Source organism: Mucilaginibacter aquaedulcis, from assembly GCF_030409325.1.
GTDB classification, from domain to species: Bacteria; Bacteroidota; Bacteroidia; order Sphingobacteriales; family Sphingobacteriaceae; genus Mucilaginibacter; species Mucilaginibacter aquaedulcis.
Window position 1 is genome coordinate 346028 of record NZ_JAUFPR010000004.1, and the last position, 57671, is coordinate 403698.

General features: G+C 42.3%; 51 protein-coding genes (2 of these 51 running past the window's edge). 22 read left to right on the top strand and 29 right to left on the bottom strand.

Annotation, left to right across the window (positions count from 1 at the left end):
• The 13 genes from QWZ01_RS19745 to QWZ01_RS19805 all read right to left on the bottom strand — a co-directional run.
• On the bottom strand, nucleotides 1-385 hold the 5' portion of the coding sequence (locus tag QWZ01_RS19745) for a TlpA family protein disulfide reductase (protein ID WP_290326331.1). It extends 125 nt beyond the left edge of the window; the window shows 385 of its 510 coding nt (coding positions 1-385); it begins with the start codon at nucleotides 383-385; the stop codon falls past the left edge of the window.
• Between the two features lie 20 nt (nucleotides 386-405).
• Nucleotides 406-1425, bottom strand: a complete 1020-nt coding sequence (locus QWZ01_RS19750; RefSeq protein ID WP_290326333.1) for a Gfo/Idh/MocA family protein — start codon at nucleotides 1423-1425, stop codon at nucleotides 406-408.
• Nucleotides 1426-1625: 200 nt separating this feature from the next.
• Nucleotides 1626-2210 (bottom strand): DUF4142 domain-containing protein, encoded by a 585-nt coding sequence (locus QWZ01_RS19755; RefSeq protein WP_290326335.1) that lies wholly within the window; start codon nucleotides 2208-2210, stop codon nucleotides 1626-1628.
• 153 nt (nucleotides 2211-2363) lie between these two features.
• Entirely contained in the window at nucleotides 2364-3620 is a 1257-nt protein-coding gene (locus QWZ01_RS19760) for a pyridoxal phosphate-dependent aminotransferase (protein WP_290326337.1), read from the bottom strand.
• Between the two features lie 234 nt (nucleotides 3621-3854).
• Nucleotides 3855-4589: an acyl-CoA desaturase gene (locus QWZ01_RS19765; protein ID WP_290326339.1), complete on the bottom strand. Its 735-nt coding sequence runs from the start codon at nucleotides 4587-4589 to the stop codon at nucleotides 3855-3857.
• A gap of 168 nt (nucleotides 4590-4757) precedes the next feature.
• Complete coding sequence (locus tag QWZ01_RS19770; RefSeq protein WP_290326341.1) at nucleotides 4758-5768, bottom strand: LLM class flavin-dependent oxidoreductase; 1011 nt, start codon at nucleotides 5766-5768, stop codon at nucleotides 4758-4760.
• A 173-nt stretch (nucleotides 5769-5941) separates the two neighbouring features.
• Nucleotides 5942-6403, bottom strand: a complete 462-nt coding sequence (locus QWZ01_RS19775) for a MaoC family dehydratase (RefSeq protein ID WP_290326343.1) — start codon at nucleotides 6401-6403, stop codon at nucleotides 5942-5944.
• Nucleotides 6404-6471: 68 nt separating this feature from the next.
• Nucleotides 6472-8088, bottom strand: a complete 1617-nt coding sequence (locus QWZ01_RS19780; protein ID WP_290326345.1) for an ATP-dependent DNA ligase — start codon at nucleotides 8086-8088, stop codon at nucleotides 6472-6474.
• Entirely contained in the window at nucleotides 8085-9215 is a 1131-nt protein-coding gene (locus QWZ01_RS19785) for a ligase-associated DNA damage response exonuclease (RefSeq protein ID WP_290326347.1), read from the bottom strand. Before QWZ01_RS19785 ends, QWZ01_RS19780 begins: the two co-directional genes overlap by 4 nt.
• A 183-nt stretch (nucleotides 9216-9398) precedes the next feature.
• Entirely contained in the window at nucleotides 9399-11531 is a 2133-nt protein-coding gene (locus QWZ01_RS19790) for a carboxy terminal-processing peptidase (RefSeq protein WP_290326349.1), read from the bottom strand.
• Between the two features lie 186 nt (nucleotides 11532-11717).
• Entirely contained in the window at nucleotides 11718-12341 is a 624-nt protein-coding gene (locus QWZ01_RS19795) for a tetratricopeptide repeat protein (protein WP_290326350.1), read from the bottom strand.
• A 147-nt stretch (nucleotides 12342-12488) separates the two neighbouring features.
• Nucleotides 12489-13331, bottom strand: a complete 843-nt coding sequence (locus QWZ01_RS19800) for an isoaspartyl peptidase/L-asparaginase (protein WP_290326352.1) — start codon at nucleotides 13329-13331, stop codon at nucleotides 12489-12491.
• A 148-nt stretch (nucleotides 13332-13479) separates the two neighbouring features.
• The gene (locus tag QWZ01_RS19805) at nucleotides 13480-14400 is read right to left on the bottom strand and encodes a cyanophycinase (RefSeq protein WP_290326354.1); all 921 of its coding nucleotides are present in this window, start codon (nucleotides 14398-14400) and stop codon (nucleotides 13480-13482) included.
• A gap of 260 nt (nucleotides 14401-14660) precedes the next feature.
• Between QWZ01_RS19805 and cphA the strand changes: the two genes are divergently transcribed.
• Nucleotides 14661-17288, top strand: a complete 2628-nt coding sequence (gene cphA, locus QWZ01_RS19810; protein ID WP_290326356.1) for a cyanophycin synthetase — start codon at nucleotides 14661-14663, stop codon at nucleotides 17286-17288.
• A gap of 125 nt (nucleotides 17289-17413) precedes the next feature.
• Here the strand turns inward: cphA and QWZ01_RS19815 are convergent, their stop codons facing one another.
• A complete protein-coding gene (locus QWZ01_RS19815; RefSeq protein ID WP_290326358.1) occupies nucleotides 17414-18049 on the bottom strand; it encodes a DNA-3-methyladenine glycosylase family protein in 636 nt (211 codons plus the stop codon).
• Between the two features lie 64 nt (nucleotides 18050-18113).
• Between QWZ01_RS19815 and QWZ01_RS19820 the strand changes: the two genes are divergently transcribed.
• The 5 genes from QWZ01_RS19820 to QWZ01_RS19840 all read left to right on the top strand — a co-directional run bounded on the left by QWZ01_RS19820 (nucleotide 18114) and on the right by QWZ01_RS19840 (nucleotide 22304).
• Nucleotides 18114-18347, top strand: a complete 234-nt coding sequence (locus tag QWZ01_RS19820) for a hypothetical protein (RefSeq protein ID WP_290326360.1) — start codon at nucleotides 18114-18116, stop codon at nucleotides 18345-18347.
• Complete coding sequence (locus tag QWZ01_RS19825) at nucleotides 18332-18634, top strand: type II toxin-antitoxin system RelE/ParE family toxin (RefSeq protein WP_290326362.1); 303 nt, start codon at nucleotides 18332-18334, stop codon at nucleotides 18632-18634. Before QWZ01_RS19820 ends, QWZ01_RS19825 begins: the two co-directional genes overlap by 16 nt.
• A gap of 96 nt (nucleotides 18635-18730) precedes the next feature.
• Nucleotides 18731-20011, top strand: a complete 1281-nt coding sequence (locus QWZ01_RS19830; protein WP_290327824.1) for a replication-associated recombination protein A — start codon at nucleotides 18731-18733, stop codon at nucleotides 20009-20011.
• Nucleotides 20012-20107: 96 nt separating this feature from the next.
• On the top strand, nucleotides 20108-21580 hold the full coding sequence (locus QWZ01_RS19835) for a DUF5687 family protein (RefSeq protein ID WP_290326364.1): 1473 nt from the start codon (nucleotides 20108-20110) through the stop codon (nucleotides 21578-21580).
• A 1-nt stretch (nucleotide 21581) separates the two neighbouring features.
• Entirely contained in the window at nucleotides 21582-22304 is a 723-nt protein-coding gene (locus tag QWZ01_RS19840) for an ABC transporter ATP-binding protein (RefSeq protein WP_290326366.1), read from the top strand.
• A gap of 139 nt (nucleotides 22305-22443) precedes the next feature.
• Here QWZ01_RS19840 and QWZ01_RS19845 read toward each other — a convergent pair whose 3' ends face one another.
• Nucleotides 22444-23688 (bottom strand): peroxiredoxin family protein, encoded by a 1245-nt coding sequence (locus QWZ01_RS19845; protein ID WP_290326368.1) that lies wholly within the window; start codon nucleotides 23686-23688, stop codon nucleotides 22444-22446.
• A 57-nt stretch (nucleotides 23689-23745) separates the two neighbouring features.
• Nucleotides 23746-24885: an acyl-CoA dehydrogenase gene (locus QWZ01_RS19850; protein ID WP_290326370.1), complete on the bottom strand. Its 1140-nt coding sequence runs from the start codon at nucleotides 24883-24885 to the stop codon at nucleotides 23746-23748.
• 401 nt (nucleotides 24886-25286) lie between these two features.
• Here QWZ01_RS19850 and QWZ01_RS19855 point away from each other — a divergent pair, with 401 nt between their 5' ends.
• The 3 genes from QWZ01_RS19855 to pnuC all read left to right on the top strand — a co-directional run bounded on the left by QWZ01_RS19855 (nucleotide 25287) and on the right by pnuC (nucleotide 28358).
• Nucleotides 25287-25529, top strand: coding sequence for a helix-turn-helix domain-containing protein (locus QWZ01_RS19855; RefSeq protein WP_290326371.1), 243 nt, complete (start codon nucleotides 25287-25289; stop codon nucleotides 25527-25529).
• An 87-nt stretch (nucleotides 25530-25616) separates the two neighbouring features.
• The gene (locus tag QWZ01_RS19860) at nucleotides 25617-27671 is read left to right on the top strand and encodes a M13 family metallopeptidase (protein WP_290326373.1); all 2055 of its coding nucleotides are present in this window, start codon (nucleotides 25617-25619) and stop codon (nucleotides 27669-27671) included.
• A 72-nt stretch (nucleotides 27672-27743) separates the two neighbouring features.
• Nucleotides 27744-28358, top strand: coding sequence for a nicotinamide riboside transporter PnuC (gene pnuC, locus QWZ01_RS19865; protein ID WP_290326374.1), 615 nt, complete (start codon nucleotides 27744-27746; stop codon nucleotides 28356-28358).
• Here the strand turns inward: pnuC and QWZ01_RS19870 are convergent.
• Both QWZ01_RS19870 and pepT read right to left on the bottom strand, forming a co-directional pair.
• Nucleotides 28353-28847: a GNAT family N-acetyltransferase gene (locus tag QWZ01_RS19870; protein WP_290326375.1), complete on the bottom strand. Its 495-nt coding sequence runs from the start codon at nucleotides 28845-28847 to the stop codon at nucleotides 28353-28355. The two genes, pnuC and QWZ01_RS19870, sit on opposite strands and share 6 nt — an antisense overlap.
• Before the next feature lie 18 nt (nucleotides 28848-28865).
• Nucleotides 28866-30116 carry a peptidase T gene (gene pepT, locus QWZ01_RS19875; protein ID WP_290326377.1) on the bottom strand — a complete coding sequence of 417 codons (1251 nt, stop codon included), beginning with the start codon at nucleotides 30114-30116 and terminating at the stop codon, nucleotides 28866-28868.
• Nucleotides 30117-30192: 76 nt separating this feature from the next.
• Between pepT and QWZ01_RS19880 the strand changes: the two genes are divergently transcribed.
• The 4 genes from QWZ01_RS19880 to QWZ01_RS19895 all read left to right on the top strand — a co-directional run bounded on the left by QWZ01_RS19880 (nucleotide 30193) and on the right by QWZ01_RS19895 (nucleotide 33741).
• Nucleotides 30193-30939, top strand: coding sequence for a hypothetical protein (locus QWZ01_RS19880; protein WP_290326380.1), 747 nt, complete (start codon nucleotides 30193-30195; stop codon nucleotides 30937-30939).
• Complete coding sequence (locus tag QWZ01_RS19885) at nucleotides 30936-31301, top strand: MmcQ/YjbR family DNA-binding protein (RefSeq protein ID WP_290326382.1); 366 nt, start codon at nucleotides 30936-30938, stop codon at nucleotides 31299-31301. Before QWZ01_RS19880 ends, QWZ01_RS19885 begins: the two co-directional genes overlap by 4 nt.
• Nucleotides 31302-31365: 64 nt before the next feature.
• Nucleotides 31366-33111: a M14 family zinc carboxypeptidase gene (locus QWZ01_RS19890; protein WP_290326384.1), complete on the top strand. Its 1746-nt coding sequence runs from the start codon at nucleotides 31366-31368 to the stop codon at nucleotides 33109-33111.
• Nucleotides 33112-33741: a rhomboid family intramembrane serine protease gene (locus tag QWZ01_RS19895; protein ID WP_290326386.1), complete on the top strand. Its 630-nt coding sequence runs from the start codon at nucleotides 33112-33114 to the stop codon at nucleotides 33739-33741. It abuts the gene before it with no gap.
• Here the strand turns inward: QWZ01_RS19895 and QWZ01_RS19900 are convergent.
• Nucleotides 33710-34699 carry a hypothetical protein gene (locus QWZ01_RS19900; protein WP_290326388.1) on the bottom strand — a complete coding sequence of 330 codons (990 nt, stop codon included), beginning with the start codon at nucleotides 34697-34699 and terminating at the stop codon, nucleotides 33710-33712. The genes QWZ01_RS19895 and QWZ01_RS19900 overlap by 32 nt on opposite strands.
• A 156-nt stretch (nucleotides 34700-34855) precedes the next feature.
• Here QWZ01_RS19900 and QWZ01_RS19905 point away from each other — a divergent pair, with 156 nt between their 5' ends.
• Entirely contained in the window at nucleotides 34856-35866 is a 1011-nt protein-coding gene (locus tag QWZ01_RS19905) for a dipeptide epimerase (RefSeq protein ID WP_290326389.1), read from the top strand.
• A gap of 60 nt (nucleotides 35867-35926) precedes the next feature.
• Here the strand turns inward: QWZ01_RS19905 and QWZ01_RS19910 are convergent, their stop codons facing one another.
• From QWZ01_RS19910 to QWZ01_RS19940, 7 genes are all read right to left on the bottom strand, one after another.
• Nucleotides 35927-36724 carry an alpha/beta hydrolase gene (locus QWZ01_RS19910; RefSeq protein ID WP_290326391.1) on the bottom strand — a complete coding sequence of 266 codons (798 nt, stop codon included), beginning with the start codon at nucleotides 36722-36724 and terminating at the stop codon, nucleotides 35927-35929.
• Nucleotides 36725-36820: 96 nt separating this feature from the next.
• Nucleotides 36821-37681 carry a helix-turn-helix domain-containing protein gene (locus tag QWZ01_RS19915; RefSeq protein WP_290326393.1) on the bottom strand — a complete coding sequence of 287 codons (861 nt, stop codon included), beginning with the start codon at nucleotides 37679-37681 and terminating at the stop codon, nucleotides 36821-36823.
• A gap of 95 nt (nucleotides 37682-37776) precedes the next feature.
• On the bottom strand, nucleotides 37777-40107 hold the full coding sequence (locus tag QWZ01_RS19920; RefSeq protein WP_290326395.1) for an FdhF/YdeP family oxidoreductase: 2331 nt from the start codon (nucleotides 40105-40107) through the stop codon (nucleotides 37777-37779).
• Between the two features lie 11 nt (nucleotides 40108-40118).
• A complete protein-coding gene (locus QWZ01_RS19925) occupies nucleotides 40119-40472 on the bottom strand; it encodes a DUF7009 family protein (protein WP_290326396.1) in 354 nt (117 codons plus the stop codon).
• Nucleotides 40456-41328, bottom strand: coding sequence for a formate dehydrogenase accessory sulfurtransferase FdhD (fdhD, locus tag QWZ01_RS19930; protein ID WP_290326398.1), 873 nt, complete (start codon nucleotides 41326-41328; stop codon nucleotides 40456-40458). The genes QWZ01_RS19925 and fdhD overlap by 17 nt, the downstream gene beginning before the upstream one ends.
• Before the next feature lie 150 nt (nucleotides 41329-41478).
• Nucleotides 41479-41952 carry a Dps family protein gene (locus QWZ01_RS19935; RefSeq protein ID WP_290326401.1) on the bottom strand — a complete coding sequence of 158 codons (474 nt, stop codon included), beginning with the start codon at nucleotides 41950-41952 and terminating at the stop codon, nucleotides 41479-41481.
• 83 nt (nucleotides 41953-42035) lie between these two features.
• Nucleotides 42036-42404 carry a hypothetical protein gene (locus QWZ01_RS19940; RefSeq protein WP_290326403.1) on the bottom strand — a complete coding sequence of 123 codons (369 nt, stop codon included), beginning with the start codon at nucleotides 42402-42404 and terminating at the stop codon, nucleotides 42036-42038.
• Nucleotides 42405-42662: 258 nt separating this feature from the next.
• Here QWZ01_RS19940 and QWZ01_RS19945 point away from each other — a divergent pair, with 258 nt between their 5' ends.
• The 6 genes from QWZ01_RS19945 to QWZ01_RS19970 all read left to right on the top strand — a co-directional run bounded on the left by QWZ01_RS19945 (nucleotide 42663) and on the right by QWZ01_RS19970 (nucleotide 50666).
• The gene (locus QWZ01_RS19945) at nucleotides 42663-43358 is read left to right on the top strand and encodes a LytR/AlgR family response regulator transcription factor (RefSeq protein ID WP_290326404.1); all 696 of its coding nucleotides are present in this window, start codon (nucleotides 42663-42665) and stop codon (nucleotides 43356-43358) included.
• A 98-nt stretch (nucleotides 43359-43456) separates the two neighbouring features.
• Entirely contained in the window at nucleotides 43457-45670 is a 2214-nt protein-coding gene (locus QWZ01_RS19950; protein WP_290326406.1) for a hybrid sensor histidine kinase/response regulator, read from the top strand.
• A gap of 118 nt (nucleotides 45671-45788) precedes the next feature.
• A complete protein-coding gene (locus QWZ01_RS19955) occupies nucleotides 45789-46751 on the top strand; it encodes a heme-binding domain-containing protein (RefSeq protein ID WP_290326408.1) in 963 nt (320 codons plus the stop codon).
• 4 nt (nucleotides 46752-46755) lie between these two features.
• On the top strand, nucleotides 46756-47241 hold the full coding sequence (locus tag QWZ01_RS19960) for a hypothetical protein (protein WP_290326409.1): 486 nt from the start codon (nucleotides 46756-46758) through the stop codon (nucleotides 47239-47241).
• Between the two features lie 129 nt (nucleotides 47242-47370).
• A complete protein-coding gene (locus QWZ01_RS19965; protein ID WP_290326411.1) occupies nucleotides 47371-48042 on the top strand; it encodes a MarC family protein in 672 nt (223 codons plus the stop codon).
• Between the two features lie 131 nt (nucleotides 48043-48173).
• On the top strand, nucleotides 48174-50666 hold the full coding sequence (locus QWZ01_RS19970) for a mechanosensitive ion channel family protein (protein ID WP_290326413.1): 2493 nt from the start codon (nucleotides 48174-48176) through the stop codon (nucleotides 50664-50666).
• On the opposite strand, the gene QWZ01_RS19975 is transcribed toward QWZ01_RS19970, so the two are convergent.
• Nucleotides 50653-51717 (bottom strand): glycoside hydrolase family protein, encoded by a 1065-nt coding sequence (locus tag QWZ01_RS19975; RefSeq protein ID WP_290326415.1) that lies wholly within the window; start codon nucleotides 51715-51717, stop codon nucleotides 50653-50655. The two genes, QWZ01_RS19970 and QWZ01_RS19975, sit on opposite strands and share 14 nt — an antisense overlap.
• Before the next feature lie 48 nt (nucleotides 51718-51765).
• Nucleotides 51766-53211: an arabinose isomerase gene (locus QWZ01_RS19980; RefSeq protein ID WP_290326417.1), complete on the bottom strand. Its 1446-nt coding sequence runs from the start codon at nucleotides 53209-53211 to the stop codon at nucleotides 51766-51768.
• A gap of 373 nt (nucleotides 53212-53584) precedes the next feature.
• On the opposite strand from QWZ01_RS19980, the gene QWZ01_RS19985 reads away from it, so the two are divergent.
• Together QWZ01_RS19985 and QWZ01_RS19990 are read left to right on the top strand one after the other, a co-directional pair.
• Nucleotides 53585-54469, top strand: a complete 885-nt coding sequence (locus QWZ01_RS19985; RefSeq protein WP_290326419.1) for an AraC family transcriptional regulator — start codon at nucleotides 53585-53587, stop codon at nucleotides 54467-54469.
• Nucleotides 54470-54575: 106 nt separating this feature from the next.
• Nucleotides 54576-56066, top strand: a complete 1491-nt coding sequence (locus tag QWZ01_RS19990) for a family 43 glycosylhydrolase (RefSeq protein WP_290326421.1) — start codon at nucleotides 54576-54578, stop codon at nucleotides 56064-56066.
• 84 nt (nucleotides 56067-56150) lie between these two features.
• Here the strand turns inward: QWZ01_RS19990 and QWZ01_RS19995 are convergent, their stop codons facing one another.
• Nucleotides 56151-57671, bottom strand: partial view of a RagB/SusD family nutrient uptake outer membrane protein gene (locus QWZ01_RS19995; RefSeq protein WP_290326422.1) — the 3' portion only. 24 nt of this gene lie beyond the right edge of the window; only the last 1521 of its 1545 coding nucleotides appear in the window; its start codon lies beyond the right edge, outside the window; its stop codon occupies nucleotides 56151-56153.

Genomic DNA, 57671 nt, shown 5'->3' on the forward strand with positions numbered 1-57671 from the left:
GCACCAGGTAAGTATAACCTTCTGTACCAATGGTAATGTTATGATATTTGGCCAAATCATAATCATGCTGAAAAACCTGGATAGCCTTAAGTTGAGTAACAAATGTGATCATTACTATCTGTACATCCTGCAGGTTTTTTAACTGCGGTTTAAGATCGCTCATCAAATGTTGGCAATGGCCGCAATCGGGTGCAAAGTAAATGATCATTACCGGCTTGTTCTTTTTAAGATTGGCCGGGGTTACATAGGCACTATCGGTAGTTAATATATGGTAAGGAGGGATACCACTGTTAGCGCCAAGGGTTTGAGCCTCGGTACATCCCGCTGCAATGAGCAAACAAAGCAATAAATATATTTTTTTCATCGTATTGATATAGTATTTCATTTTAGCATAATTAAGTACTCTTAGCTTTCCAGCACTTCCAGCTGCCAGGCTACGTGTTCTTCAGTTACAGGGAATAACGCATTTTCCCGCACTGTATGATAAACAGCATCAAATATACCGTTATAATTACCCTTATCTGACGGCACCCATTCAACCGTTTTCTGATTATCAGCTCCCATAAGTACCAGTTTACCTTCGCTGCCTGCCGGTTCAATACCAAAACCTTCATCGGTTGGCATCATTCCGGCATCAAGCTGGGCTTCCTGTACATCGGTACGCAGCTTAACAAAGCTACCCAGTGTTCCGTGAATTACAAAGCCAGGCAGATGCTCGGCAATCAGCAAGCCTGATGTAAGGTACACATTCAGCTGATTAGGGTATTTAAGGTGAATATTAAAATAATCATCAACCTGCGATCCAGGCCTGTAAGCGCCTGTAGTTTTAACAAAACTGAGTGGCTCGCCAAATAAATAGATGGCATTATCCACCAGGTGTGCTCCAAGGTCGTAAGTAAGGCCGTTGCCCGGTGTGTCTTTTGTTTCCTTAAATACTTTTGGTCCTATCGGCATTCTGTACCTGTCAAGCCTGAAATGTACCTCTATCAGCTCGCCAAGCCTGCCGCTTTCAACAACATCCTTTACAGACAGGAAACCACTGTCGTATCTGCGGTTTTGGTAGATCATCACCTTCAGATCAAGCTTTTTACCCAGATCAAACAGCGTTTTCGCTTCTGCAGATGTTACCGCAGCAGGCTTTTCAATAAGCACATGTTTACCCGCGTTGAGTGCCTGCACGGCATAATCAAAGTGGGTATTATTAGGTGTGTTCACGATGATCAGTTCGATCTCCGCATCGTTCAGTAATTCATCTGTAGAATTATAGCTGATTACATCCGGATATTTTTTACCCGCCTTTTTTTCATGACGTTCAACCACTGCCTTGAAGGTAAAGCCCGGGTTAGTAGTTAAAAAAGGCGCATGAAATATCCTGCCCGACATTCCGTAGGCCATAAGGCCAGTTACTATAGGTTTTGATGACATAACTTAATCTTTTACCTTTCATGAGCCAAGAGCCCACAAGTGTTTTTGTTATAATATTTGCTGATAGATTAACGAGTTGCCGTATGATATTTCGGCCCGGTCTAAAATATCGTTTTATACGGGCTAATACAATAGTTTTAAAAAAGAAAAAGGGAGATGCAGCATCTCCCTTTTTCTTTTTTAAAACCGATAATAAAATATTATTTCATGCCTTTTTTAATGGCTTCAATTTCGGCCAGGTGACCTTTTATGGTAGGCAGTGTATTTGTTGCAAAAGCCTTTAATTCGGCATCCTTACAGTTTTTTGAAGCATCCTCAAACAGGGCTATTGTTTTCTTATGCCCATCTACCATGGCATCAACATAGGCTTTATCAAAATCGCTGGTTGATTTTCCAGACAGATCGGTCAATTCTTTCTGTTTATCTTCGCTTGGAGCGGCAGGCAAAGTAATATTTTTAGTTTTGGCAATAGCCATCAGTTCGTCATTCGCTTTGCTATGATCCTTTACCATCATGGCGGCAAAATCTTTAACCTTTTGATTGATTGCTTTCTGTTGAGCAATTTTACCTGCAGCAACCTCTGTAAGGCCTCCATTGGCAGCATCAGTAGCAAATTTAGCATCGCCTGCGTCAACCGCTATGCCTGTTGCACCGGTTGTAGTGGTGTCTTTAACCGCGTTTGAACTGTCGGCACTTTCCTTACTGTCGGTTTTAGCCGCGTTATTACATGCCTGGAACATCAGGGCAGATAACGCTAACATCATTATTAAACTTAACTTTTTCATAGTGCGTGTTTATATTGTTTTTATAAGAAACATATTTTACCGTAATAAGTTTCATTTTCTTATTTGTGAAATAAAACATGAGTATTTCTTATAAATAAAAAGCCGGTTATGTTAAACATAACCGGCTTTTTTAGCAAAACTATGAATGAGTTGTTATTTAAGCTTCAAAAGCGCTTCCCTAACCCGGGGAATTAGCTGCTGTATATCCTGCAATGTACTTGCACCAACCGAAGCACGGAACCAGTTCACATCATCACCGGTACCAAATGCGGAGAACGGCACCAAAGCCACTCCCGCCTCTCTGATGAGGTAGAAATTAATATCTGCAGAATCTTTTAAAACCGTTCCATCAGGTGCGGTTTTGCCTGAGTAGTCTATTTTAAGGGTGAGGTAAATAGCACCCATTGGCACAATAGAATCTACCTTAAAGCCTTCGGCCTTTAATGATTGGAAACCTTCGTGCAGGGCTGTTAAACTATCCTGAATCCTACTTTTAAACTCGCTCAGGAAAGTATCAACCGCAACATCATCCATTATAAAACTGGCCATGGCTACCTGCTCGGCCTTAGGCGACCATGCACCCATATGGCCAACAATAGCTTTCATATTATCAATGATGTTTGCAGGACCAAAACCCCAGCCTACCCTTACGCCTGTTGACGCGAAGCATTTTGAAGCGCCATCAATAAATATGGTATAATCCTTAAGCTCCGGACGTAACGTAACCGGGTCATAATGTTTGAAATCGCCAAAGGTAAGTTGTGAATAGATTTGATCGTACAGTAAATACAATGGCTTTTCGCCGGCTTGGCGAGTTTTATTTTCGGCGATAACCAGGTCGCAGATCTCTTCCAGGTCCTTTTTATTAAACATAGTGCCCGTAGGGTTTAGCGGTGAGCATAAAGCCAGCAATGCCGCTCCCTTTAAATGCGGCCGTATCTCATCTGCCGTAGGCATAAAGTTATTTTCGGCAGTGGTTTGTATCATCACAGGCTCTGCACCTAAAAGGTCAGAGTAGTGATTATTGTTCCATGATGGTGCCGGGAAAACTACTTTTTCGCCTGGATTAACCACCGCTAAAAAGGTAGAATATATCAATGGACGTGAGCCGCCCGAGATCAGTATCTGGTTTGATGAATAATCAAGATTAAAGCTTTTCTTTAAAAACTTAGATACGCTTTCCCTCAGGTTCAACATACCATCAGCTGGCGGATAATTGGTATGGTTGTGATTATATGCATCAACAATACCGGCCTTTAATCCCTCGGGGATTGGATAAATATTAGAGTCAAAATCGCCAATGGTTAAGTTGGCAATGTTTTGTCCCTGCCTTTTCAGTTCGTTAACCTCACCGGCTATCTTAATAATTTCAGAGCCGCTCAAATTTTGAGCTAATACAGAAATACTCATATCAATATATTTTATGAGCGGCAAATATAAGGTAATTGGATAAAAGACTGTTAGAGTTTGGGACTTTTGGATTTAGGGACTGTAGGATTGTGGGACTACGTGACTTTGGGATTGAGAGCGGCATAAAAAACAAAAGCGAATCCGTTACCGGATTCGCTTTCAAATATTTTAAAAACTCCTTTGTCTATTGTCCTAAAGTCCTATCGTCACATAGTCCAACAGTCCAAAAAAGTCCTACAAATACGCTTTACGCAGTTTGATGATGCGCATCCAGTGCATCAGTTTCATTACTGGGTAAACCGGATCAATTTCAAACCATTTGGCGCCAAAGTTGGCCCTGTTAGGGTGTTTGTGGTGATTATTCTGGAACAATTCGCCCAGCATTAAAAAATCAAACGGGGTAGTATTTTTTGATTTATCGCCATTGTCAAAGTTTGAATAACCGTATTTATGACCGCACCAGTTAACAATAGCACCATGAATTGGGCCCATTAAAAAGTGGATAGGGATAAGCAGATACATCCACCATTGTGTAGCAAACACTACGTAAAAAGCAATGTATAATATACCGAATGATATACGTGATACCATTGATGAACCTATATAATCAACCGTGCGCCATTCAGGGATATTGCCTTTAAAACGCTCTTCGGGTTCTTTTAATTTTTTAACATGTAACCTATAGCTTTTAGCTGTGTAGATCATCATCTGAAAAACATCCTTAAAAAAGTGTGGTGAATGCGGATCTTTCTCGGTATCGCTATAGGCATGGTGTTCACGGTGCATAATGGCATAAGCCCTCGGGTTCAGGAACGATGAGCCCTGGCATATGTAGGTAAGCAGGTAAAACGTGCCCTCATAAAACTTATTGGTAGTAAACATTTTGTGTGAGGCATACCTGTGCAGAAAGAACGTTTGGAAAAATAGCGACAAAAACCAGTGCGCTACAAAGAATATGATAATTACCACTGAATTGAATTAATTAGAATATGAATATGTTATTTATAATCTTTCCAAAGATACGATTAAAACCCAAATAAAGTTTCGTTACTTCAGAAAGCATATCTATTTAACGCAAAAAAAAGCCATTCTATGTTTAAGAATGACTTTTTTTGAAAAGTATATTTTCAGACGATACTACAAATCAAATTGCTGCGCCAACAGTTTATATGATTCCAGCCGGTCATTAAAATCTTCAGTAATGGTTACCGCCATGATCTCATCCACATCATAATCATCGGCCAGCCAGGTTAGTTTCAGCTTAATTTGCGATGGGGTACCTGTAATTACCCGGTAACGGTTTTGCCGGATGCGCTCCAGGTCAGATGGCGTATAAACCTTGTCTTTCACATCGGCATAGCTTAAGGGCACAATAGGCCCGCCCTTTTCAAACTGTAAAAAGCGATGATCCATCACGGCCTGGTGCTGTTTTATTTTTTCTTCATCCTCCGAGCAAAATACAAATATAGCCACGTTAACCTGCGGATCAGCCAGATCATCAGATGGCATAAAACGTTCGCGATAAAGCCTAACATTAAGCGGGCCGCCAACCGGATTTATAAAATGCGCAAAAGAAAAACCCATACCAAAATGAGCGGCAAACAATCCGCTTTGCCCGCTTGAGCTCAGCAGCCATTTATCGGGTACGGTTTTTACCTGGGGTATAGCCCTTATCCGGGCATTGATAGTGCCCGGTTCATAAGTATCATGAAAATAATTATTCAGATCGGTAAGCTGCTCCACAAAATCATCCTCCCTGAATTGATTTGAGGGGTTTAATATAGAAGCCGTAATACGATCGGTTCCCGGAGCGCGGCCCATACCCAGATCAATACGCCCGGGAAACAGGGCCTCCAGCATTCTGAAGTTTTCGGCAACTTTTAGGGTGCTGTGATTGGGCATCATGATACCACCCGAGCCAATACGCATGCGTTGTGTTTGCCCCGCCAGGTGAGCGATGAGCACCTCGGGCGTTGAGCCAGCTAAAATGCCCGTGTTATGATGTTCAGAAACCCAATAACGGGTATAACCTAACTGTTCGGTGTATTTTGCCAGCTCAATGGTTTCTTTAACGGCCTGCTCGGCAGTTGATCCCTTTCGTATCGGCGACTGGTCAAGTACACTCAACCTGATCTTTTTTGTGCTCATAGTGGTATAAACACAAATGTAATGATAGGGTTGCTGCTTGAGTTATGTCAAGCGCTTTATGGCATTGGGATTATATAGGCCCCTCTAAATCTCCCCTGAAGGGGAGACTTTTTAAAATCTATTTCCTTTTTTAAACCCTACCTACCCTTCAGGGGGAGGGTTGGATGGGGCTCTCAATCAATAAAATGATAAAGAAAAACCACATCCCCGGCAAAGGCAGGTTTTTTTTGGCCTTCAATTTCAAGTTCAATGCTCATGGTGGTTTTGGTAACACCGCGCAAATTGATCAGGTTTGATAGTTTAACTTTTAGCCTTACTTTATCATTAACCAGTACCGGCTGCGCAAAGCGCAGGTTTTCGATACCGTAATTGATCTCCATTTTCAGGTTTCGGATATCTGCAATCTGTTTCCACAAATAGGGTATCAGCGAGAGTGTTAAATAACCATGAGCTATGGTTGTTTTAAACGGGCTTTCGGTTTTAGCCTTTTCAGGATCAGTGTGAATCCACTGATGGTCAAGCGTGGCATCAGCAAATTTATTGATTTGCTCCTGGGTTATGGTATGCCATTCCGATACGCCTAACTCTTTACCTAATTGCGCCTCAAACTCGTTATAGTTATTGATAATGATCATCTGATATACTATTTATAGCTTTTAGCCGGCAAAGTAATAAAATTAATTCTTGAACTAATATTAATTTATTACTCACCCAACAGCGCCTTCAGGCTTTCAAGTGTATCTGCTTCCTCTTTAGGTTTATCGTGCCGCCAGCGCAATATACGCGGAAAACGAAGCGCGATGCCCGATTTATGCCGGGTTGATTTATTGATTCCTTCAAAACCAATTTCAAATACAAGCTCGGGTTTCACGGTGCGCACTGGACCGAATTTTTCTAAGGTATTACGTTTGATAAAGTAATCAACCTTATTTATTTCCGCATCTGTTAAGCCCGAATAGGCTTTGGCGAAAGGTACCAGTTTATCACCATCCCATACGGCAAAAGTGTAGTCGGTGTAAAGATCGGCGCGGCGGCCGTGACCCTTTTGCGCGTATATCATTACCGCGTCAACCGATAGCGGATCAATCTTCCATTTCCACCAATCGCCTCTGCGGCGGCCTACCTGGTATGTCGCGCTTTTGCGTTTCAGCATGATGCCTTCGGCTATCATAGCGCGCGATTGCTCCCTGAGGCTCCCTAATTCATCCCAGGTGTTAAATGTTATTAGCGCCGAGATCCGGAATATTTCCGGAAAGGGGGTAGTCGATTGAAGATTTTCTAATAATACCCGCCTCTCCGCCTGTGTTTTGTAACGGATATCTTCACCCCCAAACTCCAAACAATCGTAAGCAATCAATGCCACAGGGCTTTCTTCCAGTATCCTTCTACTCAGATTTTTTCTGCCAATACGCGTTTGCAGCACATTAAAAGGCATGGGCAAGCCATTTTGAAAACTGAGTATCTCGCCGTCTATCACAGTACCATCGGGCAGAGCATTTAAGAAAGGGTGCAGTTCTGGGAACTTTTCGGTTGCCAGGTCCTCTCCCCTGCTCCATATAAATATTTCGCCACAGCGTTTGATGAGCTGGGCGCGTATACCATCCCATTTCCATTCAGCCTGCCATTCGGCGGCTTCGCCCAAGGCAATACCCACTTCTTCGGGCGTTTTTTGCTTTTCAGATGTTTCCTGGATGGGATAGGCAAGGAAAAAAGGATATGGCCGCGATATGTTCTCGGCTGCATCTTGCTCTTCTATCAGTTGTGTATATTGGTAAGTTTCGGGCATCCAGCTCCCCATGATACGATGCGTAAGTACGGCAGGCTCCAAACCCGAGATGTCGGCCAGCGCCTTAATCACCAGGTTTTGAGATACTCCTACCCTGAAACTTCCGGTAAGTAGCTTGTTAAATACAAAGCGTTCCTGGCTATCCAGCATGGCCCATGACTGCTGAAGCCACAGTTTTTTGTCGGCCTCAGTTTTATCATTCAGATCGTTGATCTCTTCTATCCACTCGGTAAGGGTTTTGCTGCTGCTGTTGGGGCTTTCGGGCATGAGCAGGGCCATAGTTTCGGCCAGATCGCCCACAACATGGTAACTCTCCTCAAACAGCCAGGCGGGTATGTTTGACGCCTCAACTGCCCAGTTGCGCACCAAGGTTGAGTTGATCTGTCGCTTTGGCCTCCGGCCGGTAAACAGTGCCAGCATGTGCATCTTATCAGTATCAGGTACTGCCGTAAAATACTCCTTTAATACTTTAACCTTTTCATTGGTTTTATTGGTTTCATCCAAAGAGAGAAAGAGTTGGGCGAATGCTTTCATATAGCATTGCCTCCAGCGTTAGCTCCCTCTAAATCTTCCCCAAAGGAGGAAACTTTAAGAGTATCGTTATTATTTTCCTTCTCAGATAAATTAGAAGTTTGCCCTTCCGGGGGAGATTTAGAGGGGGCCTCGTCTTCCTCTTCACCACCATACAACGTATGCACCTCATGCGCATCGAAACCAATTTCACTAAGATATCTGGAGAACGTAGCAGTATAACCATGCGTTAAATAAACACTTTCGCAGCCCGTAGCATCAATGGCGCTGATGAGGCCGTTCCAATCGGCATGATCCGATAGTACAAAGCCACGATCGGCAGCACGGCGGCGCTTGGCCCCGCGAATAGCCATCCAGCCCGAGCAATAGCCAAAGCTATAAGGCTGAAACTTCCGCATCCATGGCGTGCCGACTGATGATGGAGGTGCTAAAATGATCCCTTTCCTTACTTCCTCCTTTACAGAATCCTGGGTAATGCGTTCCGTTGGGTTTAGCAATACCCCGTTACGGCGCAAGGCCTCATTCGTGTTTTCAATAACACCATGAGTATACACCTTACCATTAAACAGATCAAGGTTCTGCAGTATCCGCTGCGATTTGCCTAAGGAGTAACCCACCAGCACCGTAGCTACACCGTTGTGTAAATTAGTCCGCCACCAGTTATTTACATCCTCAAATATCTGCACCTGCGGTTTCCAGGTATAAACCGGCATACCAAACGTACATTCAGAAATAAAATGGTGACATCGCACCGGCTCAAACGGGGTTGATATACCATCATCCTCTACCTTATAATCACCAGATACCACCCAAACCTCGCCCTGGTATTCTACCCTGATCTGCGCAGAGCCGATAACATGACCAGCCGGATACAAGGAAATAGCCACTCCGTTTTTCATCACGGTTTCGCCATACTCCACGGTTTGTAACTGAATTTCTCCGAGCCGGTAAAGCAGTATTTCTTTCGAGAGGTGATGTGCCAGGTAATGCTTATGCCCCCAATAGGCATGATCGGCATGGGCATGGGTAATTACCGCGTCATGAACCGGTTTCCAGGGGTCGATATAAAACTTGCCCCGGGCACAGTAAATTCCTATGTCGGTAAATTCAAGTAGCGGTTTTTTAGCCATGTAATAGTTAAACCGCTGAAAGGCAAATTGGTTTGTCCCCTGTCCCCTAAAGGGAGAGCTTTTTGAATTGCAACATTTAATGCCTTAATTCCTCAATGATAATGGTTATAAAAAAGCCCGGCTCTAAAAGAGCCGGGCTTAAATATGTTAATCAAAAGCTCCCCCTTTAGGGGGCTGGGGGGCTTACGGTTTTACGCTCGTTAGCTTTGGCTCCAGGCTAATATAGTCGGTCATGACCTGGCCTGCTTCGCGTTTTACAAAGTCAAGGTCTTCGTTTTTAGGTTTTGCCTGTCCTTTTTTAAGGGCCGGTAAACCTAAGGCCACACGGCGCAGGTTGTTTCTCTCCAACGATTGTTTCTCGTCTGAGTCACGCTGTTTTTTCAGATCCGACTCATTAAGCGATACGCTGTCTTCAGCATCATGCTTTTTAAAATCGGCAATATCTTCCAGCATGTATTTGTAGCTGTCGCTGGTGGTCATACGCTGATCATGCAGCTTTTTAAGCTGTGGTAAAACACCTGTAAAATCGCCGGTTTTGGTGTAATCAGTTTTGGCGATGATATCAAAAGGCATAGCAGATGGCTCAGTATCTTCACCATATTTATCCAAAGGAATTAATGATGGGAAAGAAATATCCGGTGTTACACCTTTATGCTGTGTTGAGTTACCACTGATACGGTAAAACTTTGCGATGGTTAAGTTAAGCTGGCCATAAGTATTTTGGCTGCCGGTTGATACTTTTTTATTACCACCACCTGCAAGCTGGTTAATTTTATCTTTTAACGGTGAACCTAACACACGGTCAAGATCAATAGCGCTTTGAACAGAGCCTTTACCATAGGTTTGCGTACCCATGATAAGGCCGCGGCCGTAATCCTGGATAGCGCCTGAGAAAATTTCAGAGGCCGAAGCACTGAAACGGTCAACCAGGATCCCCAGCGGACCTGAATAAGCTACTGCCGGATCATCGTCTTTATCTTCCTCGATCTGGTCTTTAGTATCACGAACCTGAACCACCGGACCTGTTTTAATAAATAAGCCGGTTAATTCAATAGCTTCCATTAATGAACCGCCACCATTTTCGCGCAGATCAATGATCACACCATCAACGTTTTCACGTTTCAGGGTATCCAGTATCAGCTTAACGTCGTGCGTGGTGCTTTTATAGTTAGGGTTACCTGCTTTGTAATCATTAAAGTCGATATAAAACGCGGGTATAGCTATTACACCAATTTTAACTGTTTTGCCATTGCTGTTGTAAGTGCGGATCTCTTTTTTAGCCGACTGATCTTTTAAAATGATCTTTTCACGAACCATCTCCACAACTTTTGGCTTGCTGCCGGCGCTGGCACCAGCCGGCAATATTTCCAGTTTTACGGTGGTTCCTTTTGTACCACGTATAATGGCAATAGCATTATCAACCCTCCAGCCAACAATGTTCTGGAACTCGCCGGTTTTACCCTGAGCAACGGCTACAATACGGTCGTCTATATTAATCTGATGGCTTTTATCAGCCGGGCCACCCGCAACCACTGTTTTAATGGTCACATATTCGTTTTCAGAAAGCAGCGATGCACCAATACCTTCTACCTGGCGCGACATCTCGATGTTGAAATTGGCCGCGTTTGATGGGTTAAAGTAGTTGGTATGCGGATCTATAGCCTCTGTAAAGGCATCCATGAAATATTGGAAAACATCCTGGTTAGATAGCTTATTGGCCTGTGATATTAAATTCTGGTAACGCTTTTTCAGTGTTTCCTTGTTTTTAGCCATATCATTGTTGGCCAGCTTCAGGTTTAGCAGATCATATTTTACACGCTGAGTCCACATGGCATCCATTTCTGCCTGGGTTGCAGGCCACGGCAGCTTATCGCGGTCATAAACAAAGGTTTCCTTTTTATTGAAATCAAAGTTATTGTTAAGCTGGGCCAACGAGTAATTTACATGCTCAAGGTACCTTTTTTGAAAAACGTTAAATATGTAAAAAGCATCATTCAGGTTGCCACTTTTTAAATCGTCATCTAAAACGGTTTTATATTTTTCAAAGCTTTTAACATCAGATGCTAAAAAATAGCTGTGATTTTCATCAAGGGCTTTAATATAACGGTCAAAAATAATTGCTGATACAGAATCGTTCAGATCAACCTTTTTGTAATTATAATTTGATATTAATGATGCCACCTGCTTACAAACAACGCTTTGTTGCTCATCGGGCTGCAGATCTGTTGAACCAGGAACTTTTACAGGTTTTGACGGCGATGCCTTGCAAGCAAGGGCGGCGGCCAAAACCAATACTAAATATACTTTCTTAAACATATCTTTCACTGTTGTTAAATCGGGATTTATATAAAACATCAATACTTGTTCCTAAATATCTGAATCGTGAATGTAAATAAAAAGAGACAGTTGATGCTGTCTCTTAATTACAATAACAATAATACGATAATGTTTTGCTTGTAGTATATAACCATTAGCATTTTACGCTAATGTTACATAAAAAAGTTATTTTATGACTGGTTGAGCGTCTGTATCAGTCGTTTCCGCGTAGCGAACTTCTGTTTTCAACTTGGTTTTATTCTCTTCAAGATAGCGCATTTGCCTGTCAACAGCGGCTACATCCATGGTAAGGCCGAGCGAATTGGCTATTGCACGCGCTTCAATAAGGTCTTGTTTGGCCTGTGGGAAGTCGCCATAACCGGTTTTTACAGCCGCCAGATTGATCAGATTGGTAATGGTATGCCTTTTATCATTTTGCTGGCGCGAGATCTGTAAACTTTGCAACAGGAACCACTTGGCTTCCGAAAGGCGGTTTTGCTTCACATACATCTGCGCCAGATCACTGAAATTGTAACTGGCTGAATTGTATACCCTGAAACGCATATTGTGCTGAGCCGTTTTTATTACAGACTCCTCCATAAGCAAAAGCGCATAAGGCGTACGCACAATAGTAGCATTGGTGATCCTGGTTTTTGAAATTTGGGAAACGGGTAATTTTTTGATGGAATTATCATTCAATACGGCAAGCTGCGGAAAACGCTCATGCTTTCTGAATGGATTATACTTATACCACTGTGCAGACACAGAGAGACTAAGCGAACATAAGATTACAAGTAAAATAAATCTCATTTAATCTTTTTAACTGGGCTTAAATAAATTAATCAGTAAACAAATATAATAATATAATGCAGCTAAACAATACTTTACGTACGGTTAAGCTTAACCAGCCACTTTAACGAAGCAACCCAACCTAATGTTATAATTAATTATTTTAATTTATTCAAAAACTTCCATTTCGCCATCGTGGAGGGCCCATACCATGTATGGATGCGTATCGGCGTAATAAATATGACCGTCGGCTGATATTCCAATTGCCCCGGCAAAGCCGTTAAATGGCTTTAACTCATCCAATGTTTTATCAGTAGCCTTGGCTATGCTGAGGCCATCGGTAATGCGGGTCACAATTTTTGATGCTACAGAGCCGCTCACAATATCTTCCCCAACACCTGTGCAAGAAACAGCCGCATGCGGGTTAGCGTAGTTACCCGCTGTGGTAGCCGAATCACTCACGCGGCCGGGTATTTCAAAGCCCTTGCCTCCGGTTGAAGTGGCTGCCGCCAGATCGCCGTAAATGTCGAGCGCTACGCAGCCAACAGTGCCCAGTCTGATAGAATCACTCAGTTTTTGCTCATACTCATGGCGGCGTTGTGGCGTTTCCGGATTAAAGTAGGCAACGCCATTGTTAGTAGCAAAATCGCGGGCTCCCTGGCCGCTTAAAACACGATCATCATATGCCATCAGCTTTTCGGCTATGCAAATGGGATTTTTCACATCCTCAATGTTAATAACACCCGAAAACCGTTGAGTTTTACCATCCATCAGTGAAGCGCTCAGCCTGATCTTGCCATCGCTCTGTATCTGCGAGCCGGTGCCGGCATTAAACAATTCGCAATCTTCCAGCATACGTACAGCATACACCACTGTTTCTAAAGCGTTATGCGTTTGCAGATATTTATAACTTGCCTGTACTATTTCTGCTAAAGCATGTTGTTTGGCTTGTTTTATTTCCTGGTTGGTTTGCGATTCGCTAAAGAAACCGCCATGTATAATGATCTTCATTTTGAATAGAGTTAGGTTGATCCAAAAATGCGTTCCGTTATGCCTTACCCCCGCATGGTGTAGCTATATTTACAGGCTGCCGATCACGCACGCGGAATCCTGACATGAATCAGGATAACATATTTATTTAAACAAAGGTTTAGATTTATTATTGCAGCAAGTTGCTATTAGGGGCGTGAATAAATACGCCTTCCTCTACCTTGGTTGTTTTTTTGATGATTAAACGGTGTTGCGCAAGGTCATAAGTATCAAATATCGACATCACATGCACCTTCAGGCTATCAATGGAAACCGGCGAGCCTAATTCAACATCGTAAATATTAGTTGCTACTATATTACGCCCGTCAACCAGAATGATCAGACCAGAGCCTATGGCTTCCATCATGCTTCCTTCGCTAATCAGCAGGCCGCTATCCTCACCCAAACCTATGCCTAAAATACCTGGGTTAGTAGCTACCGCATACATTAATCGGCCAATACGGCCGCGCTGTACAAAGTGGGTATCAACAATTACAGAATCAACAAAGCCAAGGCCTGCAGTGATCTGAACCTCACCTTTAATGAGCGCCTCGTTACTTTGCCCGCGATAGATCATATGGGTTGATGCCGCAGCCGCTCCTGCCGATGTACCCGCTATTACAAAGTTCTCTTCATGATAGCGTTGTTTCAATATCTGCAAAAACTCGGTGCCGCCAAAAATTGCAGTTAGCCTCAGCTGGTCGCCGCCGCTAAACATTACAACATCTGCCTTACGGATCCTGTCAAGGTAAGCTTCGTTCCCCGCATCTTCCCTGCTTTTAATGTGCAGCACATTTACATTGGTAACGTTTAACTGGCCAAAGGCTTTGATGTACTCATCGCCCACCAGTTCCGGAATTTGCGATGCTGTGGTTATTACCTCAATCTGCGAGCCTTCATGTTTGGCCGATTCGGTAATGATGCGCTTTAAAATGCCCTGTTCAAAAAATTTAATATAATCGGGCTGCATTATGTGCTCCTGGATGGTAACATTGCTTCCCATATCCACCGCGCCGCCTATAATTATTAGCTTTCCTTTCGGGACATTCATAATTTTTTAGTTTTAGTTGATTAAATTGGCACAAGCTACGGCGGTTAAACTAAATTTAATATCATGATAATATATTAGTCACTCGCCAAATTCACTTTCGCACCTAATTAATCAGTTCTACATTACAAATTAAGATAAAAACCTGCACAAACGCAGGCTATTGTGAACATTTAATGCCTTTTTACCTTTAAAAGGTATATTTACACTGTTAAGTTTTTATAGTTTTAAACAAATTAAGCCGGTTTATATTTAACCTACGTATGAAGATTGAGAATATACAAGTGTTGCGCGGACCAAATATTTGGAGCATCCGTCGCAAAAAATTAATACAAATGCGGCTTGACCTGCAGGAGATGGAGCATAAGCCGACCAACGAGATTGACGGATTTTACGAAAGGCTTGAAAAACTGCTCCCCAGCTTGTATACCCATCGCTGTTCGCCCGGCGTGCCAGGAGGCTTTTTTCAACGGGTAATTGCAGGTACCTGGATGGGCCATGTTATTGAACATATAGCACTCGAAATTCAAACACTGGCCGGTATGGATACCGGTTTTGGCCGTACCCGCGAAACAAAAACCAAAGGTGTATATAATGTAGTATTTGCTTACCTGGAAGAGAAGGTAGGCGTTTTCGCGGCCGAATCGGCAGTAAAAATTGCTCAGGCCCTGATCAATAGCGAAGAGTACGACCTGGAGGCCGATATTCAGCAAATGCGTGAGATACGTGAGAATACCCGCTTAGGGCCAAGCACCGGTTCAATTGTTGAAGAAGCCATTGCCCGCGATATCCCATGGATCAGGCTTAATAACCAATCGCTGGTACAATTAGGTTATGGTAAAAACCAGGTGCGTTTCCGCGCTACCATGACCGAAAAAACCAGCAGCATAGCAGTTGACATTGCCAGCAATAAAGACGAAACCAAACGTATGCTGCAGGAGCAGGCTATCCCGGTTGCCAAAGGTATCACCATTACATCTGTTGATGGCGTGGCCGATGCCATACGCAAAATAGGTTTCCCATTAGTATTTAAACCGCTTAATGGTAATCATGGCAGGGGCATATCTATCAATATACAAACAGAGGCTGATGCTGTAGCTGCTTATGAACATGCAGCCAAAATATCATACAAGGTAATTGTTGAACAATATATTACCGGCTACGACTTCCGTGTACTGGTGATTGATAACAAAATGGTGGCGGCCGCATTGCGCGACCCGGCCCATGTTATTGGTGATGGCATACTAACCATTCAGGAACTTATTGATAAAGAAAATACCGATCCGCGCCGCGGCTACGGGCACGAGAATGTACTCACCCTTATCGGCATTGACCGCGATACACTTGATCTGCTCGAAAAGAAAGGCTATACGCTGGAAACCGTACCTGCAAAAGACGAAAAGGTTTTTGTAAAATCAACCGCTAACCTGAGCACAGGAGGCACTTCTGTTGATGTTACCGACCATGTACACCCTCAAAATATTTTTATCTGCGAACGTATATCGAAGATCATTGGTTTGGATATATGCGGTATTGATATTATGGCCAAGAACCTTACCGAACCGCTCACCGAAAATGGTGGCGTGGTGCTGGAAGTGAACGCTGCCCCCGGCTTCCGGATGCATATCGCTCCAAGCGAGGGCTTGCCGCGTAACGTCGCCGGTCATGTTTTGGATATGCTTTATCCAACAGGTAAATCGGCAAGGATACCAATCATTGCTATAACAGGTACCAACGGTAAAACCACTACCACCCGCTTAATTGCACATATTGTAAAAAACAATGGCCACCGGGTAGGCTTTACCACATCTGATGGTATTTATGTACAGAACAACATGATGCTTAAGGGCGATACCACAGGCCCGGTAAGCAGCGAATTTATATTGAAAGACCCTACGGTTGATTTTGCGGTTCTGGAAACTGCCCGTGGGGGTATCCTACGCTCGGGCCTGGGTTTTGGCTTTTGCGATATTGGTGTAGTTACCAATATTCAGGAAGATCACCTTGGATTGTCTGATATTCATTCGCTTGACGATTTGGCACGTGTAAAAAGCGTGGTACTTAACTCGGTTAAAAAAGATGGCTGGGGTGTTTTAAATGCCGATAATGAGCACTGCGTACGCATAGGCAACAAAGCCGATTGCAACATCGCATACTTCAGCCTTAATGAAAATAACCCGATCATTAAATCGCATTGTCGTAAGGGTGGCATTGCTGCCATCTGCGAAAACGGTTTCATCACCATACAAAAGGGCGACTGGAAAATTCGCGTGCAACGCACTATCCTCATTCCGCTAACTTTTGGCGGTACGGTGCCCTTCATGATCGAGAACGTATTGGCTGCTACACTGGCCGCGTTTTTATGGGGCTTTAAAACTGAGGACATCAAAATGTCGTTAGAAACCTTCATCCCTTCGGCTGCGCAAACGCCTGGCCGTATGAACATTTTTGAGTTCAGGGATTTCCGTTTCATGATTGATTTTGCACACAATCCCGATGGCTACAATGGTATCAAGGAGTTTTTAAAGCATATTGATTCGCCACTTAAAATTGGCATAATAGCCGGCACCGGCGACAGGCGCGATGACGATATCCGTGAGCTGGGTAAAATTTCGGCCGAGATGTTCGATTATATTATCCTTCGCCAGGAAAAACACCTGCGCGGCCGTACCGCCGAAAACATTATCAGCCTGCTGAAAGAAGGTATTTACTCGGTTGACCCGGACAAAGGTGTAGAGGTAATCCCAAAAGAGGTTGATGCCATTAAACATGCCATGAGCCTGGCTAAACCAGGCACTTTTATTACGGCATTGAGCGATGTAATTGACAACGCCATTGAAACCGTACAAAACTACCAGGAGCAGGAACGAAACGGCTTGTTTAACGTTTAGCCTCCCAGCCCCCTAAAGGGGGAGTTTTTTTTTATTGGCATATTTTAAGCCCGGCTCTGAAAAGAACCGGGCTTTGTGCTTTTAATAAGATTATTTGCATATCTGCACATCAAAGAACTCCCCCCTTAGGAGGCCGGGGGGGCTGGAGCTGAAAGGTAGTAATGCCACAACAACATACTGGCCACCGTACGATATGGTGCCCATTGTTCGGCTACCACTATCACCTCTTCCCGTGTTGCTTCTTTAGGTAAGCCTTTCACTCTTTTTAATGCGTTTACTGCTGCCAGATCACCCGCCGGGAAAATATCGGCATGTTGCAGTACAAACATCAGGTAAACATCAGCCGTCCAGTTGCCGATACCTTTGAGAGCGGTTAGCTTTGTACGGATCACATCATCTGGCAATTGTTCAAGCTCCTGTAAGTTGATCTGCCCACTGATGATAGCCTCGGCCAGATATTTGGTGTAAGTAGTTTTTTGTCGGCTGAAATAGCAGGCTTTAAATTCTTCGTCGGTAAGCAGCAATACTCTTGCCGGGGTAATTTCCTGTATGTATTTCCTGAGTTTATTCAATGCGGATAGCGCCGATGCCAGCGAAACCTGCTGCTCTAAAATAATATGAACCAGCGTTTCAAACGTGTTTGGCCTTGACCATAGCGGCGGGTAGCCGTGAGCATTGATGATATTAGCCAGATCAGCATCTGCCGATGCCAATTCATCGCAGATAGCATGATAGTTATCGTGGTTAAACTGTTTGAGCATTGGGTTGTTGTTGACTCTATGATTTTGGCAAAATAATAATTATTTTAGCATTAAATTCAATAACATGAACATACAGGCGGAAAAACTGGATCTGTTACAAACCATAATGAATACCAACGACGAAGGATTAATTATGGATGTAAAAGCATTTTTATTGAACAGAAAAACCGATTGGTTTGATGAACTAAATGAGGTACAACAAAAAGACGTTCTGGAAGGATTAGCTCAGGCTGATCGTGGTGAAACGGTTGCCCATGCCGATGTAGTTAAACTATTCGGAAAATGGGGCTTGAAATAGTCTGGACACCAAAAGCTGTTGAAACATTCAGCAAAAGAATAACTTATCTGGAGGAACACTGGAGCGAGAAGGAGATATTTAATTTCACTACTCGGGTAAATGAATATCTGGAAACATTAAAAACACAACCACTAATGTTTCGTAAATCTGCCAAATTAAAACATACCCACATTGGTGTAATTATTAAACAGGTTTCCTTGGTATATCGAATAAAACCCCGGAGCAAAAAAATCGAACTGATAGCATTTATTGATAACAGGCAAAACCCAAAGCGTCAGAACTATTAAATGCATTTTTGTGTTAATAAAAGTATTATTACCAAGACAAATTACTAATTTTTTTAGGATTTAGCATTTAGTTTTCTGAATTTTACCTTTATGAATATGAATAACTTGCCTCCCTTAGCCGAACGTATGCGTCCAAAATCGCTGGACGATTATGTGGGGCAGAAACACCTGGTAGGCCCGGGTGCTGTATTGCGCAAGGCTATTGAGTCGGGTGTACTTCCTTCTATGCTGTTTTGGGGGCCGCCTGGTGTGGGCAAAACTACACTGGCCTACATCATATCTCAATCCTTGTACAGGCCGTTTTTCGCGTTGAGCGCTATTAACTCCGGGGTAAAAGATGTGCGGGAAGTAATTGAAAAGGCATCACTACTCAAAGAACAAGGAGAAACCTTGCCGATATTGTTTATTGATGAGATCCACCGTTTTTCCAAATCACAGCAGGATTCTTTGCTGGGCGCTGTGGAGCGGGGTATAGTTACGTTGATTGGTGCTACTACAGAAAATCCATCCTTCGAGGTGATCTCGGCTTTGCTATCGCGTTGCCAGGTATATATTCTGCAACCTTTAGCCGAGGAAGACCTGCTAAACCTGCTTGATAAGGCCATGAAAGAAGATGTGGTACTGCAGAATAAAAAGATCAACATTAAAGATCATGAAGCCCTGCTGCGCCTATCTGGTGGCGATGCACGTAAGCTGCTCAATATATTTGAATTGCTGATAAATGCTTTTGACTCATCCGAAATAGTTTTAACCAACGAAGTGGTGCTGGAACATGTGCAACAAAACATGGCTCTGTATGATAAAACCGGCGAGCAACATTACGATATTATTTCGGCCTTTATTAAATCAATGCGGGGCTCTGACCCTAACGGGGCTGTGTACTGGCTGGCCCGTATGATCGTGGGTGGTGAGGACCCGCTGTTCATTGCACGCCGCATGCTTATCCTGGCATCTGAAGATATTGGCAACGCCAACCCTAATGCGCTTTTACTGGCACAAAGTTGTTTTGAGGCTGTTAACAAAATCGGAATGCCCGAGTCGCAGCTGATATTATCGCAAACCGCAATTTACCTGGCTACATCGGCTAAAAGTAATTCGGCTACCACGGCCATTGGTGCCGCTATTGCGCTGGTACGCCAAACCGGCGATTTGCCAGTTCCGCTGCATCTGCGCAATGCGCCAACCAAATTCATGAAAAATATTGGCTACGGTAAAGATTATAAATATGCCCATAGCTACGAGGGCAATTTTACCGATCTTGATTTTTTACCCGATGCTATTAAAGGAGCTAAAATTTACCAGCCCGGAAACAATGCCCGCGAAAATGAATCAAAAGAAAAGCTTAGAAAGCTATGGGGCGATAGGTATAACTATTAGTATCGCAAGGAATCAAGACATTAGAGTCAAGAATCAAAATGTGAAAACGAATAGCTATTCGTGTAATTCGGAAAATTTCGTGTAATTAGTGTTATTATGATATCTACCTTTTTCAGGCACGAGTTAAAAGCTTTTTGGCGATCAAAAAACACAGGTAAAAGTGTTGCCATTAAGGTGGTAATGGCTATTTTCCTGCTTATTCTGTTTTTATATGTACTTGCACTTGGCCTTTTTTTAGACGTGCTATTAGAAGCCAAATTTCCGGATGCCGATCAGGTAACAATATTCTGTGGGGTAATCCTTCTGTATTACCTGTTTGATCTGCTGATGCGCTTACAGTTACAGGAATTACCTACCCTTCGTGTACAACCCTACCTCCATTTGCCAATCAGCAGGAATTTATTAGCACGTTATCTGGCCCTGAGTTCGGTTTTATCTATGTTTAACCTTTGGCCCTTTGTTCTGTTTTTGCCATTTATTTTTAAGGTTATCTCTATTTGGGGTACTGTACCAGTGTTGGTGTTCATTACTGCCATTATTGGGCTTACCATTTTTAACAATTATCTGGCCCTATACATTAAAAGAAAATCAAATATGAATGGCTGGATACTTTTAATAGTAATGACTATTTTATTAATAATTATTATCTGCGATTTTAGGTGGCATTTATATTCTGTTAGTGATATTTCTTATGCTTTTTTTGGCAGGCTACTAACTAAGCCTTTATTAGCTGTATTGCCTTTGCTATTTGCGGCTACTGTATACTATTTAAACTATTTATATCTTAAGCAAAATTTTTATCTTGAAAACCTAACAGCCCATAAAGAAAAAAATAATAAGATTAATGCTACTATTCCGTTTCTGTGGCGCTTTGGCCTTGCTGGTAATTTAGCAACAAATGAAATTAAGCTTATTTTACGCAACAAACGTTCCCGGTCCTCTTTGATCATGAGCTTGTTTTTTATGTTTTATGGGCTTATGTTTTACACTAACCCCACACTAGGTAAAAGCTGGTATATTTTTGCCGGTATGTATATGAGCGGGAGCTTTATTGTTACTTACGGTCAATTTATGTTTGGATGGCAAGCCTCTCATTTTGACGGGTTACTGGTGAGTAATATCAGCTTCACTGATTTTATCAAAGCCAAATACCTGTTATTTAACCTGATGGCAACAGCAGCATTTATATTAACTATCCCGTATGTTTATTTTGGATGGCAAGTGCTTTGGGTACATTTTGTAATGTATTTATGGAACATCGGTGTAAATACTACCATTGTTCTATTTTTCGCTAATCGTAATTTTAAACGTATTGATCTGTCAAAAGGAGCATCATTTAATTGGGAAGGGGTTGGCGCAACTCAATTACTACTAACATTTCCACTTATTTTAATTCCGTATGCTATATACACGCCCTTTACGCTTTTTAAACAACCCAATGTAGGGTTGGGGTTGATGGCCATTATAGCGTTACTATTTATACTAACCCGCAATTTTTGGATCAAGCAGCTTGAGGCAGATTATTACACCAAACGATACCAGATAGCCGAAGGCTTTAGAAATAAATAATATGATAGCAGTAAAAGATATTAAAAAGGTTTATAATGGTGTTACCGTTGTAAATGTACCTCATTTGGAGATACGTAAAGGCGAGAGCATTGGCCTTATTGGCAACAACGGCGCAGGTAAAACCACGCTGTTCAGGATGGTACTTGATCTCATACGACCAGACAGTGGTGAAATACGATCAAACGGCGAAGTTGTAGCCGGCCATGAAAACTGGAAAACTTACACGGCATCGTACCTTGATGAAGGCTTTTTAATAGAATACCTTACCCCCGAAGAGTATCTGTATTTTATTGGTGGCCTGCACCAACAAAGCAAGGCCCAGGTTGATGAAACACTAGCCCAATTAGCTGATTTTTTCAATGAGGAGATCCTGAACCGGGGCAAATATATCCGCGACCTATCCAAAGGGAATCAATGTAAGGTTGGTGTGGCTTCGTGCCTTATACAGAACCCGCAGTTGCTGATGCTTGATGAACCATTTGCCAATATCGATCCCAGCACACAATTCAGGTTAAAAAACATGCTGAAGGATGCCAACAAAAACAAAGGCATTACCACCATAGTATCCAGCCATGACCTTAATCACATTACCGATGTATGTGACCGTATTTTGCTGATGGAAAAAGGTGTTATTATTAAAGACATCGCCACCAGTTCATCAACGCTAAGCGAGCTGGAAGATTATTTTGGAGTTGGGCAAACCGTTAGCCCTCCTACCCACTGAAGGCGGAGCTTTTTTGATGGGCAGATATGCAGATTTCAGATGTACAGATGATTTTATAAAAGCACAAAGCCCGGCTTCTTTGAAGCCGGGCTTTGTGTTACAATAGTTAATTCAAAAGCTCCCATTTAGGCGCCGGGGGCTAACGTGCCGGGCTTCTCTCTGCCAGCAGATCGGCGGTTAATTTTTCAAACTCGCTGATAAATTCGGTGTAATGTTCGCCGGTACCCGGGCCGCTGAAACCGGTGTGTATTTTACGTACATCCCCATTTTTATCAATAATGATGGTAGTAGGAAAACCTACTACCTTGGTAAGCATAGGCAGGCTTTTGGCTGTCTCGGTTTTGTTGCTGGTATAGCCCGTTACTAATAATGGGTATTGTACATTAAACCTGTTTTTTACTTGCAGCAAAGCCTTTTTCGATTTTTCAAAATCATTGGTACGCTCATAGGCCAAACCAATTACCTCTACACCTTTGGGTTGAAATTTTTTATAATAGTTAACCATATAAGCAGTTTCATCCATACAGTTAGGGCACCAAGAGCCTAATATCTGTACGATAACTACTTTGTTTTTATAACGTGCATCATTTAATGACACTTCTTTGCCGTTAATATCCTTAAAAGAAAAATCTATTTTTTTATAGCCTGGTTTAAGGGCCGAAAGTGAATATGCATCGGGCAGTTTTGCATTGGCATCTTTAACGGCTGCCCAGTCCTGTACTGATGTGCTTGCGTAAAATTTGCCGTCTGTTAAGGTTTGGGCATCTTTTATGGTCGCAGTAAAGGTGTAAGCATGGCCCCCGTCAAAGCATGAAAGGTATAACTTATCGCCCGATACAGAACCTTCAAGGTAACGGTAATCGCCGGTGGTGGTTAAAAATGTACCGGTAAGCTTTGTACCGTTCTGTTTAAATTCGCCAACCGTGGTGTCGGCTCGCTCGCCTTTACCAATAACGGCCGACCACCTGCCATCAACATTATATAAGGGCTTTTCAGGAACTTTTAAAAACCGCCAGGTGGTATTTGGCTGTGCCGAGAACTCTACAGTGGCATCGCGTTCGCCCAGGTGGCGTACCCACTGTCCTTTTAGGTCTTCACCTTCCAGCTTCAGCTTAAATTCCGAGTCAAATAAAGGCATATGTATAAAAACCGAATCGCCTTTGGTTGTAACATCCGTTACTTTAAGCCTTTCGGCGCTGTTAATAACATACAGTTCCTGCTTGCCGCCTGCAATGTCCTTTACATCAAAATTAAATGGGATCTCGGTGCCTGATTGTGTTTTAAGCGCACCCCGCCAAACACCCGTTTTAAGTTTGGTTTGCGCTAAGGCACTTGTTATAACTAAAGCGAATGATAAGGTACTTATGATGAATTTATATTTCATTTTGAAAAATAGTCTACTAAGTTGATATACTTTGTCAAAAGTATAAAAACAACTCAACTATTTCAAAATTTCACGTGAAATTACAATTCGCTGAATTTCAGATGTGCCCTCATATATCTGTGTAATTTTAGCATCGCGCATCAGTCGTTCTACATGGTATTCTTTAACAAAACCATAACCTCCGTGTATCTGCACAGCCTCAACAGTGGTTCGCATGGCTACTTCTGAGGCAAAAAGTTTAGCCATTGAACCTGCCTGCGTGTACGATTTGCCATGATCTTTTAACCAAGCCGCCTTAAGGCATAATAACCGGGCGGCTTCAATTTCGGTTGCCATATCGGCCAGTTTAAACTGAATGGCCTGCAAATCGGCAATGGTTTTACCAAAGGCTTTACGTTCTTTAGCATACTTTGCGGCCAGTTCATAAGCTCCTGAGGCTATGCCCAAAGCCTGGGCGGCTATGCCTATGCGTCCGCCTTCTAAAGTACTCATGGCAAACTTAAACCCGAAGCCTTCCTCACCTATCCGGTTCTCTTTGGGTACTTTAACATCAGTGAACATTAATGAATGAGTATCGGAACCACGTATGCCCATTTTATTTTCTTTAGGCCCTATGGTAAAGCCCTCCATTCCTTTCTCAACAATAAGCGCGTTAATGCCATGGTGTTTCTTTGTCGCATCGGTTTGCGCCATAACCAGGTATGTAGAGGCAGAATTACCATTGGTGATCCAGTTTTTGGTACCGTTGAGCAGGTAATGGTCGCCCATATCAATAGCGGTGGTGCGCTGCGAGGTGGCATCTGAACCGGCTTCAGGTTCAGACAGGCAAAAAGCCCCTATCTTTTCACCTTTAGCCAAAGGCACTAAATATTTTTGCTTCTGCTCTTCGGTGCCATACTTTTCCAGTCCATAGCAAACCAATGAATTATTTACAGAAACCACAACAGATACTGAGGCGTCAATTTTTGAAAGCTCTTCCATAACCAGTACATAGGATATAGCATCCATACCACTACCGCCATACTGGGGCGAAACCATCATTCCTAAAAAACCAAGCTCGCCTAATTTTTTCACCTGTTCGGCCGGAAACTTCTGATGCTCGTCGCGTTCAATTACACCGGGTTTTAATTCTGTTTGTGCAAAATCACGCGCCGCCTGGCGTATCATTAACTGTTCTTCTGTAAATTCAAAATGCATAATATTTAAAAAAAATAAATATACAAATTACTATGCACGCATAGCAAAATTCTTAAATAAAAAAAGAGAGCCTTTTTCAAAGCTCCCTTTCCCCTAATTAATTTAAACTATTGATTAAACCCAAAACAAAGAACAAAAAATCTCAACTTGGGCGTCTGAGAATTCAAAAAAAAGTTTTTCACAGGTAGGTGATTTATATTTTTCCTTCACAGATATTTTGCAGGGCGAATTGAAGTAAACAATTTTGCTGCCATAATTTTTAATATTTCAAAAAATAAACAACTTTTAATATTTGTTTTAACATCTATTTATTATCAATATTTTACTGAACTTTAAATAAATATTACTGCTTATTTTAAGGTGGTTATTTGAACTTTATTATTTACAAGCCGTTATCGATTATGCTACTTACTGATTTTGAATACCTTAACAACTCAGATGATGCTTTTAAGAAAAAAGTAGCCTTGCAGATCAAAAACCTGAGAAGGCAAAACCAGGTAACTCAGGAAAGGTTTTACAGTGAAACAAACATTAATATTGCCCGTTTAGAGTCAGGGAAGATTGACATCAGGTTAGATACCTTAAGGAAAGTTTGTTACTATTTTGATGTTTCAATGGCCGGTTTTTTTCAAGGCATTTATTAAACAAGTATTTTTTTTACAAAATCGCTATTTCAAATTCTATTATTCCATACATGTGCTGTATTTTTTAACATACACTTAAAAAATTTTATGACCACTAAAACCAATTCGGCAGTACTGATCATTAGCTCCGCGTTTTTTTTATTATGCGCCGGCTGCGAAAGCCATAATAATAATGCATATGCCGATAACGACCCCGTGTTTAAAAACATGGATACCACTATAAAACCGGGTGATGATTTTTTTAAATATGCCAATGGTGCATGGCTTAAGAAAAACCCTATCCCTCCGGCTTATGCCTCCTGGGGAATTGGCAATGTGGTTGAAGAGGAGTTGCGCAACCGCATGAAAAAAATAAATGAGGATGCACTAACCGCTAACGCCTCAAAAGGAAGCAACACTCAAAAGATAGGTGATTTTTACTACAGCGGTATGGATACCGTAGCCATTGAAAAGCAAGGCCTGTCGCCGCTGAAAGATGAGCTAACTAAAATTGATCAGATAAAAGATATTAACGGCCTGATTGATGCCTTTGCCCATTTTAGAAACATCGGTGTAAAAACGCCACTAGGTGCAAGCCCCGGCCAGGATAGTAAGAACAGTGAAAAGATAATACTGCAGTTAGATCAATCGGGCATAGGGCTGCCTGATCGGGATTATTATTTTAATACGGATGAACACAGTGTAAATGTGCGTACCGATTATCAGCAAAAGCATCTCCCCACTGTTTTTAAACTCGCAGGCTTACAACCTGAGGCAGCAGCTGCAACAGCCAAAAAGGTGTATGATATGGAGAAGTTTTTGGCCGATAGCAGCCGCAAGCTTGAGGACCTTCGCGATCCTTATAAAAACTATAATAAAATGCCGGTCGCTAACCTGAACAAGCTGGTTCCGATTGTAAACTGGGCGTCGGCATTTGAAAAAATGGACTATAAAAACGTTGACACCGTTATTGTTGGCCAACCCGAATATTACCGCGCCTTAAACAAAGCACTAACCGCATATAGTATTGCCGATTGGAAAAACTACTTACTTAAAAACCTGGTGACGGCATTTAGTCCTTATTTAAGCAAACCCTTCGATCAGGAAAACTTCCGGTTTTACGACATGGTACTTGATGGTAGCAAAGAACAATTACCACGATGGAAACGGGTTCTTGATGCCGAAAACGGCTTAATGGGCGAAGTATTAGGGCAAATATTTGTAAAGGAATACTTTCCCGAAAAAACAAAAACCCGCTATGTAAACCTGGTAGAAACTATGCGCGCTACCTTTAAAGAACACATTGAAAAGCTCGACTGGATGAGCCCGGCCACCAAAGAAAAGGCTTATTATAAACTGAGTAAGGTAATGCCAAAGGTTGGCTATCCGGATAAGTGGAAGGATTTTTCGACCCTTGAAATTAATCGCGGCCCCTATGCCTTGAATGTAATGCGAGCCAACAACTGGTGGCATAAATACCATTCAGCCAAATTAGGCAAACCAGTTGACCGTACTGAATGGGGAATGACACCGCAAACATATAATGCCTATTATAACCCATCAAACAATGAAATTGTGCTTCCTGCGGGCATATTTACCATTCCGGGAGCTACGGATGAGGATATTGATGATGCGGTGATATATGGCTATGCAGCAGCATCAACCATTGGCCATGAAATGACTCACGGTTTTGATGACGAAGGCCGCCAGTTTGATGCTAAAGGAAATTTGAAAACCTGGTGGCTGCCACAGGACTCTGTTAAGTTTACGCAACGTGCCCAAATGCTTATTAACCAGTTTAATGGTTACAGCATTTACGGACTGCATATAAACGGTAAGGCCACCCAGGGCGAAAACATTGCCGACTTGGGCGGTATTGTTATTGGGCTGGATGCATTTAAAAAAACAGATCAGTATAAAGAAGGAAAAACCATTAATGGTTTAACTCCTGTACAACGTTATTTTTTGGGTTACGCGCTGGGCTGGCTGGGGCAAGACAGGCAGGAATCATTATCGAGCCAGATATTGACTAATCCACACTCACCCGGCTTTATGCGGGTAAACGGGCCATTTACCGATGTACCTGAGTTTTACGAAGCGTTCCATATCAAAAAAGGCGATAAAATGTGGCTCGCCCCCGATAAGCGGGTCAAAATCTGGTAAATCTCAGCTGGGTTTCAGGCATACAACACTTGCACGGTTTTAAAAAACTGCCAAGTGTTGTATATTTAAACAATGCATATCATTCACTTCCTTCAGGAATGGTGGAGCCATCAAACCTGGCCGGAGATCATTGCCGTTATTACCGGCCTGCTTTGTGTTTATTTAGCTGCTGTTAACAACATCTGGAACTGGCCTTTTGCCATCATCAGCGTAGGTATTTATATTTTCATTTTTTTTGAAGCTCACCTGTATGCCGATATGGGGCTGCAGTTTTATTTTATGGCCATGAACATTTATGGCTGGTACCACTGGAGCCACAAATCCGCCCATGAACAAAAAACACCTGTTATACTGATCACCAAACGAGAGATCGGTACAGCGGCAATTGCCATAATATTATTCACCTTTATATTAGGCTCTGTACTTAAATACACAACGGCTTCGTTCCCTTACCTCGATAGTTTTTGTACAGCATGCAGCCTGGTGGCACAGTATCTTTTAGCCCGCAAGGTTTTACAAAACTGGCTCATCTGGATATTTGTAGATGTTATTTACGTGGGGGTGTATGCCATTAAAGATTTGCACTTAACTGCTATCATGTACGCCATATATGTAGCTATGGCCCTACTGGGTTACCTCGACTGGCGCAAAGAATACCGTAAGCAGTTAACTAAAACCCAATTATAGTTGCTTACGCATTACATAATCATTCATCCAGTAAGGGCCAATAGCAATGTCCTCTTCATAAGCTACTGCAAAGCCCATTTTTTCATAAAAGGATTTGGCATTGTTAAAGCGGTTCACATTTAGTTCCAATACATTCTTACCCGCATCTAAGGTTTTTTGCGCAACCTCGTTTATCAGTATTTTACCATATCCTTTACCTTGTGTAGCAGGCAGGCAGTAAAGCTTATGTAGTTTGTAAATGTCGGCATCTTCATCACGCGGAGAGTATCCGGCGAAGGCAACCGGTTCATTATCTTCAAGCAACAGCAAGTAAGTTTGCAGGTTGTTTTCGATCTGTTTATATAATTTATCAGCCGAATAAATTTCATTCAGCATAAATGATATTTGTTCAGCCTCTAATATAGGCCCGTAAGTAACCCACCAGGTTTTATCAGCTATTTGCCTTATGGTTTCAACGTCGTTTACGGTTGCTTTGGTTATCGTGTACATATTATTATTTCAGGCAGGTTAGCTTCTTTCTTCCCATATCATACACAGGTGCAATATTGTTTCAACAGCCTTTTGCATATCCTGTACAGATACCCATTCCTGTTTACTATGAAACGCATGTTCGCCCGCGAAAATATTAGGACATGGCAATCCCATAAATGATAGCCTTGAGCCATCGGTACCGCCCCTTATACTGCAAAGTTTGGCAGTTAAACCGGTACGGTTAATGGCTTCCATAGCGTAGTCAACAATTTGTGGGTGCTTATCCAATACGTTTTTCATGTTGCGGTATTGCTCACTTATGGCCAGTGTATAGGTTGATGCCGGATATTTTTTTAACACATCATCAGCTGTTTTACGAATCACATTGGCATGGCCACTTAACTTTTGTTCGTCAAAATCTCTAAGAATAAAATCAATAGTGGCCGTTTCTACATGGCCCTCTATACCTACCGGATGTATAAAGCCTTCCATTCCTTCAGTATGCTCAGGAGATAATTCATCAGGGAGCGCGGCTATTATTTCACCGGCAATTTTGATGGCGCTTTCCATTTTGCCTTTAGCAAAGCCCGGGTGTGAGCTAACGCCCTGTATGGTTAATCTTGCTCCATCTGCAGAAAATGTTTCATTTTCCATATTACCCGCGCTCTCACCATCCATTGTATAACCGGCAAATGCACCAAGTTTGGCAATATCTACATGATCAACACCATGGCCCACTTCCTCATCAGGCGTAAATAATATCCTGATGGTACCATGTTTTATTTCTGGATGATTGATGAGCTGGTAACAGGCATCCATAATTTCGGCAACACCTGCCTTGTTATCTGCACCAAGTAATGTGGTACCGCTGGCGGTTATAACGTCGTTACCTAATTGGTTTTTAAGGTCGGCATGATCAGCCAGTTTAATTATCTGTGTAGTGTCATCCGGCAATACAATATCCTGACCCTGGTAATTTTTGTGGATAATCGGCTTAACATTTTTTCCGCTACAATCAGGTGCCGTATCCATATGTGAACAAAAGCAAATTACAGGCACTTGCTTATCGCTATTGGCTGGTATAGTGGCATATACATAACCATACTCATCCATATGAGCATCAGCCACACCTATTGCCAGCAGTTCATTAACCAGTAATATGGCCAAATCTTTTTGTTTTTCTGTTGATGGAAATGAAACAGAAGAGGGGTCTGATTGCGTATCAATGGTAACGTAACGCAAAAAGCGCTCGGTTACGGTAAAGCTTAGTGATGAATTGAGATTCATAATGGTAATATTATTAAAACTGTAAGATGCAGGCATCTCACCGGTTTCATTTGTAAATATTGATTAAAATTTAGCTTTGAAAAAATTTATTCTGTTTTTTATACTGGCATTTGCCTCCATTGCTGTAAAAGCACAAAGCGGTTATAACTATTATGAATGGGGCTGGGGCGGCGGAGTAGGCTATGGAAAGGCTTATGCCGATACAAAAAGACAGGATTACCATCCGATATTTAACCTTAATATCGCCTATAACTACAACCCATACCTCCCTATAGCGCTTGAACTGCAGTTTGGTACTCTCTCCGGCGGTGGCCGTACCCGCGATAAGGATCGATTTGGGCGCATCTACAAAAATGCATACAAAGCCCTGATCTTACATGGTGACCAGCAAATGGGCGACCTGTTTGACTACTCGGATAATGGTGTATTAAACATACTTAAAAACTTTTATATTGGTACGGGTATAGGCGCTGTATCAAATAATATGAAAGACATACAGCGTACTAATTTATATGCTGAAAATGACGTTATCGGATCACTCGAGGGTTTTCAGGGGAAAGATAAAAGTATCAACTTCCTGATACCGCTAAGGGTGGGTTATGAATTTAAAATTTATGATGATTATGACCAGGTAGGTTATACCATAACTATTGGCTACGAGCATAATTATACCTTTGGTGAAGGTTTGGATGGCTATAATGACAATCCAGGGAAATTTAAAAATAATGCTCCCGATCAGTATGCACATTTTACCATTGGTTTTCGGTACAATTTTGGTAATACCGTATCATATAATAAATTGGTAAGAAATTTTAGATTTTGAACATAGAAGAATTACGTGATTATTGCCTGCAAAAACCAGGAGCCGCCGAAAGTTTTCCTTTTGGTGAGGAGACCTTAGTTTTTAAGGTTGGCGGTAAAATATTTTTATTGACCAGCTTGGACAGGGGCAACAGCTTTAACGCTAAATGCGACCCAGAATTGGCGGTTGACCTGCGTGAGCGTCACCCTGAAGTACAACCAGGTTACCATATGAACAAAAAAATGTGGAACACTATTGCTATGGACGGCTCTTTAACCCGCAAGCAACTTTGCGATATGATAGATCACTCCTATGACCTGGTAGTTAAAGGCCTGCCTAAAAAACTACAGGCCGAAATTGATGAGCTAAAAGATCAACAGTAAAAATACCCTTACACAGCCGCCTGCTTCTTATTCTTAACCCTATATTTGGGCTACAACACGTTTCATGAAAATATTTCTATCGGCCCTATTCATTTCTTTTATCAGCTTGCAGGCAAAAGCGCAGTTAACACCCTTTGAACTTCATAAGGATAAAAATTATACAGCAACATATGCCCAGGTAATTGATTATTACCAAAAGCTGGGTAAACAGTATCCGCAGCAAATGAAACTGCTCAACTACGGCATGACAGATGTTGGCAAACCGCTCACCCTGATCGTGTTATCGCATGATAATGTTTTTGATACTTCACTTATCAAAAAACAAAACAAACGGGTGCTGCTCATCAACAACGGTATACACCCCGGCGAGCCCGAAGGCATTGATGCCAGTATGATGCTGGTGCGCGACCTGCTCAAAAAAAACCTGTTGCCTAAGGATGTCGTGATCTGCCTGATCGCTTTATACAATATTGATGGCAGCCTTAACCGCGGTTTGAGCCGGTTAAGCCAGAACGGCCCGGAGGCTTATGGTTTCAGGGGCAATTACCGGAACCTTGATCTTAACCGCGATTTTATAAAAGCCGACAGCCGCAACGCGCTTGCCTTTGAACAGATCCTTAACACCTGGAAACCCGAGATATTTTTAGACAATCATACCAGCGACGGTGCCGACTATCAGTATGTAATGACGCTGATTGAAACCCAGAAAGAAAAACAAAACCCCATACTGGCAAACTATACTACAAAAACGCTTACCCCCTACCTGTACAGCCATATGAAAAAAAGTGGCTACGAAATGATCCCTTACGGTGCGGGAGAAGAGGGTTTACCAGACTCGGGAATCGTTAGCTTTTTGGAAACTCCGCGTTTTGCCACCGGCTTTACTGCCCAGCATAACATCATCAGTTATATTACTGAAACACATATGCTTAAACCTTTTGATAAAAGAGTTTATGCTACGTACGATTTTATGCAGCACCTGATTGATATTAACCAGCGTGACGCTAAACTTATTGGTGAGCTTAAACAAAAAACCGACGAACAGGTGGCCCAACAAAAAACCTTCGCCTTAAACTGGGAGGTGAACCGGGAGGCTATAGATACCATTACCTTTAAAGGTTACAGTGCAGAATATAAAACCAGCGAGGTAAGTGGCCTAAAGCGTTTATATTACGACCGTAACAAGCCCTACTCCAAAACCATCAAATACTGGAACACCTATAAGGTTACCGCCACTGCTGATAAGCCTGTGGCTTACATTATTCCGCAGGCCTGGGGAAAGGTTATTGACCTGTTTAGGCTTAACGGTGTGAAACTTAAACAACTAACGCATGATACTACGTTAACCCTTCAGATGTATTACATTGCTGACTATAAAACTTCACAAAGGCCTTATGAGGGGCATTACCCACACACTGGCGTTAAGTTAAATCCGGTTGATATGCCTGTTAAGTTTTACAGCGGCGACTATGTGGTATACACAAATCAGCCAATTAATCGCTACATTGTAGAAACTTTGGAGCCGCAAGGGGTCGATTCGTTTTTTGCCTGGAACTTTTTTGATTCGATGCTGAGCGAAAAGGAGCATTATTCCGACTATGTTTTTGAAGATATGGCCGCCGATATGCTCAAAAAAGACCCGGAGCTACGGAAAAAGCTGGATGATGCCAAAAGCAAAGATCCAAAACTGGCCGGCAACGCCGATGCGCAGCTGTTTTTTGTTTACCGCAATTCGGCGTATTTTGAAAAAACTTTTATGCGCTACCCGGTTGGCAGATTGTTAACAGATACTAAACTTGACTTAAAATAAATGGAATACCTACTACTGGCTCCTGTAGCCTCAATCATATTTGTAATAACAATTATCACTTCCTTAATAGCATTCTCCAACCAGGAACTTTTTGGCAAAATGATGCTGCACCCCTACAGTGTTTCGCGCGGGCGGTATGTGTACACCGTAATCACCAGTGGTTTTATTCACCGCGATTGGATGCACTTGTTTTTTAACATGCTGTCGTACTATTTTTTCGCCTTTCAGCTGGAGCCTCTTTTGGGGCACTGGCAGTTTGGGGTGTTATATATGGTAAGCCTTGTATTGAGCGATATGCCATCAGTACTCAAGCATAAAGAAAACTACAACTATTACAGCCTTGGCGCATCAGGAGCGGTGAGTGCCGTTATTTTCAGCGCTATTCTGTACAACCCTTTAAGCCAAATGATGATCCTGCCTATCCCGATACCTATCCCTGCCGTTTTGTTTGGGGTACTGTATTTGGTTTATTGCAGCTACGCCTCCAAATACTCCCGAGATCAGATCAATCATGATGCACACTTGTATGGAGCGCTTAGCGGGTTGATGATCACCATTATTTTTCACCCGGGTATTTTACCTGGCTTTTTGCAGCAAATTATCGAGCGAGTTCAATCTCTTCTGCACTAATAACGCTGCCATCGGCCTTAAATAAAAAGCTCATCGGCTCTTCCGGGTTCTTGATGATCTCGAAAAGGAGGAAGCCCCAGTTTTTCCAGAAGTTTTCAAGCACCTGCCCGTAAACCTTAGTTACCCAATCGTCAAACAAAGGTTTGCTGCTGGTGCCGCGCAATGGCATAGCCTCCAGATAAATGGTATCTTCAACAGGTAATATATTAAACTCGGGCAGGCGGTTAAATAGGTAGGCCGAATAAAAAAAGCGGGCGTTGAGCTCCTCAAACTGTATGGGGTGCAGCTTTTGGCCTTTAATTTTATCAAGCACTTCTTTATGGTAGCTGGCATTGGCGCCATTATCCTGCAGGCAAATAATCAGTCCGAAATCTTTTATTCTTAACGAAAAAGTAAGCGTATTGATCTCATCGCGGTAGCCAAAAATATCATCGGCATTATCAACCTTAAACAAAACCAAACTAAAGGGTTTAAACCCATCAAACTCGATAGGCAGGTTTAAGCTTTGCAGCATCAAATGCAGGTGGCTGAATTTATGGATAATAGCCTGCGACATATTGAACTCCTCGCCCTGTGAATGCTGCAATTTTATGCCTGATTGTATCTCGTTAAATATAATGCCATAAAGCAGTTTACCTGCCCATTGAAAAAGCTTCTTCTCATCCAATTCTTTTACAGCCTCATATCCGGTATCAAAGGCGGCAGCTATTTCAGTTTCCAGTGGTTCCAGAAACTGTTCATTTACCGCGGCTGCACAAGGTATTTTCAGGTCTTTGTAAGTGGCCATACTCTCGTCGAGCAATTTAAAGGGCTGGTCTTCCAGGTGGTAACGGCTCATGAGCCATTGAGGAAAAACCTGTATCTTTTCTTCTTCAGAATTTAAAGCCTGACCGGTAAGGAAGCATTTACTGTTGCTGAAATTAAAACGCTCGAACGGTGAATAAATTTGTGCCGACATGCCGGCAAAGATAAGCAGGAATACAGATGTGCAAATATGTGGATGTGCGGATATGCCGTTTTTTTACTTAAAGCTGTATTTACAAAATTTTTGATATCATCAGCATAGCTGAAATCTGCATATTTGCACAACTGAAACTTTAGCTTTGGCTTTAACATGGAACTCACATATCAACCTTTTGAACTGCAATTAAAGCACGCTTTTACTATTGCCAAATTTTCGCGCACTTCTACCCCTATCATGCTGGTGCAAATTAAGCATGAAGGCGTAACCGGTTATGGTGAGGCTTCCATGGTGCCCTACATGGGCGAGAGCCACCAAACCGCTGCCGATTTTTTGAGCAAGGTTGATATTAACCAATTCAGCTACCCGATTGATTTTGGCGCGGTGATCAGCTATCTTGATAGTATTGCCCCGGGAAACCCGGCTATCAAAGCTGCTATTGATATTGCCCTGCATGATCTGGATGGCAAAATAAAACAACAGCCCTGCTGGCAACTACTGGGCAGCACCCCTGCCCTCATGCCTGTGACCAGCTTTACCATTGGCATTGATACGCCTGAAATGATCATTAAAAAAGTAAAGGAGGCCGAAGGTTTTAAAGTTATAAAAGTTAAGCTTGGCCGCGATACTGATAAGGAACTCATCAGCACCATACGCTCAGTTACCGATGTACCGCTTTATGTAGATGCTAACCAGGGTTGGACAGACCTGCAACAGAGCCTTGACATGACCTACTGGCTGCAGGAACAAGGCGTACAACTGATTGAGCAACCCATGCTTAAAACCGATCCTGACAGCAATGCCTGGCTTACCGAACGCAGCCCCATCCCTATTATTGGCGATGAATCTGTACAGCGTTTTGAGGATGTGGATAAGGCTAAGGGCGTTTATACAGGCATTAATATTAAACTGATGAAATCGGCAGGCATATATGAAGCCACCCGTATGATCAAACGTGCTCGTGAGCTCGACTTAAAGATCATGATAGGCTGCATGACTGAAACCAGCTGCGCCGCCCTCGCGGGCCTGGCCCTTGCCCCCCAATGCGACTGGGTTGACCTCGACGGCCCCTTTCTGGTAAGCAACAACCCCTATCAAATGCCCGATTTTGCCGATGGCAAGTATATTTTGAACAATGATGCGGGGCTTGGGGTGAGGGTGTAATACAAAAAAGGTCGCACATCTTACGATGTGCGGCCTTTTTAACAAACTATTTACCTAAAATTATTTTGTTTCACCTGCTTTGGTTGCTGCTTCGATGATTACTTTGGCAACGGCATCAGGGTGTGATATGAATACTACGTGGCTTGATTTTATCTCGGTTACTTTTGAGCCGGCCCGTTTGTACATGTTACGTTCAATATCAGGGTTAATGGCTTTATCTTCGGTGGCTACTACAGCATAGCTTGGTTTAGTTTTCCAGGCTGCTTGTGTTATTGGAGCTACGAAACCTTGTGCAGCTATTGGGCCTTGTGAGGCATACATAAAGTCAGCTTCTTCTTTGCTCAGGTCGGCGGCAAAACCGGCGTGGAATTTTTCTTTACTGAAATAAACAAAACCTTTATCATCCGGAGGCAAAATCCCATTTTCCGGTGCAGCAGGTAATGATTGTACCAGTTTCAAGGTTGTTTCGCCATTATCGGGTGCAAAGGCAGCTACGTAAACCAGGGCTACAACTTTTGGATTATTACCAGCTTCAGTAATTACGGTACCGCCCCATGAGTGGCCAACTAAAATTACCGGGCCATCTTGTTTATCAATGGTGCGGTTAGCGGCATCAACGTCGTCTTTAAGTGATGTTAAAGGGTTTTGTACCACAGATACATTATAGCCTTTTTTGGTTAGTATATCATATAATCCTTTAAAGCCAGAACCATCGGCAAAGGCGCCATGTACCAATACTATATTTTTTACCGGTGCCTGAGCCTCAACTTTTACTGTTGAGCCAATAATAGTTGATAAAATAATTGCTGAAGCAGCTAAGCCTGCTTTTAACCTGTTTTTTAGTGATTGAGTTTTCATGTTTGTATATGTTAAATTTTGATGTGTGAATTAACATTACAAAGGTGCAGCAACTTTCAATTCTGCGGAATGGGTATACTTCCCGACCGCTTGTAATTATTTCCCTAACACGGCTACTCCTTTATTATTCCTGAACTCGGTTGGCGAAAAAGAGGTATGTTTTTTAAAAAAGTTGCTAAAATAGGCTGCATCATCAAACCCGAGTTCGTAGGTAATTTGCTTGGCCGATTTATCGGTATAAAACAATAAACGTTTCGCTTCTATCAGTATCCTTTCCTGAATAATCTGGATAGGTGTTTTATAATTATATAAGGCAAAAAGATTTGACAGCGTTTTTGGCGATTTATTTAACCGCCCGGCATAATAGCTTACGCTGTGCTGCGTATGAAAATTCATTTCGACCAGCAAGTTGAATTTCCTAAGAATATGAAATCTATCGTCGTTCAGTTTTACATCTGGAAATTTACCTGCCCGGGCCAATTTGGTTACCATGGTGATGAGGCGCTTCAGTAACATGATCAGCATATCATTCTGAATATCGTCGTTGGTTTTCAGCTCCTCAATAAATATGTCCAGTAGTATTTGCAGCCTCCTGCGTGTTTCTTCGTCCAGGTCAATGAAAATATGATCATTCATCCCGAATAAAAACCCCACACAACTAACTTCAGCGTCATGATCAACAATGCAATAAAACTCGCGGTTAAACTGCCAGGCCACAATATCAGCCGGTCGTTCAAAATAAAACGACTGGTTATACATCAATGGCAGTATGGTATGTGGCATCAGGTCATACGGCGTACCATCAATAGTTACCGTTTGCATTTCACCGCGGTTCCAGGCTATGGTAAAGTATTTATAATCGTAATCGCGGGTATAAAACAAGCGATCAAAATGCGTTTCGTTATTAAGCAGCAGCAGATCACCGCCCGTGTTTTGGTCTGATACCGATAGTTTCATTACGATGATAAAGATATTACAAAATCACCGCATGCTGTAAGCATAGCAAAAACAGGCTCTTAGTTTTACTTTTCTATAACTTTTGAGCCATTAATTTACCGGATAACGGCTGCTGCTGCCTCTATGTGCTTCCTGATCTTTATTTTAACATATTTTGCGGCAGGCATGTTACTCTCGCCAACCACATTATTTACCGATATTAACACATTGGTTTCGGGGAAATAAGTTACCGTGTTGCGTTCAGGAACAGGGTAAGGAACTACTACAAATAGCCTCGCTATCCGCTCAATACCATCATTATAATTAAACAGGTCAACCTTTTCGCCGCTTGCGTATCCGGCTTTGTCCATGTCTTTCTGATTCATGAATACCACACGCCGCTCGTTTTTAATTCCCCGGTATCTATCCTCTAAACCGTAAATGGTAGTATTAAATTGATCATGCGTACGGGTAGTTGCCATCAAATATTCATCTTCGGCCAAAACATTTACAGGTATCTTATTCATGGTAAATGGCGCGCGATCAATAAACTCATCGGTAATAAAATTGCCGTCGCGGGCCGCGTTGGGTAAGTAAAAACCGCCTTTTTGGCGCACGCGTGCATTATAGTTACCAAAGCCGGGAATACACTGCTCAATAACATCGCGTATATCATCATAGTTATTGGCATAACGCTCCCAGTCAACCACAGACCGGCTGCCCAGTGTAGCCATAGCCATTCTGCAAACAATATGAGTTTCGTTGATCAGCTGTTTTGACACCGGCTGCAGGATTCCTTTTGACGATTGCACAACGCCCATCGAGTTTTCGGTGCTAATAAACTGAGCCTCGCCGTTCACCATATCCTTGTCACTTCTTGATAGTGTTGGCAAAATCAGCGCCTCCTGCCCATGCACTAAGTGACTGCGGTTCAATTTAGTAGATACATGAACCGTAAGCCGCTGCCTTCGCAGGGCCTCGGCGGTAAATAAAGTATCAGGCGTGGCCGAAATAAAGTTACCTCCCATGGCAAAAAACACCTTTGCTTTTCCGGCATGCATTGCCCTTATGGCGTTTACAACATCGTAACCATGTTCGCGGGGAGGTTCAAATCCAAAAACTTCTTTTAACCGGTCGAGCTGTTTTTGGGTAGGTTTTTCATTAATGAGCATGGTACGGTTACCCTGCACATTACTATGCCCCCTTACCGGGCATAAACCAGCACCTTGTTTACCTATACTTCCTTTAAGCAACACCAAATTCACTATTTCCTTCAGCATATCAACCCCGTTGGGTTGTTGGGTAAGGCCCATTCCCCAGCAAACTATGATTCTGTGTTTAAGGGTAAGCATGTCAGCAGCTTCACGTAAAAGTTCAACAGACACACCGGCATCAGCTGCCAAACTCTCGAGGCTGTGCCCTTTAAGGTGATCAATAAACTCTTCGTAGCCAACGGTTTTATCAGCTATAAACTGCTGGTCAAACACCTTACCGGGCATTTTTTGCTCGGCCTCGTGCAGCAGCATTTCAATAGCCTTAAGCAAGGCCATATCGCCGTTTATTTTTACGGGCAGATACAGGTCGGCAAGTTGAACGCCACTCCCCAGCACACCACTTATCTCCTGCGGGTTTTTAAAACCCATTAAACCAGCTTCGGGCAGCGGGTTTATGGCAATAATTTTAGCCCCGTTCTTTTTACCCTTTTCCAGCGCGCTCATCATACGGGGAGCATTGGTACCCGGGTTATGGCCTATGATTATGATCACATCGGTATCATAAAAATCATTCAACGTTACCGTTCCCTTACCTATACCAATGGTTGAGGACAATGCGGTACCCGAAGTTTCATGGCACATGTTTGAGCAATCGGGCATGTTATTGGTACCAAACTCTTTGGCAAACAACTGATACAGGAATGAAGTTTCGTTACTGGTTCGGCCCGATGTATAAAATATCGCCTCATGAGGCGATTCTAAGGAGTTTAAATGTTCTGCTATTTTCTTGAAGGCATTATCCCAGCTGATAGGTTGGTAATGTGTAGCGCCCTTTGGCAGGTACATGGGTTCGGCCAAACGGCCTTTTCTGCCGATTTCAAAATCGGTTAATTTAGCCAGATCAACAACCGAGTTCTGCGAAAAAAACTCAGCCGTTACCTTTTTGGTAGTGGCTTCTTCAGCAAGAGCTTTGGCTCCGTTTTCACAATACTCACCCACCGGCGACCGTTCGTCGTCCGGATCGGGCCAGGCACAACTTGAACAATCAAACCCACCCTTTTGGTTCATTACAAATAGAGCACCAGTTCCTCTTATGGGAACACCCTCCTCCATAATATCACTCAAGGCTGCCATAACCGCAGGAATGCCCGCGGCAATTTTTTTTGGCCCTGTCGCTTTTAAATGCAGCAGCTTTTCAGGGTTTTCGGCTGATGGTACATTATTTTCATCCATCGCGGTATGTATTAATTTTTTTGTAATAACGGGTTGGGATAATTATCGCTCTGGTCTTCATCCACATTATCCAAACAGGTAAAATCCTTTTCAACCAGCAGATATATCGGGCCCTCCTTCTCCTCAAAACCTACCTTATCGGTATTTGCCAACTCGGTGATCATTGTTCCCGGAATAAACAGGGTGATCACATTGTTTATATATTCTGCCTTTAGTGTATTGCCCTCACTGGTTTTAATAGCATAGGTAAGCGATTGTTTTAAAAAATTGGTTTGCTCCTGAATATACCCCTCTCCTGCAAGGCTGTTAACATCGCTTTTGGTGAGCCGGTAGCGCAGGGAGTCTCCCTTAATTCTTATCTTCATAATGAGCCATTAAAACACGGTGCACGTGCGTATAAATATTAAATCGATGCTGGCGTAAAAAGCCAACCAGTGTAATTCCAAATTCAAGGGCAAGCTGCACAGCCAGACTTGATGGCGCGCCTACCGCCGCAATAATGGTGATGCCGGCCATGGTTGCTTTCTGAATGAGCTCAAAGCTGGCCCGGCCACTCAGCAATAAAACACTTTTATTAAGCGGAAGCCAGTTTTTTTCAAGCGCGGCACCTATTAATTTATCAAGCGCGTTGTGCCGGCCAACATCTTCGCGCAGCAGCAGTAACTCGCCATTGAGCGAAAACAGGGCACATGCGTGCAAACCACCTGTGGCATCAAAAACAGTTTGATGCTGTCTCAGGCGATGTGGTAACTCGAGTAAAAGATCCTGGCTGATGGTGCAATGATCCTGTTTATCAGGCTGAAACAGGCTTACCGTTTTAATAGCGGCTATAGAACCCTTGCCGCAAACCCCACAGCTTGAAGTGGTATAAAAATTACGGTCGGCTTGTTGTAGTTGGGGGGTAAATGTTTCGTTCAGTTCAACCTGAATTACATTTTCTTTATTTTCTGCACAGGCAATAAAGCAATGATTTACAGAGGCCAGATCATTACGGTTACCGATAATCCCTTCAGTGAACAAAAAACCTGTGGCTAATTCGGCATCATTTCCGGGTGTGCGCATAGTAACAGAAATATTCTTGACCGTGCGGTTCTGCTTTGAGCCGAAGGCAAGCCGTATTTCCAATGGTTCTTCAATAGCAAGCGCATCTGAAATAGCTGTGTGATCGTGCTCGTCTACTTTTACTATTGGAAATTGCAATACTGAGCGCTCCTTTTCCATACCTTTATAAGTTGAACCCATTGAACCCATATTTGGTTTTTAAGCCAAATGATTGTTACATTAAAAAAACAAAATCAGTATGAATTTACTCATTTACTGGCAATTCATACTGATAATCTTTAGCTAATTTCTTTTGGGGAGGGTTTAATTTTATCTGAAGTGGGCGCGGATCATCCAGGCCATTCCTTCATGGGTTTCCATCAGGCCGGTAATGTAATCACTTGTACCCAAGTCATGATAATCATTGGCAAAAGCATTTATATTGCCTCTCAAAAATTCGATAATACTTTCATGATCTTCCAACAGTTCTTTCAGGTAGCCAAAGCTGTCGTTTTTCCGTTCGCTGTATTCAGTTAAATGAGTAAGCTGTAGCATTTGGTTTAATGTGCCAGGGGCATAATGACCAATTTTGCGGATCCGTTCGGCAACGCTATCCATCAGCTCGTCCAATTGTTCGTACTGGCCTTCAAAAAACACATGCATCGAATGAAAATCGGGCCCTTCAATATTCCAGTGCGCATTCCTGGTTTTGGTGTACAGAATAAATTCATCTGCTAATAATTTAGCTAACTGATTGGCTACTGCCTGCCTGTCCTGTTCGGTGATTCCAATGTTTGTTTTCATGTTGATTGGTATAAGTGAATGGTTCGTAATAAGCTTTTTTATCTTTTTTAATCTATGCGCCTGCCAATGCAATTTACACTGATTTATTCATATCTCGAAGGGTGAGTGTAATTACTAAACAAGGCTTTTACAGGGCAATACATAGTAAATGCAGTAACCTCCAGATAAAATATAACAGGAGCTATAAAATACATGGTGTGGGTACCCAAATTCCAGTCAATGGCCGATAATACAGGCATGGTAAATACCAATGCACCACGTATAACTGATCCCTTAACTGTCAGGTTTTCGGGTGTATCTTGGGCAAACCATCTGTGTTTGGTCTTGGCGACGGCAATTTTCGCGTCCTTAACAATGGTCAGGGCAACCGGTTTATTTTCTTTTGCTTTAAACTGAGCGGTTTTGGTTGCTCTATTATTTTGAGGATAAGGGGGTAATTCCAGCAGTTTCATAATATTTATATTTAAAGAGTTTTCAATAAACCAGTGCTTAAACCCGGCTTTGTTTATTACCCTAAAATTAGCGCTGTAAAAATTTCACCGATGTTGAAATTCGTTGAATGGGCCAAATAAGTCGTTAAAAGGTGGCTTTTGCAGATTAACCGTGTTTAGCAAAGGCATTTTTTGTTATATTTAACTTACGTGCAAAACGGATCATTACATCTGCTTACTATATTTGCACTAAACTCATTTTTTGCTTAGCACCCCTATATGAACAGCCTGATAGTAGATGACAACGCAATAGCACGAACAACCCTTAGTCATCTGGCAAGCCAGGTTACCGATTTAACCGTTGTTTGCGAATATTGCAACGCCATGGATGCCTACAACCATTTACAAACCATGGATGTTGACCTGCTGTTCTTGGATATTGAAATGCCTGAAATGAGTGGCCTGGAACTGACAAGAAACCTTAAAAACAAGGATACCGTAATTATTTTCACTACATCAAAAAAGGAATATGCCGTTGAAGCCTTTGAGCTAAACGTGGCCGACTACTTAGTAAAACCTGTTACTCCCGGACGCTTTTTACAAGCAGTTAATAAAGCCCGGGAAATTCTTGAAAGTAAAAACACTGCTGAACCAGTAACAATCGAGGAGTTTATTTTTGTGAGAGACTCCAACATAACCCGCAAATTAAGGATAGATGATATTTTATATGCTGAAGCCATGGGCGATTATGTTAAGTTTCACACGCAGCAAAAGGTGTATGTCATTCATGGCACGCTGAAGGCGGCCGAAGAAAAACTCCCTCTGTCTAAATTTATCAGGGTACACCGTTCATATATTATAGCGCTGAGCAAAATAGATACCTTACAGGATGGTGGGCTGGTTGTTGATGGCAAGTTTTTACCCGTGGCCGATGCATACAGAAAAGCTTTAAACAGCAGGATGAATATTTTTTAGCCAGTCGCTGGTTTTTACCTGTTCAACGATAGTTTGCCCTCGTTTGCCGAATTTGAAATAGTTTATTAAAACGTAGTTAGCACCTTTAACAATCAACAATGGCTTTACCATCTTTTGTAATGGCTAATAAACGTTTCAACTATCTCATTCTGGCGGCATTTATATTAGGCACTTCCCTTTTAATATTTGTACTGTACAATGCAAGCCAAAACACTTCAAAACTTATTAAAGGCAATGCCAACTTACTGCGCGAATTGCAGTTAAGTGATCACCTGCGCGAAATTGACCGTGATATACTGGGAGTAGAAGGCCGCATCAGAGCCGCTATTGCCACAAATGACACCTCGCACCTGGAAGGTATAGATAGCAAGATACAAACGGTTAAAAGCTATCTCGACTCCATCAATATTCATAACACCGACCCAAAGGTTAAACAATATATTGACAGGCTTAATGTTTTGGCGGTTGATAAGGTTAAGGTAAAAAACATACTTATGGGCCGGTTTTTGGCTACGGGTAAGATGAATGATACCAGCTTTATCGCCAATCCGCGGGCAAGGCTTATATCCAACGAGATCATGAAGGTTACCGGCCAGATCTATAACAGCCGGCAAAACCTCATGATCAGGCTGAGTACAAACATTCAGGAAAATGTTCAGAAAACCATGCTGTACCGGAATATCCTGATCACTGTATTGCTATTGAGCGGCGCTATTCTTTGTTTATTTATTATTAACCAGTTCCGGCTGCAAAACCAGCTTATAGTTAAGCTGGATGTATCAGAAAAAAAGGCCCAGGAAGCTGCGCAGATCAAGGAGAACTTTCTGGCTAATATGAGCCACGAGATCCGCACGCCGTTAAGCGCCATTCTGGGCTTTACCAACTTATTAAAACGACAGCAATTAAACCCGGAATCTGACGAGTTTGTAGGCTCTATTCAAAGTGCCGGTGAAAACCTGATGATGGTTGTTAATGATATACTTGACCTTTCAAAAATTGAGGCTGGTATGATGCGCATTGTTCACGCGCCTTTCAGCGTGAGCGGCTTACTACACTCTATCGAAACCCTGTTTAACGAAAGGATAAGAGAAAAGGGGTTGCAATTCCACAGCAAAATTGCCGCTGATGTGCCCGACACCCTAATAGGTGATGCCACCCGCTTAACGCAGATCCTGGTTAACTTAATTGGCAATGCCTTGAAGTTTAGCGAACGGGGCGAAATACGGGTAGACGTTTATAACCAAATGACCAAAGCCGGAAAGATACAATTGGGTTTCAGGATAACAGACACCGGTATTGGCATCGATAAGCAAAAACTTACCGCCATATTTGAGCGCTTTAACCAGGCCGAAGATTCTATCACCCGCAATTATGGCGGCACCGGGCTTGGGCTCTCTATCGTTCGCAACCTAATATTGCTGCAGGATGGCAATATTGAAGTTAATAGCGAGCCCGGTAAAGGCACCGAGTTTAATTTTTATATTCCCTATACTATTGCTGATGAACAGATCAGTAATGAATCATATGCAGAGGCCAACCTTTATAAGGATAAAATAAATACCTCGTTAAGTATTTTGGTGGTTGACGACAACGCCATGAACCAAAGCTTAATGAAGCATCTGCTTACCCAATGGAATGCTACTTTTGATATTGCTGGCAACGGCAATGATGCTATAGCCAAACTAAAAACCAAACAGTACGATCTGGTACTGATGGACATTCAAATGCCGGGTATGGATGGGTACACCGCTACCAATTATATCCGTACAACATTAAAATCAAACATACCTATTATTGCCATGACCGCGCATGCAATGGCCGGCGAACGCGAAAAATGCATGAGCCATGGTATGAATGAATACATTTCCAAACCCATTAATGAGCATGATCTTTTAAAGCTGATCAATAAGTTTATTCCGCCTAAACCAGCGCAGGAAAATAATCCTGCTGTTACCCCTCAAACCGGCAATTACGAATTTATTGACCTGAGCTATATGAAAGAGATCAGCAAGGGTAATATTAATTATGAACGAACTGTTACCAGTCAGTTCCTGGAATGTATTCCTGATGATCTGTCGGCATTGCAAACGGCTTTCGATACAAAAAACTATCAGGAAGTAAGCAGAATAGCACACAATATGAAAACAAGTGTAGCTATCATGGGTCTGCTACCACGGCTCACCCAAATTTTGGATGCGCTGGAGTTAGCCTCAACCCTGAATACCAATATTGATCCATTAATAACTGAATTAGAATCTGTTTGCGCGGCTGCCATCCATGAGGCAAATCATTTTTATAAAACATTACAATAACATTTCTTTAAATTAGTAATACCGCTTTCGTTCATTCATTTAACGATAGTATTTGCCTGTTCACCGAATAAGAAATTTCTGCAAGTGTTAGCCGTATTATTTTTAACAAAAAAATGCCATGAATAACCCTCGTAAAACCTTTTTCAGCAAAAGAACCATACTTTTTTTCACGTGCCTGCTGATCATTTTCATCATCATCCAGTTTATAAGGCCCGAGATCAAAAATCCACCTGTAACCGGCGATCTGCAAGCTCCGGCCGAAGTAAAAACTATTTTAAAACAGGCCTGCTACGATTGCCACTCCAACGAAACGCAACTCCGCTGGTTCGATCAGATTTCGCCGTTAAACTGGCGTGTGGCTCAACATATAAAAGAAGGGCGAAAGGTTCTGAATTTTTCAGAATGGGGTAACCTGGCTGCAGGTGATCAAAAAGCAAAGCTTTGGGAAGCGGTTAACCAGATTCAGGAAGGAGCTATGCCGCTTAAGGATTACGAAATGGTGCACACTTCGGCTAAAATATCCGCAAATCAACTTACCACGCTAAAAAACTACTTACTGGGCACGGTGAAACCGTCAGTATATAATGATACCTCCAAGATAAATGCGGCTGATAAACAGTATAAAAAATGGCAGGATAATCAGTTATCACCCGATAATTTACCGGTGGCTCTTAATGGCATCACCTACATCCCTGATTATAAAAACTGGCAACCTCTTAGCACCAGCGAACGCTTTGATAATAATACCATGCGTATAATTTTCGGGAACGATATTGCTGTAAAAGCAGTTAAAAACAACAATATTCACCCATGGCCAAACGGAACCATATTTGCCAAAGTTGCCTGGGCCCAGATAGTTGATAAAGATAGCACTATACATACCGGTGCTTTTTTACAGGTTGAGTACATGATAAAGGATGATAAAAAATATGCATCAACCGGGGGCTGGGGATTTGCCCGCTTTAAAACTCCTAAAATGGTGCCTTACGGAAAAACAGCGCTTTTTGCTAACGAGTGTATGAACTGCCACCGCCCAATGAAAAACGAAGATTTTGTTTTCACCCTACCTATCAAACACTAAAATTATGAAAAGCATAAAATATGTATTGCTGGCAGCCATTGTTTTAAGCATGTATGCCTGCTCAAACACCCCAACAATTGCCGAGCTGACCAATCCTAAAGCAGCGTTGCCGTCATCATTTAATTTTGATCAGTTGGGTTTAAAGGCGATCACCACGTTCGTCAATAAAAAACAGGGAACTACCTCAACGCTTTATGGTAACCCGTTAGCGTTAAAAACTGCCATAGCAGGAACAAACCAAATTGTAGCCGGCGAGGTGTTTGCCCTGGTTACCTGGAAACAACAAACCGACGCGCATTGGTTTGGGGCCAATATCCCCGGCAACCTGCAGCAGGTTGAAGTGGTGAAATCAACTCCTACCATTGAAAAACCATTGGCTGTTAGTTATGCACGTTATGAGGGCAAAGGCCTTACCTTGAATTCTGATACACTGAATAACCAGGATAGGATTAAATATATACTGAGCCAGAAACCTGCAATAATGCCCTGATCCAGTAACAGGTGTTAATTGGAATATAGATAGTTGCACACCCTTTAATTCATGGTTTGTGCAACTATTTTGTTTTGTGTATATTTCAATCTAATTATCAATGTATTAATAACAAACCCGCTGCCTATAATGCCTGTTTATCATTCATTTGTCCATTTACTTTTTATAGGCATTATAGCGTTATTTCCGGTTGTTAACCCTGTTGGGTCTGCGTTTATCATAACACCATATTTTGCTCACCTCAGTTCGGCCGAAAAACGGAAAGCAGTTGGCAAGATTACTTTCTATGCTTTTTGTATTTGCACGGTATCGCTATTTGCCGGTCAATGGATATTGCAGCTGTTTGGTATCTCCATTCCCATTGTTCAACTGGCAGGAGGTATCATGATCTGTAAAATGGGATGGGAGTTCCTTTCGTCGGATAAGCAGGATGACAGCTCAATCCCCGATTCAGAAAATCAAACCGAATTATCATGGTATCACAATATTGAAGATAAGCTATTTTATCCCATCACGTTTCCGGTTACTACCGGCGCCGGAACTATCTCAGTATTGTTTACGCTAAGCGCCCACAGCGCCTCGCCCGATATGAAGGATTACTATTTAAATACCGGTGCTATACTCCTATCTATCTTATTCATGTGCCTGCTTATTTATATATTTTATCTTAATACCAAAACCCTTATTGATTACCTGGGCTCAAACGGCGAAAAAATAGTTAACCGCGTTACCGCCTTTTTAATATTTTGTGTAGGCCTGCAAATTGCGGTTACAGGCCTAAAAAGCCTTTTTAAAATATAAGGGCTTATCTCCCTATCCTTTCTTTTGCACTATTTTTTATGTAATTTTATTATAGTCAACTATATATTATTGATCATAAGCCGACTGTAAAACAACAGCGCAACCTGTACTTATATACCCAATTACCTGGTATGAGATATTATATAACCCTGTTGCTGCTTTTCTTCATTAATACAGTTTCGGCCCAGGATAGCTACGGCCCTCCACCTGACACAGCTGTAAAAACACCAATCAAAAAGCCCGATTTTGCCCACATTATGCAAAAACGCGGCAGGGATGAGGCTATACGAAGCATTGAAGTATACAACCTTGGCAAGGCCACTATTCACCAGCGTGAGGCTATTGAAAACTTAAAAAGAGTAAATCAGGAAACTAAAATCTTTCTGAAAGAAGGCATAGATACTTTAGCTATCAATAATCTTCTGAAACAAACACGGGCATCGGTTGATATTGTAAAGGATGGCATATTTATTCATAAAGGCACAACCCAAACCGAAAGGAACCTTTCTGTATCATCATCCATACTATCTGAGCTTTCAGAAACAGTTGGTAAGCAAAAAGCTGCTCTTGATAGATACGCGAACAAGCTAATTGATTTCAGGGTAAATATTGATTCACTATACAGCGATTCGCTTTTATACAAATTTGCCCTTGACTCTGTAGCTATCGTAAAATATCTTGACAAAATAAGGGTGGTTGTAAAAGAGATAGGCCCCGTAGATACCAGCCTGAATATTGCCTTAACCCAGGCTCAGGCCCTCCAGTTAAAGGTTGACTATATGGTTTTTGAGCTGCGCTCATTAAAGGAAGATGTTGACATTTACAGCAATAACTTATCGGGCAAGGCTTTTTACAAGGAGTTCCCTTTTTTATGGGAATCTACAGGTTTTACCCGCCCAATTAATGACGTAATAGCATTTTCGCAGGCAAAAGAAAAGATGGTATTGAACTACTATTTAAAAGACCATCGTACAACCCTCCTCATATTATTGTTGATCCTCTGCATTGAGTCATACTTTATATACTCTTTAAAACAGCAACATAAGATCGAAAACAAACTTAATCCTGATTATGCAGGGCAGCTGCTTTTACAACATCCTGTACTATCGGCAACCCTGTTAACGCTCTCCGTTTTTCAATTCATATTTACAGATCCGCCTTATTTATTCAGCTTCCTGGTATGGCTTGTTTCTGCCGTTTGTCTGGCCTTTATTTTCAAAACTTACATCACAGCCTACTGGATGAGGTTTTGGCTCATCATGATCGCATTTTTTGTGGTGGCAAGCCTGGGTAATATGCTCTTGCAGGTAACACGCATTGAGCGGATATGTACGGCGCTCATTTCAATAGGCGGTGTGGTATATACAGGGTTAATACTCTTTAGTAAACGCCGGCAAGAACTAAAAGAAAGAGGGATCCTTTATTTTATTGTTTTAGTTTTCACCTGCGAGATCATTGCTACACTATTAAATGGCTTTGGCAGATTCAATCTTTCAAAGGCATTTTTTATAAGTGGTTATTCGGGCATTGTAATAGCCATAGTATTTTTATGGGTGGTGAGGCATATTAACGAGGGGCTGATGCTGGCTTCGGATATTTATACCGGCCCAAGCCGCAAGTTGTTCTTCATTAATTTTAACCGCGTCGGCAGCCAGGTGCCGCCTTTTTTCTATGTGGTGTTGGTTATTGGCTGGTTTTACCTGGTGAGCAAAAACTTTTACGGCTTTTACAAATACTACATTTCCTTTAATATGTTTATTACCCGCGACAGGATGGTGGGTAACTACCATTTTTCTATCTGGGGTATTTTAGTCTTTTTCCTGATCCTGATCTTATCATTGGTGCTGTCAAAACTGGCATCATTCTTTACTTCAGACCCCTCAAGCAGCCAGGACAAGAACAGCCTGGGTAAAAAGATCAATTTAGGCAGTTATATATTGCTTGTCCGCATTTTTATCATTTGCATGGGGCTTTTCTTTGCCTTTGCCGCGGCAGGTATCGCGCTTGATAAAATTACCGTGATATTCGGCGCGCTGGGTGTGGGTGTGGGTCTTGGCCTGCAGGGGTTGGTCAACAACCTCGTGAGCGGACTGATACTTTCTTTTGAAAGGCCGGTAAACGTAGGTGACCTCATAGAAATCAACGGTAAAACCGCTACTATGAAGTCAATAGGTTTCAGAAGTAGTATTGTTACCAGTTCTGATGGTTCCTGCATTGTGATTCCTAACGGTGAGCTGCTAAACCAACACCTCGTAAACTGGACAATGGGCCAGCATCTGAAACGCATAAGTTTTAATGTTCCGGTAGCCTACAACACCGACCTGAAAAAGGTTAAAACACTCATTATGGAGATACTTGATGCTGACGACAGGATTTTACGAAGTCCTGCTTTTGATGTAGGTATATGCGGTTTTAATGAAAGCTCGGTAGATGTAGAAGTTATTTTTTGGCCAAAGCATATTTCCCTCGCCAGAATAATTAAAAGCGACCTTATCTTAAAAATTGATGAGGTTTTCAGTAGAGAAAACATTGTTATCCCTTTCCCTCAACAGGATGTGTACATAAAAGAACTGCCTGATAATGCACAGAAAAAAGAAAAGGACGACAGCCCTAATTCCCACTGATCTTTAATGGCAACTGCATCCATGCCAGGCCAATATCACGCCCCATGTGACTGGTGCTGTTTCCCTCCACTCCATCATATAACATGGCCAGCTTATTGCCTACCTTGATCACCGTTGGCATGCCTATGGCTCCTTTAGCCCATGTACAATTTGATTTATCGAGCACAACTGCTTTATTCTTTTCGTTCCAGTGATAAATATCTTTTGTCCAGAAAACCCATATGGCATCTGTGTATTCGCCGTTTTCTTTGGTGATGCCAATATGATTTGTAAATAGATACCAGGTTTTGGTGGCATCGTCAAAAAACACAGATGAGTTTTCTACCTGCTCTGTTGGTGGAAATAAAGGTTTAGTATCAATATCCCAGCTGCCATTCAGGTTTTTAGTCCGGGCAAAGCCGAGGGTTCTTTTAGTTTCGTTGGCATCCTGCGAAGCACCGCTAAAAAACTGCAAAAACTCACCGTTTACTTTAACAATAAAACCCGGACTGGAAGTTACCGTGTAAAAGCTATTTGCTTTTTCAACAAATGGCGTTACATCATATTGCTTAACCCATGGCCCTTCAATTGATTTGGCCTGTGCTTTCATAGTAAGGTAGGGAAATGCCGGAATCCTGTCGGGAGCAGGCGAAGTGTGCGGTGTTCCTAAATAAAACATATGCCATATACCATCGCTTTTAATGATCCATGGAGATGAGGCACTTTTAGAATCCATTTTACCGGAGTCGCCCAGTGCCAGGATAGCGCCTTTTTTACTCCATTGCTTTAGATCATCACTTTCGGCTAGGCAGGCTTTCCATCCGTCTTTACCGGCACCATCATAAAACAGATAATACTTATTGCCATCTTTATTCAAAACCGCTTCTCTTGCTCCAAACGTATCACAGCTATCAGCCCCATTTCCGTGCCTTAACACTACACCTTCATCCTGGCATTCCAATCGTAATGATGTGGAGGGCCTGCCGTCTAAATACTGCTGCGCCTTTGATCTTAATGAAAAGCAACAGATAAAAAATGGTAAGAGGGCCAAGATGATTGTTTTTTGTTTCATGCGAATTTTGATAAATATGCTACGTAGCTCAATAAATATATAGATATGTTAACAAACCCTGATGGTTTGCAGACCTAAAAGGTCGCCCAGTTTTTTTATTTTAGATGCAATATGTCCCTTGCCAACAGCACAATGATGCGCCGGGCCCTGGGCATTCCAGCTTTCCACAAAGTTTCTTGCGCCTATCGGGAATTTGTACCTGCTATTGGTGTTCCCTATTTCAAGTATCGGCCCGGCAACCGACTCTGCTTCGGCTACCAGGAACATGATCTTACCGTCGGGCGTTTCCACTACCGATAGCAAAGTGACGGGTCCATGGCTAACAGACATTTCCACAGACAAACCGTTACCTACCTTGCCATGATAAACCAAGAGGGGTTTTACCTTGATCTTACCTTCGGCAATAGCCGGGTGACACGGACCATCATGCCCCATCAACACTACATCATCTGTAAAATCCATCGCATAATACTCGGTAAAGGAGCCGCCTGCGCCAAAACATTCCATAATTTTCATGGCCTGCGCGTTTTTCACTTCATACTCACCAGCCACCGGAATACCCCCAGCCGTAAGCAACGAATTACCAACTATTACTGAACTCATGGTATCCTCGTTGACGGCATTACCTGTTCCTTTATGATAATAGGCCAATGAACCCAGATTATGCTTCTGAACAAGCTTATCTAAGGCAACGGCAGTTAAAGCAGCTCGTTTTATCTCTGCCGGTTCGCAGTCGTCCTGTACATCAAAGCTGCTGTAAAATTCATCAACCTTGAGCTTAACTTCTTCGCCTGATACATCAGCTCTTATCGCCGATAGCTCATCAACCTCAATAATTTCTATATGCCCGCCAAATGTGGCGCAATGGAGGGCAAGGTTTGAATATATATCCAACATGCCCGAATAATAGTTGCCCATAAGGCCAAGCGTGTTGTGATACATCTGGCTGGCAACTTTGGCAGCTTCTATCCATTCCGTTGCTTCATTCCAAACATGGTCGTCGCCATGCAATATGCCTGTTATTTGGTAAAATGGAATGTTTGAACGTTTAAAAATATTAGCTATCTCCGGCACCGGGCATGCAGAACAATAAGCCAGCCACTCCCCTGTCATAGCGGTACGATCCTTCAAATTATTAAAAGCGGTATAATCAATTGAGGCTTCAGGTGCCAGGTTAAGCACAATAACAGGTACTTTAGCTTTTTTAATCACAGGTAATACTGTTGATGATAAAGCATAGGTAGTAACGTATAAAAATATAATATCAACCCCCTCTGTTCTGAAGCGATTGCCGGCCTCAAATGCTTTTTGCGGAGTATCTACCAGGCCCAGGTTCACTACTTCTGTACCGTTGGTTTGGAGCTTTCCGGCTACCACATCAACGTACCCCGAAAGTCTTTTCTCTAATCCTTCAAATTGTTCCCAATAAGCGTTTAAACCGATCCCAAAAAGCCCGACCTTAAGCCCCGGTGCTATTGTTGTTTTTGTTAGCATTTTATTTAAAGTATGATATAAAAAATCGGGCCGGTTGACCATCACATTAAACTGCGCTTTGTGGTTAACAAAGGCAAGGGCTGTTCATATGAAGTAAATATTTTGGTATTAACTGGCTAATTATTGATAGTTCAAAGTTATCCGGCCAACCCTTTTTTACAATGTATGTTTTGATATTTGATTTGTAGTTTTTGATTTAAATACAGCTAATAATCAGCTATAAACTATTTGATATTTTGTTGGTGTTTTTTGACATTATGGCACAACAAAGCGTAGCCTCAATCTACTTTTACTTTAAAGTTTAATATTTTTATAAATTGTAAACCAGGCGGCTACAAACCAGTACGCCAATAAAAACTTATTTTGTATCGGAATGATTAATTACTACAGATACCTGCCGGTTAGTAAAGAGGATGAAAATTGGGGCTTATGTGTTTTAAATGCCGGTTGCACACGGGTAGAGGCATCTGGTTTATATCCTGTTAAAACCCACCCTGCTCATCATTACTTTAACTGGAACGCAGGCCGGGTTTTAAATGAATACCAGATCATTTATATTACCAATGGCAAGGGTGTTTTTGAATCGGACAGCTGTAGCCAAACCGAAGTTAAAGCAGGTACTATCATCATTCTTTTTCCGGGCGAAAGGCATCGCTATAAACCGAATATTGAAACCGGGTGGGATGAGTATTGGATAGGCGTTAAGGGCGAGATCATGGATAATCTGGCTCAAAAAAACTTTTTCAAACCCGACAATCCCTGTTTATATATTGGGTTCAATGAAAAAACATTTGACATTTTTAACTGCATTATCGAAAAAACAAAGCAGGAAGCACCCGGCTATCAACCACTTATATCCGGAGCGGCTTTGCATTTGCTGGGCAGTTTTCACTCCATCATCAAACAAAACGCGGTTGAGTCTGAAGATAAAGAGGTGATCATTAATAAGGCGCGCTTACTGTTCCGCTCAAACATTGCCGAAGATTTTTCGCCCGAAATAGCGGCCGAAAAATTGCAGGTTGGTTATTCCTGGTTTCGCAAAGTGTTCAAAACCCATACAGGCCTCTCGCCCGGTCAGTATTATATCCAATTAAAAATTGAACGCGCCAAAAGTTTACTTAACGATCCTGGTATTCCCATCAAACAGATATCAAGCGATCTTCGGTTCGACTCCTATTTTTATTTTTCAAAGCTCTTTAAAAAAAGAACGGGTTTAACCCCTTCAGACTACCGGAAACGTGCCCTGGGTGGCTTGTGATACATGCCATAAACAGCAAATAAATTATCAAATAACGTAAGCATAAAGTGTGGCTATTAAAATATTTTTGAAGCTGCAGTCCTATGCTTTCAAATATTTAAACCCAATGAAAACAATCATTACTTTATTCTTAAGCGTATTTTTAATTACGCAGATAGCCTGTGCCCAAACCATAAAAAACTTTAGTAAAAACGGCCGGCAACTAACCAAATTTGATAACCTCGGCAATGTTGTTGATGCTCACGATGGCGAAATAGCGCTGTTTAATGGTGTATATTATTTATACGGCACCAGTTATGATTGCGGCTTTGAATGGGGTAACAAATCGGCTCCCTTTTGCGGGTTCAAAGTATACTCTTCAACCGATCTGGATCATTGGACGGATAAGGGCTTTTTATTTGATGCAAAAACAACTGTTTGGCAAACCCGCTGCGATGGTAAAACTTATGGCTGTTTCCGCCCGCATGTTATTTATAATCAGAAAACCCGGTTGTATGTATTGTGGATAAACGTTTATGACAACAGGGTTGGATACCGTGTATTCACCAGCAAAAAGCCTGTGGGGCCATTTGTGGAAGTTAAGGAACCAACTCTTGCTGTAAACAGCGAAATGCCCGTAGCCGGTTTAAACAATGGCGATCATGACACTTTTGTTGATGACGACGGAACGGCTTACCTGGCTTACACCGATTGGCGCACCCAGGGTAGTATCGTGATTGAAAAACTGAGTCCCGACTATCTTACAGGTACAGGCCAGCATGTTAAATCGGTTACTGATGGTAAAACAGAAGCTCCAGCTCTGTTTAAACGAAAGGGTATTTATTACATGGTTTACTCAGACCCTAACTGCGGGTATTGTTCGGGCACAGGTGCTTCTTACCGTACGGCCAAATCACCTTTGGGGCCATGGTCTGCTGGTAAAAAGATCAGTGATAACTCCTGCGGCGGACAGCCTTCTTTTGTATCAACCTTTAAGCTAAACTCAGAAACTGTTTTCCTTTTCGGCAGCGATTTGTGGAACAATGCGGCTAAAAATGAGGCACTGGCCAATTTTTACTGGGCACCCCTCACTTTTGCAGCCGATGGCTCTATAAATCCTTTAGTTTGCGGTGAAACAGCCGTTTTTCCAAAAGATGCCGCTAACAAACCAATTACAACCAACGGGGATTTTACAACAGTGTGCGACATTAATAAAACCAAACAACGCGGCCAGGTATTTTCCGCCGATCGTAGCGGAACGCTCTATCAGCTTAATCTAACTACCTTTAAAAGTGGTTACCCCGATGCTGACCTTGTGGTAGAGGTACACAGTACCGATGATCAGTTAAACCCATCAGGCCCGGCCCTTGCAACTGTAAACTTAAAACAGGATAATTTATCATGGGCACCAAAAAACTATGCGCTAAAACTTAAAGTTGAAGTTGTTAAAGGAAAACGTTATGTGGTAGTTATTAAATCAGCTACTACAACTGGTTGTTACGGTATTGAATATAATGAGGTTGAAACTGCCGATAACGCTGTGATCAGTAATAACGCAGGCGGTCAATTTATGGAAGAAAAAGGAAAAGCCCTTAAATTAAGAGTTGGTATTAAATAAATCCTCAACCATCTTTTAAAAGCAAAAGCGGATAAACATAGTTTACCCGCTTTTTTGGTTATGAATTGTTATGAAGAATGAAAATTAATAACCCGGGTTTTGAGTCAGCTTATTGTTTATTTGCAGCTCGCGGAACGGGATAGCATAAATTAACCTGTTTTGCGTAACGTTAAAGGTTGATGGTAATAAAAATCCGTACAATGCTTTTAATCTTACTCCTTTAGCATTAAGCACATCAATTGCCAGGTTATTACGAACAAGGTCGGTCCATCTGTGGTTTTCGAATGCCAGTTCATGGCGCATCTCATCAGATACGTTTTGCTTGGTGGCCTGCGCCAGATCAGGCAACCCTGCTCTTTTCCTAACCTGGTTCAGGTATGGTAACGCATCGCCGGTTTTGCCTTCGTCAACCAAACATTCAGCTAACAGCAATAATGCTCCCGAATAGCGAAATACCGGCCAGTTATCATTCGTATTGTATTCAACCTGGTATGGCGGATGCAGGTACTTTTTAATAAAGTAATAATAGCCTAAGCCAGGTGTTGGCTTATACCCTACAGGGCTTTTAACCGCGGTGGTAGTTAACACCTCGCTGGCAACAGTACCTTCGGCAACAGCGATGGAAGCTGGTAATCTCAGGTCTCCTGGTTCATAAGAGTCAACCATTTCCTGGGTTGGCACATTCCAGCCGCCGCTGCTAAGGCCGCCACGTGCATTGGTACCATGTAAGCCCAATATAAACTCGGTATTGGTTGTTTTAGGAATAAATCTCCATATAAAATCACTTTGCTGCCCATCGTTACCAATTTTGTACTGCACTTCAAAAATCGACTCCTGGTTATTTTTGTTATTAGGGTCAAACACGCTTGCATAATCAGGCAAAAGCGAATAATTCATTTTGGTAACATCTAACAACGCGGCCTCGGCCTTGTCATACTCCTTGGTAGGTTTTGACATGTAGGTATAAGCCAGCAGCACTTTCGCAGCACCTTGTGTAGCCCTGCCAGTTTGCGGGAATGTTTTAGCCACAGGCAAAACAGGTATAGCCGCTGTAAGGTCCTTAACTATCTGGTTGTAAACATCATCAACCGAGTTTCTTGGTAAAAAAGCACCACTTATATCGGTAACTTCTTCTACCTGAAGTGGTACACCTCCGTAATGCTGAACCAAGTCATAATAATAATATGCCCGTAAAAACAATGCCTCGCCAGATATCTGATCTTTATCAGCCTGGGCAAGGTCCGATTTGGCCAATCTTGTTAATATGGTATTTACCGTTGCAATACCCGAATAATCATTACCGTAGCGGTTACCCGGCGAGTTGGGCTCCTGGCTTGATATATTGTTATCTATAAACTCGGCCATTGCTTCGGCACTTGTTGAGGTACCCCTATCGGCAGAGTAAATGGTAAAAAAGGTATTGTCTGAACGCATTTCGTCCATGTAAATGCCCATAAAGGCAACACCTCTCAAATTAGTATACGCTCCTGTGAGCGCTTGATTGTATTCCGCAGCGTTCTTAAAAAACGTGGCGGAACTTAGCGTTGTTTGCGGCACCAGGTTAAGCGTATCCTTTTTGCAGGATGCCATGCTCAAAGCCGCTAT

Excerpts from the sequence above, each read along its gene's own strand:
- QWZ01_RS19750 (WP_290326333.1), bottom strand. The coding sequence starts at position 1,425 with ATGTCATCAAAACCTATAGTAACTGGCCTTATGGCCTACGGAATGTCG.
- QWZ01_RS19755 (WP_290326335.1), bottom strand. The coding sequence starts at position 2,210 with ATGAAAAAGTTAAGTTTAATAATGATGTTAGCGTTATCTGCCCTGATG.
- QWZ01_RS19760 (WP_290326337.1), bottom strand. The coding sequence starts at position 3,620 with ATGAGTATTTCTGTATTAGCTCAAAATTTGAGCGGCTCTGAAATTATT.
- QWZ01_RS19770 (WP_290326341.1), bottom strand. The coding sequence starts at position 5,768 with ATGAGCACAAAAAAGATCAGGTTGAGTGTACTTGACCAGTCGCCGATA.
- QWZ01_RS19775 (WP_290326343.1), bottom strand. The coding sequence starts at position 6,403 with ATGATCATTATCAATAACTATAACGAGTTTGAGGCGCAATTAGGTAAA.
- QWZ01_RS19780 (WP_290326345.1), bottom strand. The coding sequence starts at position 8,088 with ATGAAAGCATTCGCCCAACTCTTTCTCTCTTTGGATGAAACCAATAAA.
- QWZ01_RS19785 (WP_290326347.1), bottom strand. The coding sequence starts at position 9,215 with ATGGCTAAAAAACCGCTACTTGAATTTACCGACATAGGAATTTACTGT.
- QWZ01_RS19790 (WP_290326349.1), bottom strand. The coding sequence starts at position 11,531 with ATGTTTAAGAAAGTATATTTAGTATTGGTTTTGGCCGCCGCCCTTGCT.
- QWZ01_RS19795 (WP_290326350.1), bottom strand. The coding sequence starts at position 12,341 with ATGAGATTTATTTTACTTGTAATCTTATGTTCGCTTAGTCTCTCTGTG.
- QWZ01_RS19800 (WP_290326352.1), bottom strand. The coding sequence starts at position 13,331 with ATGAAGATCATTATACATGGCGGTTTCTTTAGCGAATCGCAAACCAAC.
- QWZ01_RS19805 (WP_290326354.1), bottom strand. The coding sequence starts at position 14,400 with ATGAATGTCCCGAAAGGAAAGCTAATAATTATAGGCGGCGCGGTGGAT.
- cphA (WP_290326356.1), top strand. The coding sequence starts at position 14,661 with ATGAAGATTGAGAATATACAAGTGTTGCGCGGACCAAATATTTGGAGC.
- QWZ01_RS19815 (WP_290326358.1), bottom strand. The coding sequence starts at position 18,049 with ATGCTCAAACAGTTTAACCACGATAACTATCATGCTATCTGCGATGAA.
- QWZ01_RS19820 (WP_290326360.1), top strand. The coding sequence starts at position 18,114 with ATGAACATACAGGCGGAAAAACTGGATCTGTTACAAACCATAATGAAT.
- QWZ01_RS19825 (WP_290326362.1), top strand. The coding sequence starts at position 18,332 with ATGGGGCTTGAAATAGTCTGGACACCAAAAGCTGTTGAAACATTCAGC.
- QWZ01_RS19830 (WP_290327824.1), top strand. The coding sequence starts at position 18,731 with ATGAATAACTTGCCTCCCTTAGCCGAACGTATGCGTCCAAAATCGCTG.
- QWZ01_RS19835 (WP_290326364.1), top strand. The coding sequence starts at position 20,108 with ATGATATCTACCTTTTTCAGGCACGAGTTAAAAGCTTTTTGGCGATCA.
- QWZ01_RS19840 (WP_290326366.1), top strand. The coding sequence starts at position 21,582 with ATGATAGCAGTAAAAGATATTAAAAAGGTTTATAATGGTGTTACCGTT.
- QWZ01_RS19845 (WP_290326368.1), bottom strand. The coding sequence starts at position 23,688 with ATGAAATATAAATTCATCATAAGTACCTTATCATTCGCTTTAGTTATA.
- QWZ01_RS19850 (WP_290326370.1), bottom strand. The coding sequence starts at position 24,885 with ATGCATTTTGAATTTACAGAAGAACAGTTAATGATACGCCAGGCGGCG.
- QWZ01_RS19855 (WP_290326371.1), top strand. The coding sequence starts at position 25,287 with ATGCTACTTACTGATTTTGAATACCTTAACAACTCAGATGATGCTTTT.
- QWZ01_RS19860 (WP_290326373.1), top strand. The coding sequence starts at position 25,617 with ATGACCACTAAAACCAATTCGGCAGTACTGATCATTAGCTCCGCGTTT.
- pnuC (WP_290326374.1), top strand. The coding sequence starts at position 27,744 with ATGCATATCATTCACTTCCTTCAGGAATGGTGGAGCCATCAAACCTGG.
- QWZ01_RS19870 (WP_290326375.1), bottom strand. The coding sequence starts at position 28,847 with ATGTACACGATAACCAAAGCAACCGTAAACGACGTTGAAACCATAAGG.
- pepT (WP_290326377.1), bottom strand. The coding sequence starts at position 30,116 with ATGAATCTCAATTCATCACTAAGCTTTACCGTAACCGAGCGCTTTTTG.
- QWZ01_RS19890 (WP_290326384.1), top strand. The coding sequence starts at position 31,366 with ATGAAAATATTTCTATCGGCCCTATTCATTTCTTTTATCAGCTTGCAG.
- QWZ01_RS19895 (WP_290326386.1), top strand. The coding sequence starts at position 33,112 with ATGGAATACCTACTACTGGCTCCTGTAGCCTCAATCATATTTGTAATA.
- QWZ01_RS19900 (WP_290326388.1), bottom strand. The coding sequence starts at position 34,699 with ATGTCGGCACAAATTTATTCACCGTTCGAGCGTTTTAATTTCAGCAAC.
- QWZ01_RS19905 (WP_290326389.1), top strand. The coding sequence starts at position 34,856 with ATGGAACTCACATATCAACCTTTTGAACTGCAATTAAAGCACGCTTTT.
- QWZ01_RS19910 (WP_290326391.1), bottom strand. The coding sequence starts at position 36,724 with ATGAAAACTCAATCACTAAAAAACAGGTTAAAAGCAGGCTTAGCTGCT.
- QWZ01_RS19915 (WP_290326393.1), bottom strand. The coding sequence starts at position 37,681 with ATGAAACTATCGGTATCAGACCAAAACACGGGCGGTGATCTGCTGCTG.
- QWZ01_RS19920 (WP_290326395.1), bottom strand. The coding sequence starts at position 40,107 with ATGGATGAAAATAATGTACCATCAGCCGAAAACCCTGAAAAGCTGCTG.
- QWZ01_RS19925 (WP_290326396.1), bottom strand. The coding sequence starts at position 40,472 with ATGAAGATAAGAATTAAGGGAGACTCCCTGCGCTACCGGCTCACCAAA.
- fdhD (WP_290326398.1), bottom strand. The coding sequence starts at position 41,328 with ATGGAAAAGGAGCGCTCAGTATTGCAATTTCCAATAGTAAAAGTAGAC.
- QWZ01_RS19935 (WP_290326401.1), bottom strand. The coding sequence starts at position 41,952 with ATGAAAACAAACATTGGAATCACCGAACAGGACAGGCAGGCAGTAGCC.
- QWZ01_RS19940 (WP_290326403.1), bottom strand. The coding sequence starts at position 42,404 with ATGAAACTGCTGGAATTACCCCCTTATCCTCAAAATAATAGAGCAACC.
- QWZ01_RS19945 (WP_290326404.1), top strand. The coding sequence starts at position 42,663 with ATGAACAGCCTGATAGTAGATGACAACGCAATAGCACGAACAACCCTT.
- QWZ01_RS19950 (WP_290326406.1), top strand. The coding sequence starts at position 43,457 with ATGGCTTTACCATCTTTTGTAATGGCTAATAAACGTTTCAACTATCTC.
- QWZ01_RS19955 (WP_290326408.1), top strand. The coding sequence starts at position 45,789 with ATGAATAACCCTCGTAAAACCTTTTTCAGCAAAAGAACCATACTTTTT.
- QWZ01_RS19960 (WP_290326409.1), top strand. The coding sequence starts at position 46,756 with ATGAAAAGCATAAAATATGTATTGCTGGCAGCCATTGTTTTAAGCATG.
- QWZ01_RS19965 (WP_290326411.1), top strand. The coding sequence starts at position 47,371 with ATGCCTGTTTATCATTCATTTGTCCATTTACTTTTTATAGGCATTATA.
- QWZ01_RS19970 (WP_290326413.1), top strand. The coding sequence starts at position 48,174 with ATGAGATATTATATAACCCTGTTGCTGCTTTTCTTCATTAATACAGTT.
- QWZ01_RS19975 (WP_290326415.1), bottom strand. The coding sequence starts at position 51,717 with ATGAAACAAAAAACAATCATCTTGGCCCTCTTACCATTTTTTATCTGT.
- QWZ01_RS19980 (WP_290326417.1), bottom strand. The coding sequence starts at position 53,211 with ATGCTAACAAAAACAACAATAGCACCGGGGCTTAAGGTCGGGCTTTTT.
- QWZ01_RS19985 (WP_290326419.1), top strand. The coding sequence starts at position 53,585 with ATGATTAATTACTACAGATACCTGCCGGTTAGTAAAGAGGATGAAAAT.
- QWZ01_RS19990 (WP_290326421.1), top strand. The coding sequence starts at position 54,576 with ATGAAAACAATCATTACTTTATTCTTAAGCGTATTTTTAATTACGCAG.